Origin of the sequence: Marinobacter sp. P4B1 (assembly GCF_001447135.1) — a bacterium.
GTDB lineage: Bacteria > Pseudomonadota > Gammaproteobacteria > Pseudomonadales > Oleiphilaceae > Marinobacter > Marinobacter vinifirmus.
Window position 1 is genome coordinate 1 of sequence record NZ_LLXM01000014.1, and the last position, 56,214, is coordinate 56,214.

The window sequence follows — 56,214 nt, forward strand, 5'->3', positions numbered from 1 at the left end:
CTTTCTGATCACTGGGTCAGATTTGCTCTTTAACAAATTGGACGAGATAGAACACGAATAGATTTCTCTCATTATCTCCGAGAGAAACTGTTCAAAGTGATAGCGATTTCAAGCGTTATCCGGTGTTGTCGTTGAAGTGGTTGTTATATCGCTTCAAGTAACTGTCTCCCGTTATGGATTTCCTGGTTTACCCGGACGTCGATAAAGGGAACACAGTTGTCTTGGGGTTATATAGTCAAGCAACTAAGCGCATACGGTGGATGCCTTGGCAGTCAGAGGCGATGAAAGACGTGGAAGCCTGCGATAAGGTTCGGGGAGCTGGCAAACGAGCTGTGATCCGGACATCTCTGAATGGGGAAACCCACCTAACTTCGGTTAGGTATCTTACACTGAATCCATAGGTGTAAGAGGCGAACCGGGGGAACTGAAACATCTAAGTACCCCGAGGAAAAGAAATCAACCGAGATTCCCTAAGTAGCGGCGAGCGAACGGGGACCAGCCCTTAAGCTGGACAACTGGTAGGAGAAGGCCCTGGAAAGAGCCGCCATAGTGGGTGATAGCCCCGTATCCGAAACCTGAGTCCAGTGAAATCGAGTAGGTCGGCGCACGAGAAACGTTGACTGAACATGGGGGGACCATCCTCCAAGGCTAAATACTCCTGACTGACCGATAGTGAACCAGTACCGTGAGGGAAAGGCGAAAAGAACCCCTGTGAGGGGAGTGAAATAGACCCTGAAACCGTATGCGTACAAGCAGTCGGAGCAGACTTGTTCTGTGACGGCGTACCTTTTGTATAATGGGTCAGCGACTTATGTTCAGTGGCGAGGTTAACCGTTTAGGGGAGCCGTAGGGAAACCGAGTCTGAATAGGGCGAATCAGTCGCTGGACATAGACCCGAAACCGGGCGATCTATCCATGAGCAGGTTGAAGGTGCCGTAACAGGCACTGGAGGACCGAACCCACTGTCGTTGAAAAGCCAGGGGATGACTTGTGGATCGGAGTGAAAGGCTAATCAAGCCCGGAGATAGCTGGTTCTCCCCGAAAGCTATTTAGGTAGCGCCTCGGACGAATACCACAGGGGGTAGAGCACTGTTTCGGCTAGGGGGTCATCTCGACTTACCAACCCGATGCAAACTCCGAATACCTGTGAGTACTATCCGGGAGACACACGGCGGGTGCTAACGTCCGTCGTGAAGAGGGAAACAACCCAGACCGCCAGCTAAGGTCCCAAAGTACCAGTTAAGTGGGAAACGATGTGGGAAGGCTCAGACAGCTAGGAGGTTGGCTTAGAAGCAGCCATCCTTTAAAGAAAGCGTAATAGCTCACTAGTCGAGTCGGCCTGCGCGGAAGATGTAACGGGGCTCAAACTGGTCACCGAAGCTGCGGCTGCATACATTGTATGCGGGGTAGGGGAGCGTTCTGTAAGCCTGCGAAGGTGAGTTGAGAAGCTTGCTGGAGGTATCAGAAGTGCGAATGCTGACATGAGTAACGACAATGCGGGTGAAAAACCCGCACGCCGGAAGACCAAGGGTTCCTGCGCAACGCTAATCGGCGCAGGGTGAGTCGGCCCCTAAGGCGAGACCGAAAGGTGTAGTCGATGGGAAACGGGTTAATATTCCCGTACCTTGGATAGCTGCGATGGAGAGACGGAGAAGGCTAGGTGAGCCGGGCGACGGTTGTCCCGGTTTAAGCGAGTAGGGAGTGGACTTAGGCAAATCCGGGTCCACAATCCTGAGACGTGACGACGAGTGCCCAAGGGCGCGAAGTCATTGATGCCCTGCTTCCAGGAAAATCTTCTAAGCTTCAGGCTATTCGAGACCGTACCCCAAACCGACACAGGTGGTCAGGTAGAGAATACCAAGGCGCTTGAGAGAACTCGGGTAAAGGAACTAGGCAAAATGGTGCCGTAACTTCGGGAGAAGGCACGCCGGTGTGTACGTGAAACCCCCGCGGGTGGAGCGGAAGCCGGTCGAAGATACCAGGCCCCTGCGACTGTTTATTAAAAACACAGCACTGTGCAAACACGAAAGTGGACGTATACGGTGTGACGCCTGCCCGGTGCCGGAAGGTTAATTGATGGGGTTAGCACTCGTGCGAAGCTCTTGATCGAAGCCCCGGTAAACGGCGGCCGTAACTATAACGGTCCTAAGGTAGCGAAATTCCTTGTCGGGTAAGTTCCGACCTGCACGAATGGCGTAACGATGGGGGCGCTGTCTCTACCCGAGACTCAGTGAAATTGAAATCGCCGTGAAGATGCGGTGTATCCGCGGCTAGACGGAAAGACCCCGTGAACCTTTACTATAGCTTCACAGTGAACTTTGAGCATGCTTGTGTAGGATAGCTGGGAGGCTTTGAAACTCGGACGCCAGTTCGAGTGGAGCCAACCTTGAAATACCAGCCTGGCATGTTTGAGGTTCTAACTTGGTCCCCTTATCGGGGATGAGGACACTGTGTGGTGGGTAGTTTGACTGGGGCGGTCTCCTCCCAAAGCGTAACGGAGGAGCACAAAGGTGGGCTAAGCACGGTCGGACATCGTGCGGTTAGTGTAATGGCACAAGCCCGCTTGACTGCGAGACAGACACGTCGAGCAGGTACGAAAGTAGGTCATAGTGATCCGGTGGTTCTGTATGGAAGGGCCATCGCTCAACGGATAAAAGGTACTCCGGGGATAACAGGCTGATACCGCCCAAGAGTTCACATCGACGGCGGTGTTTGGCACCTCGATGTCGGCTCATCACATCCTGGGGCTGAAGCCGGTCCCAAGGGTATGGCTGTTCGCCATTTAAAGTGGTACGCGAGCTGGGTTTAGAACGTCGTGAGACAGTTCGGTCCCTATCTGCCGTGGACGTTGGAGATTTGAGGAAAGCTGCTCCTAGTACGAGAGGACCGGAGTGGACGAACCTCTGGTGTTCGGGTTGTCACGCCAGTGGCATTGCCCGGTAGCTATGTTCGGACAGGATAACCGCTGAAAGCATCTAAGCGGGAAGCCCCTTCCAAGATGAGATCTCCCTGAGGCCTTGAGCCTCCTGAAGAGCCGTTCAAGACCAGGACGTTGATAGGCTGGGTGTGTAAGCGCTGCGAGGCGTTGAGCTAACCAGTACTAATTGCTCGTGCGGCTTGACTATATAACACCCAAGACAATTGCGGATAACGCAAGAGCAAGGCAAACGCCACGCTCAAAGAAATCACCATCACGTTTTATCTCGTCCTTCCCAGTGATCATCCGTTTTGCCTGACGACCATAGCGGTCTGGAACCACCTGATCCCATCCCGAACTCAGACGTGAAACAGACCAGCGCCGATGGTAGTGTGGTTCGCCCATGTGAGAGTAGGTCATCGTCAGGCTCTTAATACCAAAACCCCCGACAGCGTTGCTGCCGGGGGTTTTTTCATTTGTCTGTCCGAAATATGATCAGCCGCACAACCCGCCGCACCCGAAAAAGTTAATATTCATCAAAGACTGGCCAACCAGAACCACAAAAAGAGCCAGCAACAGAGACACTCATCAGTCCCCTTTTTCTTTTCGCTGCCCATTTGATCAAGGTAGCCGGGTGAGACTATGAGTAAGAAGCTGCACACAGTTCTAGCCAGCGCCCTGATTTTGCCCTCCGCCGCAATTGCAGGCCTGGATCCTATTTCCGATGCGGAAATGTCTGAGGTTACCGGTCAGGCCTTTCTTTCTGTCGATCGGAATTACCATCCCGATCCATCAAAAAACACCGCCTACACGCGGGTGAATCTTGGTATGGATATAGAAATCCAGACCAATGTTGATGTCCTTGAAATCGGCCGCTACGAGCGAGGTGGCGAGAAATCCGGTACGTCGGATGTGCTCATCGAAAACTTTGGCCTGGGTTATATCAACAACCAACAATTCTTTGATGCAAACCCTGAGGCGACCAGACAGGTGAAGCCTGATGGCACCGCCTACGCCGAAGGCGAGATCGTTCCTTTCCACATCAGTAACCCGTTTTTTGAATTCGCCTTCGACGAAACCACGGATGAAGTCGTTGGCGTGCGGCTCGGGTTTGGCGATTCCATGGGTATCCTGTCAGGCGATATCCGCAATCTGACTGGCGATGTCAACATTGATATCAAGGCTACCGGCCAGGATCTGGAGATTGCCGAATCCAACGGGGATTTGATTGATGGGGTCTTGGTAGGATTGGCGCCACTCCTGCTTGGTAGCAATGCTATTAAAAGTAAAGCTGTGCTGGTGCATGGTGCAGGTCCGAACATTGGTGAGCCTGATCCCATTCGGGCGACTCATGCAGGTGTGCCGAACGGGGAACGGTTCACGGTTGAGGATGTTGGTGGCGGAACAATTTTCCTGATTAAGGCTGCTGGGTTGTTGGGGGGCAGTTCCCAGGTAGAAGTTGATGCGGACTGTGGTCCTCTTGGTCTAGTCTGTGGCTCTGGTGACGTCAGTTTTGTGGCCCAGGATTGTCAGGTTCTGGGCATCAACTCCTGCTTCCCTCTGATCAACTTCAAAAGCCTTCCGGTAGGTACCATTACCGAAAATGGCGACGAAAGAGTTTTATCCGGGCCTCAGAAAGGCCTGTTTTTAGCCTTTCAAACCCAGGCCGTCGAGTGGCTGGAAGATGTATCAAAAACTGATCCGCAGGTAGGAGACTTTATTCAAACCACACCTGGGGGTTTTATGAACATCCCCAACGGTGCGGTTGAGTTCAGTCTCCATGATGCGCTTGAGGGAATTCCCCGTTATCGCACTGAATACATAGATCGCGGGCGAGGGTTGTTCTGATGGTTTCGCCCTCCACATCCACGTTCTTAAAGGTCCTCTTGCCATCCCTGATGTTCGGCCTTTCGATGTTGCCTGCTACTGCCCCCGCAGAACTCGAGAAGCTCAACGATGGCGAACTTTCTGAAATCGACGGTGCTGGCATTGGCCTGGTACTGGAAGACTTCATCTTCTCCCACGGCACGGATGCGCCGGACGTTAACGGCGAACAGGCCCGGATCTTCCGCATTGCCGGTATACAAAGCACGGACGGCCGTGAGGTCGATATCACCGTTAACCACCTTTACATCGCCGGTTCTGGTAGTGACTACGGAACGAACCTGACTCCGGTGAATCTGGGGCGCTTGCTGAATCCGTGGCGCATTGACGTGGTCGACGGTAACGACATCGGAATCACTAACAAGGCGGTTCTCGAATTCGCCGCCCCTGCCATGGTAGACGCTGCGCAGGGTTACGATTGCCTTGGTGGTTCCGCTGCTGTTGGAAGTGGTACCTGTTCCAGCCGCCCGGCTACGCAAGACTGGCAGGGCGAGCGCGCGGATATGGGTATGCAGATGAACGTTGCCGTTGGCGATGACCGCTCTGCCAACCTGAACCTGCACGCCCGCAGTGCCGTCATTGATGGCAGTTATCTCCGGCTCTGGGGTGATGACGAACGGCGCCAGATGGCCGGTGAATTCCGTCTTAACTTTTACTCGCCGGAACTCACCATCAATGCCTGTAGCCAGGACGGCAGCAATTGTGGCTCCAATATTGTGATGTCGGACTTTGTGCTGCAACTGGCCCTCGGTAACAGGCTGCAACCTATCTACTTCGATGTCGACGGCAGCGGTAACTTCCTGCTGGAGATCGATACCATCGATGCCCCGGGCACTGGCCAGATTGCGGCCAACGGTCAGCGGGCGGGCAGCGATGCCGCCACCTGGGATTTCTATAACGACTATTACTCCAACCCGGAATTCCGCAGTAACGTTCACATCGGCGATTTCAGTGTCGGTGAAAAGAATTTCGGATCGGCACGGGTTGAAGGCATGTTGATCCAGCACCTGCAAATTCAGACAAAGGATCTGGCGCAATGAGCAGACAACCGTTTCTGAGTAGTGCAGTCGTCATGCTGGCAGGACTGTTATGCAGTCCGTTTGCCGGTGCCGAGATGGCTCCCTTGGACGATGCGGGTATGGCAGAAGTTTCCGGCCGTGGTGGCATTTACTTGTCTGGCGATATCAGCATCAACGAACTGGGTGGCCCGATCCAGAACGATTATTTCGGCCGCTGCGACGAGCAGGACAAGAAGTGCGGTGCCCGCCTTGCCTACCAGTTGAAAGAAGGTGGTGGCTGGATGGTGCTGGACGAGATTCGCGGCATGTTTGCCTTCGAGGGGCTTACCTTGCGGGTACGTTCAATCGATTCCGGTTTTGGTGGTGACGGCGAGTTGTTTAACCGTGACGTCATTGAACTGGGCCTGCCGGATACTGTGCGGTTCAACGATGTGCAGTTCAAGATTGCCGCCAGTAACACGCCCAGACCGACGGATCCCGGGTTCATGCAAACGGATATCTTCGCCGTGGAAATGCAGGGCGATGTTCTGATGCAGGGGAATCTGCTGGTGTTCCCGGAAGGGACTCCATAGGGGGAGATGATTATGGCCAAAGTGATTGGTTTACCTAAAACCTGCGCTGCCCTGATGCTGGTTGCTACCGGGGTGCCCGGCGGTGTTGCCTGGGCGGATATGCAAAGCCTGGATGACGGCGAACTGTCCCGGATTCAGGGCCAGAGCGGCATCACGCTGGAGATGGATCTGCAGCTGTCCGCAGACCGGGTGTCCTACTACGATGACGGCCGGGGGGCGCACCTTGAAGGCTTGAAGGTTGGCTCGTCCGAAAACCCCGGGCAGGGCGCTTTCCACCGGACACGTATCGATATTGGTGCTGATGCCTCGTTAAACCTGGATTACCTGGTGGAAGATCGTCGGGTCGAGTTTTCCGATATTCGCCTGGCAGGGGCGCCCGGCGTCAGTATGGGTGGGATTTTCTTTGACCATTCGCTGCAAGGCACCCTGAGTATCCGGGAGGGCGGCGGTGTTGGCGGCAGTGGCTACACCTTTGATTCGGCCTACACCATGACCGGCGGCCGGTTGGGGTATCGGACCAACGGCAACTCGGTGTTTCTCGACGACATCACCATGGATGTGGAAGCTCTGGGAATCACCCTGGAGCAGGTTGGGGACACACTCGAACTGATCTCGGAGAATGTAACCGGTAACTGGAAAGTCGGCGCGATCCGTTTCAGTAACGATCCGCTCATCTATGGTCGCGCAACAGATGCGAGCGGGGCGCCCCTGGCCAGTTATGGGGGCCTGGAGGGCGATTACCGGATCTCGTCCCGCACAGGAATCAAGGCAGGCGGCCGTGAGGGCCAGGGCCTGAGAATCGATAATGAAACAACCATCCACAGCGCCAATTTCTTATTCCTGGACGATGGCAACGCCCTGGCATTAAGGGACATAACCGGCGAGTACCAGATCCACGACTTGCGGATTGATGTCACCAATGACAATCAGGGCCGGCCAGCCTTGGGGCTCACTCTGGGTGGCCTGGAAGGGGCGCTGGCTGTTGGTTCGGTTGAAGTGGGAGCCAGTGGCCAGAGCTTTGGCTCGGTTAACCTCGCCTTCGCCTTCGAAGACCGCGCCTTCAATGGTCGAAACTATACCAACGCGGTTTATCTGCAAGGTGGCGGCCACCAGGACGCTGGCGCCCAGGGTTTGCGCCTGACTACCGAATGGAGCCTGTCGAATGCAGACTTAAGCTACACCGACAACGGCAATCGGGTGATCGTGAGCGGGTTGCAGTCATGGGGGCAGGGCGATTTAACGGTGAATGTCACCCGCAATGAAATTCGCAACGGTACCCGCTTCTATGATGGTTTAAGGATCGGGTTTGAAGACCTGAGTGCCGGTTACCGTATAAACGGCCTGAGGGTGGGGGATGAAAATGCCCCTCTGCAAGGGGGTACCGAACTGCTGCTGGCCCTGGGATTCTATCCGGCCTACGAATTCGATATGGATGGCCACATCACCCTGGGTGCCGGGGGTGCGTCCGGCGAGGGGCTGACGATCAATTCCGATATCCATGTCCGCAACGGAAAAGCTGCGGTGGTTGCAGCTCCCTATGATGAGGGTGCTGGCGAGGTCCCCCAGAAAGGCCTGTGGCTGACCGAAATGACCTATGACGGCCACGTCCGTAACATGACCGTGGATGTTACCGAAGAGGGGCTCGCCATGGCCACCGAAGAAGCCTGGGGCACTATGGATGTGGGCAATGTTCGGGTTGGAACCAGCGATGATGGCGCAAGCTTCGGTCGCCTCCGGATGCAAAGCTATGAGAAAGACAGCAGTGCGCTGATACGACCCGGCGGCGCCGGTGATGTCTGTGTGGGTGGCAGTGGAAGTTCTGCGGCGGCATGTGGGGCTTCAGGTGGCACCTGGGAGACCCGGGGCGACGAGGGCGTTTCAATCGCGATGGCAAAGGTGCTGGCACCGGCTGCAAGTGACGATAAGAAAAACGCCTTGCTGTGGGAAACCAATCGCAGCGTGGACGGGCAGGGCCGGCCGGTTAACGGATCTGGCACTGCGATACTGCTGAATGATATTCATACCAGCGACGGCGGTGATTTCGACGGCGATGGCCAGGACGACAATACCTACGGTATCCGAACCGATCTTGCAGTTGATGTGTATCCAACCCGGGTCATCCGGACGGTTGACGGTGTTAAGCGGGTTGAGAACCCTCTCGGGTTCGCCGTGCAGGCACAAAGCAGCTTCAAGGAGCTGTCCATCAACAATATCGATATGATCCACCCGGTGGGCGGCGCGCAGACGGCGGTATACGGTGCCGTGTTGCAGAACGTAGATATTCGGGCAAACCTGACCGCAACTCCTATCCCCTGATGACCATCCGGCATGAGAAAAGGGCAGCCCGGGCGCTGCCTTTTTGTTTTTTCGGCCGTCCTGTTGTTTAATCCGGGGCTGATTCTTTACACCCCTGGAACCGGTTTCATGAAATCCAACACCTTGTTGTCACTGCTGAGCGATCGCGCCGTTCATTCCGGAGAGTCCCTGGCGAAAACCCTGGGGGTATCCCGCACGGCTGTCTGGAAGCAGCTCCGGAAAATCATGGATGAAGGCGTAGAGATAAAAACTATCCGGGGGCAGGGCTATCAGCTGGTCACACCGGTAGACCTGCTGGATCGCGGGCAGGTGTTGGCGGGTTTACCCGGCGAGCTGTTGTCCGGTATCAGCCTGGAGGTATTACCGGAAGTGGGTTCCACCAATGCCGAGGTGGCGCAGCGTTTATCCGGCGCCGGAGGGGCTATACCGGTGGTCATTGCCGATTGCCAGACTGCAGGGCGCGGTCGCCGGGGGCGTAACTGGGCGAGCCCGAAAGGGCAGAATCTGTATCTGAGTATGGGGCTGACCCTGCAGGGTGGGTTCGCCGCGCTGGAAGGTTTGAGCCTGGTCTTGGGCGTAGCGGTGGCCCGGGCTTTGGAGGCTATGGGTGCCGAAGGTGTTGGCCTGAAGTGGCCGAACGACCTGTTTGCCGATGGCCGGAAGTTTGCCGGTATCCTGGTGGAAATCCAGGGTGAATTGCAGGAAGGCGTCGTCCAGGTAATCGCAGGTATTGGTATCAATGTGCATATGACCCGGGCGGAAGAGGTTGATCAGCCATGGATCAGCCTGGCTGAGCGCTGGCCGGACATAGCCTGGGCAAGGAATGCCCTGGCGGCAAATGTTATCAGGGAGATCCTGGGTACCGTTGATACGTTCGAGCGACAGGGCTTTGCAGCGTTCAGGAGTGCTTGGCAGGAAAGGGACATATTCTGCGGACAGGAGCTTGTCAGCCGTGGTGGCGAGGTTGCCGGAACCGGCGCCGGTATCGATGACGGCGGTAACTATCTGTTGAAAACCGACGCTGGGGTGGTGCCAGTTCGAGCGGGCGATATCAGCCTTCGGGTGCAGCCATGATGTTGTTGGTCGATTCCGGTAACACCCGGATAAAGTGGCGTTTGGTTCAGGGTGCTCAGGTGAAGGCCGAGGGTGCAGCGATGCTGGACGAGAAGGCGCCTTTTGCAGGCCTGGCGCACTTCGCTCATGACATTACCCGGGTTGCCGTATCTTCTGTCGCATCCGAGCAGAATTGCCGGGAGCTGGAGCAAGCCCTGTCCCGCGTTACCCGTGCGCCGGTAACCTTTTATTGGTCTGAATCATCCCGTCAGGGGCTGGTGAACTCCTATCAGGATGTCCGGAAAATGGGCGCCGATCGCTGGCACGGAATGGTGGGCGCCTGGTCGCGTTATCCCGGCGGGTTTGCAGTTGTTGACGCGGGGAGTGCGGTTACCGTGGATTACGTGGCCGAAAGCGGTGCCCACATCGGGGGCTATATACTGCCAGGGCTGAGAATGATGCGCCGAAGCCTGAAGCTGGATGCCGCCCGTATCGGGTTCGAACACGATGACCAGATCAATACCCTGCCCGGTCGCTCAACCGGGGAGTGCGCCAATCACGGGCTGGCCTGGCTGACCCTCGGGGTTATCGAGCGTATTAATGCTGACGCCAGGGTCCACAATATACGCCGCGTCTTGCTTACTGGCGGCGATGCTCAAAGATTTGTTGATCTCGGCTTGCAGGCCGAGGTTCGTCCGGGCCTGGTGTTTGAGGGCCTTCAGGCCGTAGCACAGGGGGGGAAGGGCGAATGAAGTGGATTGCGTTCTTTCTCCTGGCCGTCAACCTGTTGGTGTGGTGGTTGCCGCAGTGGCAGGGTATCGGGGGAACTGATCCTTCGTCCGGAGGAGCCTTGCCCCGAGTGACCAGCCTGAAAACATCAGAGCCCGTTGTACCTGTGCCGGGGCCTGGCGTGGAAACCCTGTGCGTGCGTGCGGGGTGGTTTGACAGCGACGCCGAAGCGAGGGCGGCGGGAGAGGCCGCGGGGCTGGACTACGTCGTCGAAGAACAGGAGGTGGAACTTGCTCCACTGAACTGGGTCTTGATACCCCCTCAGCCGGAACAAGCTGCTATGGATCAGTTCCGGGCCTTGTCGGCCCGGGGGGTCGAATCCTATGTGGTGGCGTCCGGAGAGTACCGGAATGCCATATCCCTGGGGCTTTTTGAGTCTCGGGAAGCTGCTGAAACGGTACTGGCAGAAAAAAAACGGGATAATCTTAATGTAGTACTGGCCAAGTTCCCCCGTAATCGTATAGGATACGCCCTCGTTTTTGATGTTGAATCTGACTGGGAAACCGAGACGGTTCAAGCGGTTGAAGCGGAAATCGGCAAAAACTTCGAGTTTGTTGAAAGTGGTACCTGCAAAGGTGTTGCAACGCCGAAAAAAAATCCGTAGTATACCGCCCTCGCTGACGAGGCGAATGTGAGCTGGCGTAGCTCAGTTGGTAGAGCAGCTGACTTGTAATCAGCAGGTCGGGGGTTCGATTCCGTCCGCCAGCTCCACTTTAAGGTTTTAGCAGATTCGCGACAGCGAATTTGTACGGGAGGGGTTCCCGAGTGGCCAAAGGGATCAGACTGTAAATCTGACGCGAAAGCTTCGCTGGTTCGAATCCAGCCCCCTCCACCACTTATTGCTCGCGGGCATCGTATAGTGGCTATTACCTCAGCCTTCCAAGCTGATGACGCGGGTTCGATTCCCGCTGCCCGCTCCAATTTGGTTTTAATGCTCATGTAGCTCAGTCGGTAGAGCACATCCTTGGTAAGGATGAGGTCACCGGTTCAATTCCGGTCATGAGCTCCACTTTTTTTTCCGGTCAACGTTACGATCCTGGTTGATTAGGGGGATTGGTCGAATGTCTAAAGCAAAATTTGAGCGTAACAAGCCGCACGTAAACGTGGGCACCATTGGTCACGTTGACCATGGTAAGACCACTCTGACAGCCGCCCTGACTCGTGTATGTCACGAAGTATGGGGCACTGGCGAGAGCCGTGCTTTCGATCAGATCGATAACGCACCGGAAGAGCGTGCGCGTGGTATCACCATCGCGACCTCCCACGTTGAGTACGATTCTCCGACCCGTCACTACGCTCACGTAGACTGCCCGGGCCACGCTGATTATGTTAAGAACATGATCACGGGTGCTGCCCAGATGGACGGCGCTATCCTGGTTTGCTCCGCAGCTGACGGCCCCATGCCGCAGACTCGTGAGCACATCCTGCTGTCCCGTCAGGTAGGTGTACCGTTCATCGTTGTGTTCCTGAACAAAGCGGACATGGTAGACGATGAAGAGCTGCTTGAGCTGGTAGAAATGGAAGTTCGTGACCTGTTGAGCCAGTACGACTTCCCGGGTGACGACACTCCGATCATCACCGGTTCTGCCCTGATGGCTCTGGAAGGTAAAGACGACAACGAGATGGGTACTACCGCTGTTAAGAAGCTGGTAGAAGCCCTGGACGACTACATCCCTGAGCCGGAGCGTGCCATCGATCAGCCGTTCCTGATGCCGATCGAGGACGTATTCTCCATCTCCGGTCGTGGTACCGTAGTAACTGGCCGTGTTGAGCGTGGCATCATCAAGGTAGGTGACGAAGTGGAAATCGTGGGTATCCGCGACACCACCAAGACCACCTGTACTGGTGTTGAGATGTTCCGCAAGCTGCTGGACGAAGGTCGTGCCGGTGAGAACGTAGGTGTTCTGCTGCGTGGTACCAAGCGTGACGACGTTGAGCGTGGTCAGGTTCTGTGTGTGCCGGGCTCCATCAAGCCGCACACTGTGTTCGAGTGTGAAGTGTACGTACTGTCCAAAGAAGAAGGTGGTCGTCATACTCCGTTCTTCAAGGGCTACCGTCCGCAGTTCTACTTCCGGACCACTGACGTGACCGGTTCTTGCGAGCTGCCGGAAGGCGTAGAAATGGTAATGCCGGGTGACAACGTGAAAATGACTGTTACCCTGATCGCTCCGATCGCCATGGAAGATGGTCTGCGCTTCGCGATTCGTGAAGGTGGCCGTACCGTTGGTGCCGGCGTGGTATCCAAGATCATCGAGTAACCTTCGGGTTACTCTTTGTTGTTGCACTGAGTTGTTTCGGTGCAGGCCAGTAGCTCAATTGGCAGAGCAGCGGTCTCCAAAACCGCAGGTTGGGGGTTCGATTCCCTCCTGGCCTGCCATTTTTTAACATCCGGATACATAAGCTGATTCCTATGGAGTCAAAAGCCGTTCAATCGACCAGCCGTTTCGATACCGTGAAATGGCTGGTTGTTTTCGTTCTGATTGCCGTCGGTGTCGTCGGTAATCAGTATTTCAGTGCAGAGTCTGTGTTGTATCGGGTTCTGGCTCTGGTTGCGCTTGGTCTGGTTGCTGCCGTTGTGGCGTTGCAAACAGACCGTGGTCGCCGTTTTGCGACCCTGTTGAAAGAAGCGCGTGTCGAGATCCGGAAAGTGGTATGGCCCACCAGGCCTGAACTGGTTCAGACCACAATTATCGTTGTGGTGTTTGTTCTGGTTGTAGCGCTGATCTTGTGGGGTATGGATTCACTGATCAGTTGGCTGGTCGCCGGCTTTATCGGTTAACAGGAGTGGGCAATGGCTAAGCGCTGGTACGTCGTTCATGCGTATTCTGGCTTCGAAAAGCACGTAATGCGCACTCTGAAAGAGCGTGTTGCGCTCGAAGGAATGGAAGACAAATTCGGCGAGATCCTGGTTCCGACCGAGGAAGTCGTTGAAATGCGTGACGGGAAAAAGCGCAAGAGTGAGCGCAAGTTCTATCCCGGGTACGTATTGGTCCAGATGGAAATGGACGATGCTTCGTGGCATCTTGTCAAGAATACTCCGCGGGTTCTTGGTTTCATTGGTGGTACCAAAGACAAGCCGGCTCCGATCACCGAGCGCGAAGCAGAAGCAATCCTGCGTCGTGTAGAAAGTGGTGCAGACAAGCCGAAGCCCAAGACCCTGTTCGAGCCGGGCGAAGTTGTTCGCGTTGTTGAAGGTCCGTTTGCAGACTTCAATGGCGTAGTTGAAGAAGTCGACTACGAGAAGAGTCGAGTCAAGGTTGCCGTTCTGATCTTCGGTCGATCTACTCCGGTAGAGCTGGAGTTTGGTCAGGTCGAGAAAGACTGAGGCATCCTTCAAGCCTGAAAGCTCGCGCGCTGAAGCGACGCGGGCTTTTTGTGTCTGCTATTTGCAGTTGTTATTAACGGGGAGCCGAAAGGCGTTCGAACCCACAGGAGAGCTATCATGGCAAAGAAGATTGAAGCCTATATCAAGCTTCAGGTTGCTGCCGGCCAGGCCAACCCGAGTCCCCCAGTTGGTCCTGCACTGGGTCAGCGTGGTGTTAACATCATGGAATTCTGTAAGGCGTTCAACGCCAAGACTCAGGGCATGGAACCTGGTCTGCCGATTCCGACTGTTATCACTGTATACAGCGACCGCAGCTTCACGTTCGTCACCAAGACTCCGCCTGCACCGGTTCTGCTGAAGAAAGCAGCTGGTATCAAGAGCGGTTCTGGCCGTCCGAACACTGAGAAAGTGGGCACTGTTACCCGCGCTCAGCTGGAAGAAATCGCCAAGACCAAAGAGCCGGACATGACTGCTGCCGATATGGACGCAGCCGTTCGCACCATCGCTGGTACTGCCCGCAGCATGGGCCTGAACGTGGAGGGTCTGTAAGATGGCTAAGCTGAGCAAGCGTCAGAAGCTGATTCGTGAAAAAGTAGACTCCACCCGCGCCTACACTGTAGACGAAGCGGTTGCGCTGCTGTCTGAACTGGGCCAGAACGTCAAGTTCAAAGAGTCTGTAGACGTAGCCGTAAACCTGGGTGTTGATGCACGTAAATCCGACCAGGTTGTACGTAGCAGCACCGTTCTGCCTCACGGTACCGGTAAAACCGTACGTGTTGCAGTGTTCACTCAGGGTGCCAATGCCGAGAAAGCCACTGCCGCTGGTGCAGACATTGTCGGCATGGACGACCTGGCTGACGAAGTGAAGAAAGGCAACATGGATTTTGACGTGGTTATCGCGACTCCCGATGCCATGCGTGTTGTTGGTCAGCTGGGCCAGATCCTCGGTCCCCGCGGCCTGATGCCGAACCCGAAGGTTGGCACTGTAACTGCAGACGTTGAAACTGCAGTGAAGAACGCCAAGGCCGGTCAGGTTCGCTACCGTACTGACAAAAACGGCATTATCCACGCTCCGCTGGGTAACGTTGAATTTTCTGCCCAGAACATCAAGGAAAACCTTGAAGCTCTGGTGGCAGACCTGAAAAAGGCCAAGCCTGCATCGTCCAAGGGTGTGTATCTGAAAAAGATCACTATCTCTTCTACGATGGGTCCTGGCCTGACTATTGATCAGGGCACTCTGAGCCTCTGATCGGTAGTTACTTTGTAGTCTGGGCGGAAGCCAAGGCTGTCAAAGACCGCAGGCCCCCGAGGCCCTTGGTAACAAGGGCCGCAAGGGTTAAAGCAACGCCTGCGCAGACGGTGTGAAGACGTTCTCTCTGAACCCAAACACCGTTAGGCGTCCTCTTTGAGGACAATGATGGGTTTGCCGGCATAAAGCTGGCGAAATCGAGGAGAAATCCAGTGGCAATTAGACTCGAAGACAAGAAGGCGATCGTCGCTGAAGTCAACGAGACTGCTGGAGCTGCTCTGTCTGTGGTTTTGGCTGACTACCGTGGTGTCACCTCTGGTGACATGACTGCGCTTCGTGCCAAGGCTCGTGCCGAGAATGTTCGCCTGAAGGTTGTTCGTAACAACCTGGCGAAGATTGCTATTAAAGGTACCGAGTTCGAGTGCATCGATCCTGCGCTGGTTGGTCCTACCATTCTGGCTTTCTCTATGGAAGATCCGGGTGCCGCTGCGCGCCTGCTGAAGGATTTTGCCAAAGAGAAAGAGGCGTTCGAAATCAAGGGTCTGGCTGTTGGCGGTGAGCTGATGGGCGCAGAACAGATCGATCGCCTGGCTACGCTGCCGACGCTGCACGAAGCGTTGACCAAGCTGGCCATTGTTACACAGGCACCAGTTACCAAGCTTGCACGTACTCTGAACGATATTCCGGGCAGAATCACACGTGTAGTAGCTGCAGTCCGCGACCAGAAGCAAGAAGCTGCTTGATTCTGTTGAACACCATTTTTTACATTTTCGGAGAAAGTCATGGCTCTGTCTAAAGACGATATTTTGAACGCAATTGCTGAAATGAGCGTAATGGAAGTTGTTGAGCTCGTTGAAGCTATGGAAGAGAAGTTTAACGTTTCTGCTGCTGCCGCTGTTGCTGCCGCTCCGGCTGCCGCTGCTGGTGGCGAAGCCGCTGAAGAGCAGACCGAGTTCGACGTAGTTCTGACCGGTCCTGGCGAGAAGAAAGTAAACGTTATCAAGGCCGTTCGTGAACTGACTGGTCTGGGCCTGAAAGAAGCCAAGGAAATGGTTGACGGCGCTCCTTCTACTGTTAAGGAAGGCGCTAGCAAGGACGAGGCTGAAGAGGCCAAGAAGAAGCTTGAGGAAGCAGGCGCTTCTGTTGAGCTTAAGTAAGAGTCGGCTGTTGATCGACACCGTGCATTAAGCATGGACGGGCTGGTGGCTTCGTGCCACCGGCCTTTTTCTGTTGTATATGCTATAGAGTCTGGTGTGCAATTGCAGGTTGATGTCAGATCTATAGCCTACAGCCAGAGTCTTGTTCAAGACGGCGCGATAAGCCGAGCAATTCGGCCCCGAAGCAGAACATTTGATTGCTTCTTGATACCAGGTATCAGGTCTAAAGCTGGGGAATGCAGATGACTTACTCCTACACTGAGAAAAAGCGGATTCGCAAAGACTTTAGTAAATTGCCTTCCGTGATGGACGTCCCCTATTTGCTGTCTATTCAGCTGGATTCGTTCCGGGACTTCCTGCAAATGGAAGCCGCTCCTGAAGACCGCCGGGAAACCGGTCTTCACGCAGCATTCAAATCCGTATTCCCGATTGTCAGTTACTCTGGCAACGCCGCGCTCGAGTATGTGAGCTATCGAATCGGCGAGCCGGTGTTCGACGTCAAGGAATGTCAGCTCAGGGGCGTAACTTACGCCGCGCCGCTGCGGGTGAAAGTCCGCTTGATCATTTATGACAAGGAATCGTCCAACAAGGCGATCAAGGACATCAAGGAACAAGAGGTCTACATGGGCGAGATGCCCCTGATGACCGAGAACGGTACCTTCGTTGTAAACGGTACCGAGCGTGTAATTGTTTCCCAGCTCCACCGTTCACCTGGTGTGTTCTTTGATCACGACAAGGGCAAGACCCACTCATCCGGCAAGCTGCTGTATTCAGCCCGGGTGATTCCTTACCGTGGCTCATGGCTCGACTTCGAATTCGATCCGAAGGACTCCGTGTTCGTTCGTATCGACCGTCGTCGTAAGCTGCCTGCGTCTATTCTCCTGCGCGCGCTGAATTACACCTCCGAGCAGATGCTGGAGATGTTCTTCGAAACCAGCAAGTTCTCGCTGGGCGAGGAAGTGTGCAAGCTCGAGCTGGTGCCAAGCCGCCTGCGTGGTGATATTGCGACGTTTGATATCAAAGACCAGGACGGTAACGTAATTGCCGAAGAAGGTCGTCGTATCACGGCTCGCCATATCAAGCAGCTGGAAAAAGCTGGCATTACCGAGCTGGAAGTACCAACCGAATATCTCTACGGTCGTGTTCTGGCCAAGGACATGATCGATCAGTCTACCGGCGAAGTGCTGGTGGAGTGCAACACCGAACTGACCGAGGAGGTGGTTACCAAGATCCTCGATGCCGGTGTTAAAGACATTGAAACCCTGTACACCAACGACCTGGATTGCGGTCCGTTCATGTCCGATACCCTGCGTATCGACCCGACCCGCACCCCGCTGGAAGCGTTGGTTGAAATCTACCGCATGATGCGCCCGGGCGAGCCGCCCACCAAGGACTCTGCGGAAACCCTGTTCAACAACCTGTTCTTCTCTGAAGAGCGGTATGACCTGTCTGCGGTTGGCCGGATGAAGCTGAACCGTCGTCTGGGCCGTGAAGAGAGCACAGGCGAAGGCATCCTGACCCACGAAGACATCATTGATGTCCTCAAGACCCTGATCGCCATCCGTAACGGCCAGGGCCAGGTGGATGACATCGATAACCTGGGTAACCGTCGCGTACGTTGCGTTGGCGAGATGGCCGAGAACCAGTTCCGTGTAGGCCTGGTGCGGGTAGAGCGTGCGGTTCGCGAGCGTCTGAGCCTTGCTGAAAGCGAAGGCCTGATGCCGCAGGACCTGATCAACGCCAAGCCGGTTGCTGCAGCGGTTAAGGAATTCTTCGGTTCCAGCCAGTTGTCCCAGTTTATGGACCAGAACAACCCGCTGTCCGAAGTCACGCACAAGCGTCGTATCTCTGCCCTGGGCCCGGGTGGTCTGACCCGTGAGCGTGCAGGCTTTGAGGTGCGGGACGTACACCCGACCCATTACGGTCGTGTGTGCCCGATCGAGACTCCTGAAGGTCCGAACATCGGTCTGATCAACTCGTTGGCTACCTACGCCCGTTCCAACTCCTACGGCTTCCTGGAAAGCCCGTACCGGAAGGTGGTAGAGGGTGTGGTAACGGATGAAGTGGTTTACCTCTCCGCAATCGAAGAGAGCAACTACGTTATCGCCCAGGCCAGCGCCGCGACTGACGAAGGCAAGCGCCTGACTGACGAGCTGGTAACCGTTCGTCACCAGAACGAATTTACCGTGGCTCCGCCGGAAGCGGTTAACTTCATGGACGTTTCCCCGCGCCAGGTTGTGTCGGTAGCGGCGTCCCTGATTCCGTTCCTGGAGCACGACGATGCTAACCGGGCCCTGATGGGTGCGAACATGCAGCGTCAGGCGGTTCCGACGCTGAAATCACAGGTTCCGCTGGTAGGAACCGGTGTAGAGCGCACCGTAGCCCAGGATTCCGGTGTCTGTGTAACAGCCCGTCGTGGTGGTGTGATCGAAAGCGTTGACGCAGCCCGTATCGTGGTTCGTGTAAACAACGAAGAAACCGAAGCCGGTGATGCAGGTGTGGATATCTACAACCTCACCAAGTACACCCGCTCTAACCAGAACACCTGTATCAACCAGCGTTCCATCGTGCGTCAGGGTGATGTGATTGCCCGTGGTGACGTTCTGGCAGATGGACCGTCTGTCGATCTGGGTGAGCTGGCGCTGGGCCAGAACATGCGCATCGCGTTCATGCCCTGGAACGGTTACAACTTCGAGGATTCCATCCTGATCTCCGAAAAGGTGGTTCAGGAAGACCGTCTGACCACGATCCACATCCAGGAACTGACCTGTGTGGCCCGTGACACCAAGCTGGGTAGCGAAGAAATCACTGCGGATATTCCGAACGTGGGTGAAAGCGCGCTGTCCAAGCTGGACGAGTCCGGTATTGTTTACATCGGTGCAGAAGTAGGCCCCGGCGACATTCTGGTGGGCAAGGTGACTCCGAAAGGCGAAACCCAGCTGACACCGGAAGAGAAGCTGCTGCGTGCCATCTTCGGTGAGAAGGCGTCTGACGTAAAAGACACTTCCCAGCGCGTTCCGACCGGTACCCGCGGCACCGTTATCGATGTGCAGGTATTTACCCGTGACGGTATCGAGAAAGATGCCCGTGCGCAGTCCATCGAAAAAGAGCAGCTCGACAAGTACCGTAAGGACCTGAAGGACGAGTACCGTATCGTTGAAGGTGCCACTTACGAGCGTCTGATGGTTGCCCTGAAAGACCAGGAAGTAATCAGCGGCCCGGGCCTGAAGAAAGGCGCGAAGCTGGATGAAGCCTACCTGGCCGAACTGCCGCGTCCGGACTGGTTCAAGCTGCGCATGAAAGACGAAGCTTTGGACGAATTGCTGGAGAAATCCGAGCAGGGTCTGGAAGAGCGCAAGAAAGAGCACGAAGCGCGCTTCGACGACAAGAAGGGCAAGCTGCAGCAAGGCGATGACCTGGCTCCGGGCGTTCTGAAAATCGTCAAGGTGTACCTGGCGATCAAGCGTCGCATCCAGCCGGGTGACAAGATGGCGGGTCGTCACGGTAACAAGGGTGTTATCTCTGCGGTTATGCCGATCGAGGATATGCCTTACGACGAGCACGGCACCACCGTGGACATCGTACTGAACCCGCTGGGTGTTCCGTCGCGGATGAACGTTGGTCAGGTTCTGGAAACCCACCTGGGCGCAGCCGCCAAGGGTCTGGGTGAAAAGATCAGCCGCATGCTGGACGAGCAGCGCAAGATCCTCGAGTTGCGCAAGCTGCTGGACGAGATCTACAACCACTCCGACGAGGTGTTCAAGGTTGACCTGGATAGCCTGTCCGATCAGGAAATCCTGGAGCTGTGTAACAACCTGCGCGGTGGTGTTCCCATGGCAACACCGGTCTTCGACGGTGCCAAGGAAGCTGAGGTCAAGCACATGCTGGCCCTGGCAGACCTGGATACCAGTGGTCAGACCAAACTGTACGATGGCCGTACCGGCGACGCGTTTGACCGTCCGGTGACTGTGGGCTACATGTACATGCTCAAGCTGAACCACTTGATCGACGACAAGATGCACGCTCGTTCCACCGGCTCTTACAGCCTGGTTACCCAGCAGCCGCTGGGTGGTAAGGCTCAGTTCGGTGGTCAGCGCTTCGGTGAGATGGAAGTCTGGGCTCTGGAGGCATACGGTGCCGCCTACACCCTGCAGGAAATGCTCACTGTTAAGTCTGACGACGTTAACGGCCGGACCAAGATGTACAAGAACATTGTCGATGGCGATCATCGCATGGAGCCGGGCATGCCCGAATCCTTCAACGTTCTTGTCAAGGAAATCCGCTCGTTGGGTATCGACATCGAGCTGGAATCCGAGTGAGCCGAATTGTTTTTGGCAGCGTGAGCGGGCACCCCGTGTGCCCGCCCGAGATTAACGCCATCCGGAGCTTTAACTGATGAAAGATTTGCTGAATCTTCTCAAGAGCCAGAATCAGAGCAAGGAATTCGACGCGATCCGTATTGGTCTTGCGTCGCCTGACATGATTCGTTCCTGGTCTTTTGGCGAAGTAAAAAAGCCTGAGACCATTAACTACCGTACCTTCAAGCCGGAGCGTGACGGTCTTTTCTGTGCCAAGATCTTCGGCCCGATCAAGGACTACGAATGCCTGTGCGGCAAGTACAAGCGCCTGAAGCACCGCGGTGTTATCTGCGAAAAGTGTGGCGTTGAAGTTGCACTGGCCAGCGTTCGCCGTGAGCGCATGGGTCATATCGAGCTGGCCAGCCCGGTTGCCCACATCTGGTTCCTGAAGTCTCTGCCGTCCCGCATCGGCCTGATGCTGGACATGACCCTGCGCGATATCGAGCGGGTTCTGTACTTCGAGAGCTTTATTGTTATCGATCCGGGTATGACCACCCTGGAGAAGGGCCAGCTGCTGAACGACGAGCAGTACTACGAAGCCCTGGAAGAGTTCGGTGACGAATTCGACGCCCGTATGGGTGCCGAAGCCATCAAGGAACTGCTGGAAGATATCGACCTGCAGGCAGAAGTTGACGGCCTGCGTGAAGAAATCCCGCAGACCAATTCCGAAACCAAGATCAAGAAATTCAGCAAGCGTCTGAAGATTCTTGAGGCGTTCCTGTACTCCGGCAACAAGCCGGGCGACATGGTAATGACCGTGTTGCCGGTTCTGCCGCCGGATCTGCGCCCGCTGGTTCCGCTGGACGGTGGCCGTTTTGCCACCTCCGACCTGAACGATCTGTACCGTCGGGTGATCAACCGGAACAACCGTCTCAAGCGCCTGCTGGAGCTGAATGCTCCTGATATCATCGTGCGTAACGAGAAGCGGATGCTGCAGGAAGCTGTAGATGCCCTGCTGGATAACGGTCGTCGTGGCCGTGCCATCACCGGCACCAACAAGCGCCCGCTGAAGTCCCTGGCTGACATGATCAAGGGTAAGCAAGGCCGCTTCCGTCAGAACCTGCTGGGTAAGCGTGTGGACTACTCTGGCCGTTCGGTCATCGTAGTGGGTCCGTACCTGCGCCTGCATCAGTGCGGTCTGCCCAAGAAGATGGCCCTGGAGCTGTTCAAGCCGTTTATTTTCTCCAAGCTTGAGCACCGTGGCCTGGCGACCACCATCAAGGCCGCCAAGAAGATGGTTGAGCGCGAAGAAGGCGTGGTCTGGGATATCCTCGACGAAGTTATCCGCGAGCACCCGATTATGCTGAACCGGGCGCCGACCCTGCACCGTCTGGGTATCCAGGCGTTCGAGCCGGTACTGATTGAAGGTAAGGCTATCCAGCTGCACCCGCTGGTGTGTGCGGCCTACAACGCCGACTTCGATGGTGACCAGATGGCGGTACACGTACCGCTGACCCTGGAAGCCCAGCTCGAAGCCCGTGCGCTGATGATGTCTACCAACAACGTGCTGTCGCCGGCCAACGGCGAGCCGATCATCGTGCCGTCCCAGGACGTTGTTCTTGGCTTGTACTACATGACCCGTGAGCGCCATGCGGCGCTGGGCGAGGGCATGGTGTTTGCCGATATCAAAGAGGCGCATCGTGCCTACGGTGCCGGCAAGGTAGACCTTCAGGCCAAGGTGAAAGTGCGCGTGAAGGAAGTGGCCATTGCCGAAGATGGCAGCCGGTCCGAAGCCTACCGCCTGGTTGACACCACGGTCGGTCGTGCACTGCTGTTTGATATCGTTCCCGACGGCCTGCCGTTCGAGATCGTAAACAAGCCGATGGTGAAGAAGGCGATCTCCAACCTGATCAACACCTGTTACCGGGATGCTGGTCTGAAGGACACCGTTATCTTTGCCGACCAGCTGATGTATATGGGTTACCACTACGCAACCCGTTCCGGTATCTCTATCGGTTTCAACGACTTCGAGATTCCTCCGGAGAAGTACGAGCTGGTTGATGCGGCTTCTGAAGAAGTAAAAGACATCGAGAACCAGTACGCGTCCGGTCTGCTGACCCAGGGCGAGAAGTACAACAAGGTTATCGACATCTGGTCCCGCGCTAACGACAAAGTGTCCAAGGCGATGATGGAGCGTCTGTCCAAAGAGCAGGTTATTGGCCCCGATGGCCAGCCGGTGAAGGGCGAAGACGGCGAAGACCTGATGCAGGAGTCTTTCAACTCCGTTTACATGATGGCCGATTCCGGTGCGCGGGGTTCCGCGGCCCAGATTCGTCAGCTGTCCGGTATGCGTGGTCTGATGGCCAAGCCGGATGGTTCCATCATCGAAACGCCGATCACCGCGAACTTCCGTGAAGGCCTGAACGTACTCCAGTACTTCATTTCCACTCACGGTGCTCGTAAGGGTCTGGCGGATACCGCCCTGAAGACCGCGAACTCCGGTTACCTGACTCGTCGTCTGGTAGACGTATCCCAGGACCTGGTGGTTACCGAAGAAGACTGTGGTACCGACGAAGGCCTGCTGATGACGCCGCACATCGAAGGCGGCGACGTGGTTGTGCCTCTGGGCGACCGTGTTCTGGGTCGTGTTACCGCCCGTGACGTGTTCACCCCGACTGACAAGGACAACGCCGTTGTTCCTGCCGGTACACTGCTGGACGAGAAAACCGTCGAGATGGTTGAGCGTGCCGGTGTTGACGAAATCTGGGTGCGCTCTGCGATCACCTGTGATACCCGTCACGGTATCTGTTCCAAGTGTTACGGCCGCGACCTGGCCCGTGGCCATCGGGTAAACGTGGGCGAGGCAGTCGGTGTTATTGCTGCCCAGTCCATCGGTGAGCCGGGTACCCAGCTGACCATGCGTACGTTCCACATCGGTGGTGCCGCAAGCCGGGCGTCTGCAGTGGATAATATCCAGGTCAAGCATGGTGGTACCGTACGCCTGCATAACCTGAAATCCATCGAGAAGACCGACGGTTCCCTGGTTGTGGTGTCCCGTTCCTCTGCATTGGCGATTGCCGATGAGCAGGGTCGTGAGCGCGAGTGGTACAAGTTGCCGTATGGTGCTGTGCTGTCCGTGAAGAACGGCGACCTGGTTGAAGCCGGTGTCGTGGTTGCCAAGTGGGATCCGCACACTCACCCGATCATCGCGGAAGCGAAGGGCACCGCCAAGTTCGTCAATATGGAGGAGGGCATTACTGTCCGCACCCAGGCTGACGAGCTGACCGGTCTGTCCACCATGGAAGTGATTGACCCGAAAGAGCGTCCGGCTGCTGGTAAGGACATTCGTCCGGCTATCCAGTTGATTGACGACGCAGGTGAGGAAGTGGAGCTGCCGGGTGGTGGCGCCGCAATCTTCTTCCTGCCGGCGAACGCACTGGTGACCATGGCCAACGGCGCGAATGTGGAACTGGGTGACGTTGTAGCCCGTATTCCGCAGGAAAGCTCCAAGACCCGGGATATCACCGGTGGTCTGCCGCGGGTTGCCGACCTGTTCGAGGCCCGTCGCCCGAAAGAGTCTGCCATCCTGGCTGAAATCAGTGGTGTGGTCTCCTTCGGTAAGGAAACCAAGGGCAAGAAGCGTCTGGTGATTACACCGAAAGACGATGATGCCTACGAGGTTCTGATTCCGAAGCACCGTCAGCTGAACGTGTTCGAGGGTGAAACGGTTGAGAAGGGTGAGGTTATCTCCGATGGCCCGTCCAACCCGCACGACATCCTGCGCCTGCTGGGTGTGGTAGAACTGGCGAAGTACATCACCAACGAAATTCAGGACGTTTACCGTCTGCAGGGTGTTGTCATCAACGATAAACACATTGAGGTTATCGTTCGCCAGATGCTGCGCAAGGTGGAAATCACCAATCCGGGCGACACTACGTTGCTGTCCGGCGACCAGGTGGAAATCACCCAGGTTCTGGAAGAGAACGAAAAGGCTGTGGCTGCAGATAAAGATCCGGCAAGGTTCGAGCGTCTGCTGCTGGGTATCACCAAGGCGTCGCTGGCAACAGAATCGTTTATTTCTGCTGCCTCGTTCCAGGAAACCACCCGGGTTCTTACCGAGGGTGCGGTTACCGGAAAACGCGATTACCTGCGTGGCCTGAAAGAAAACGTTGTAGTGGGTCGACTGATTCCGGCTGGTACCGGTCTGGCTTACCACAGCGAGCGTCGTCGCAAGCGTGACCTAGAAGAACAGGGCATTACTGCAGCCGACGTAGAAGAAGCTCTGAGCGCTGAACTTAATCGCGAAAGCTGATTGAGGCGCGCCACTCTCCGGGTAGATACCTATCCGGAGGGTGGTTAAAAAGAGAACAGTCATCTTGACTGAATCGGGGCGCAGGCTTACACTTGCGTCCCTTAAATTTTACCCCCTGCACAGGGGGTAAGTTTCATTGGTATGGTTTTTGGAGTTTGCTTACATGGCAACGATTAATCAGTTGGTGCGTAAGCCTCGTAAGCGCAAGGTAGCCAAGAGCGACGTTCCTGCTCTCCAGGCTTGCCCTCAGCGCCGTGGTGTGTGCACTCGTGTGTACACCACAACGCCGAAGAAGCCGAACTCAGCACTTCGTAAAGTGTGCCGTGTTCGTCTGACTAACGGCTTCGAGGTTTCCTCTTACATTGGTGGTGAAGGTCACAACCTTCAGGAGCACAGTGTTGTGCTGATCCGTGGCGGTCGAGTAAAAGACCTTCCGGGTGTGCGCTATCACACTGTTCGCGGTACTTTGGACACCCAGGGTGTTCAGAACCGTAAGCAGGGCCGCTCCAAGTACGGTGCAAAACGACCCAAGTCCTGATGTCCCGAGCGGGTATCTTTTATCGTTGCTTGTAAGAACGGTAAGAGTAAGGCTGAGTAGCATTTGCTATCTCAGGGGTTCCTGAAGACCTTTTTAGATATAAGGGCTTATCGATGCCTAGAAGAAGAGTTGCAGCAAAACGGGAAATCATTCCCGATCCTAAATTCGGCAGTGCACGCCTTGCCAAGTTCATCAACCACGTGATGGAAAGCGGCAAGAAGTCTGTTGCAGAGCGCATTGTTTATGGCGCGCTCGATATCGTTGCCGAAAAATCCAAGGAAGAGCCGATCGAAATGTTCGAAAAGGCCCTGGAGAACATTCAGCCGATGGTGGAAGTTAAGTCCCGTCGTGTGGGTGGTGCTACTTACCAGGTGCCGGTAGAAGTACGGCCTTCCCGTCAGAACGCGCTGGCTATGCGCTGGCTCGTTGAATACTCACGGAAGCGCGGCGAGAAGAGCATGGCTCAGCGTCTGGCTGGCGAGATTCTTGATGCGGCCGACAGCAAGGGCGCCGCAGTGAAGAAGCGCGAAGACGTGCATCGCATGGCAGAAGCCAACAAGGCATTCTCTCACTTCCGTTTCTAACAAGCCGAGGTTTATATCGTGGCACGCAAGACTCCTATCAAACGTTACAGAAACATTGGTATCTGTGCACACGTGGATGCGGGCAAGACTACTACCACCGAGCGTATTCTTTACTACACCGGTCGTAGTCACAAAATGGGTGAGACCCATGACGGCGCTTCCACAACAGACTGGATGGAGCAGGAGCAGGAGCGTGGTATCACCATCACGTCTGCCGCTGTTACAACCTTCTGGCAGGGTATGGACAAGCAGTATCCCGAGCACCGCATCAACATCATCGACACACCAGGCCACGTTGACTTCACTATCGAAGTAGAGCGTTCTCTGCGTGTTCTTGATGGTGCCGTGGTTGTGTTCTGTGGCTCCTCAGGTGTTGAGCCGCAGTCCGAGACTGTATGGCGCCAGGCCAACAAGTACGAAGTTCCGCGCATGGTGTTCGTCAACAAGATGGACCGTGCCGGCGCTGACTTTATGCGTGTGGTTGAGCAGATTCGCCAGCGTTTGGGTGCGACTGCCGTGCCCATCCAGTTGCCGATTGGTGCTGAAGATGAGTTCGAGGGCATCGTCGACCTGCTGCGCATGAAGGCGATCTACTGGAATGATGCCGACCAGGGTATGACTTACGAGCTTCGTGACATCCCTGAGAACATGCAGGCAGAAGCTGAGAAGGCGCGCGAGCAGATGATCGAAGCTGCCGCTGAAGCCAACGAAGAGTTCATGGACAAGTACCTCGAAGGCGAAGAGCTGACCTACGAAGAGATCAAGCAGGGTCTGCGTGCTCGTACCATCGCCAACGAAATCGTACTGGCCACCTGTGGTTCTGCGTTCAAGAACAAGGGTGTTCAGGCGGTACTGGATGCCGTTATTGAATTCCTGCCGGCTCCGGATGAAGTTAAAGCCATCCGCGGTGAGGTTGACGACGAAGGTTCTGAAGAAACCCGTCCGGTTGATGACGATGCTCCGTTCGCCGCCCTGGCGTTCAAGATCGCTACCGACCCGTTCGTAGGTACTCTGACGTTCTTCCGGGTTTACTCCGGTAAGCTGGAATCCGGTAATGCCGTTTTCAACTCCGTGAAGGGCAAGAAAGAGCGTGTGGGTCGTATGGTTCAGATGCACGCCAACGACCGGGAAGAGATTAAAGAAGTTCTGGCGGGCGATATCGCTGCAGCGATCGGCCTGAAGAACGTCACTACCGGTGACACCCTGTGTGACGAGAATCACAAGATCGTTCTCGAGCGCATGGAATTCCCGGAGCCGGTAATCTCTGTTGCCGTTGAGCCGAAGTCCAAGGCAGACCAGGAGAAGATGGGTGTTGCTCTGGGCAAACTGGCCCAGGAAGATCCGTCCTTCCGCGTTCGCACCGACGAAGAGACCGGTCAGACCATCATCTCCGGTATGGGCGAGCTGCACCTGGACATCCTGGTTGACCGTATGCGTCGCGAATTCAAGGTAGAGGCCAACATCGGTAAGCCGCAGGTTGCCTACCGTGAGTGCATTCGCAAGCCGGTTGACGTTGAAGGCAAGTTTGTTCGTCAGTCTGGTGGTCGTGGTCAGTATGGTCACGTCAAAGTGAAGATCGAGCCGCTTCCGCTGGATGATGAAGATGCAGAAAACTTCATCTTCGTGAACGAGATCGTTGGTGGTGTGGTTCCGAAGGAATACATCCCGGCGGTTCAGCAGGGTATCGAGGAGCAGATGCAGAACGGCTGTCTGGCCGGCTATCCGCTGCTGGGTATCAAGGCGACTCTGTACGATGGTTCCTACCACGACGTTGACTCCAACGAGATGGCGTTCAAAATCGCTGGTTCCATGGCGATGAAGAAGGGCGCACTCGAGGCCAACCCTGCGCTTCTCGAGCCGATGATGAAGGTAGAGGTTGTTACCCCTGAAGATTACATGGGTGACGTAGTTGGCGACCTGAACCGTCGTCGCGGCCTCGTGCAGGGCATGGAAGATGTGCCCGCGGGTAAGACTATCCGTGCAGAAGTTCCGTTGTCGGAGATGTTCGGTTACGCCACAGACCTGCGTTCTGCAACACAGGGTCGAGCGTCTTATGCGATGGAGTTCTCCCGCTATATGGAAGCTCCTTCGAACATTGCCGAAGCGATCATTAAAAAGGGTTGATCCCCAGGACTTAAGAAACAGGAAGAGGTGTAACCGTGTCTAAAGCAAAATTTGAGCGTAACAAGCCGCACGTAAACGTGGGCACCATTGGTCACGTTGACCATGGTAAGACCACTCTGACAGCCGCCCTGACTCGTGTATGTCACGAAGTATGGGGCACTGGCGAGAGCCGTGCTTTCGATCAGATCGATAACGCACCGGAAGAGCGTGCGCGTGGTATCACCATCGCGACCTCCCACGTTGAGTACGATTCTCCGACCCGTCACTACGCTCACGTAGACTGCCCGGGCCACGCTGATTATGTTAAGAACATGATCACGGGTGCTGCCCAGATGGACGGCGCTATCCTGGTTTGCTCCGCAGCTGACGGCCCCATGCCGCAGACTCGTGAGCACATCCTGCTGTCCCGTCAGGTAGGTGTACCGTTCATCGTTGTGTTCCTGAACAAAGCGGACATGGTAGACGATGAAGAGCTGCTTGAGCTGGTAGAAATGGAAGTTCGTGACCTGTTGAGCCAGTACGACTTCCCGGGTGACGACACTCCGATCATCACCGGTTCTGCCCTGATGGCTCTGGAAGGTAAAGACGACAACGAGATGGGTACTACCGCTGTTAAGAAGCTGGTAGAAGCCCTGGACGACTACATCCCTGAGCCGGAGCGTGCCATCGATCAGCCGTTCCTGATGCCGATCGAGGACGTATTCTCCATCTCCGGTCGTGGTACCGTAGTAACTGGCCGTGTTGAGCGTGGCATCATCAAGGTAGGTGACGAAGTGGAAATCGTGGGTATCCGCGACACCACCAAGACCACCTGTACTGGTGTTGAGATGTTCCGCAAGCTGCTGGACGAAGGTCGTGCCGGTGAGAACGTAGGTGTTCTGCTGCGTGGTACCAAGCGTGACGACGTTGAGCGTGGTCAGGTTCTGTGTGTGCCGGGCTCCATCAAGCCGCACACTGTGTTCGAGTGTGAAGTGTACGTACTGTCCAAAGAAGAAGGTGGTCGTCATACTCCGTTCTTCAAGGGCTACCGTCCGCAGTTCTACTTCCGGACCACTGACGTGACCGGTTCTTGCGAGCTGCCGGAAGGCGTAGAAATGGTAATGCCGGGTGACAACGTGAAAATGACTGTTACCCTGATCGCTCCGATCGCCATGGAAGATGGTCTGCGCTTCGCGATTCGTGAAGGCGGCCGTACCGTTGGTGCCGGCGTGGTATCCAAGATCATCGAGTAATATGCTCGATTGATCAGGAAAAAGGGGCTGAATCATTCAGCCCCTTTTTCCGTTTAAGTCGCAAAAGCGTACCTGGCGGTGTCGATTGCAGTGGCAGTTGACACGGTTGGGTATTATGCATACAATGCGGCTCCTTTTTTTGAAGGTCGGCTAACTAGTAGCTGCTACGAGTGGAGTTTGGTGCATCATGCAAAGCCAAAAAATTCGAATCCGGTTGAAGGCGTTTGATTATCGCCTGATCGACCAGTCCACGCAGGAGATCGTCGATACCGCTAAGCGGACCGGCGCTCAGGTGCGTGGTCCAATCCCTCTGCCGACGCGGAAGGAAAAGTACACGGTATTGATCTCTCCGCACGTCAACAAAGACGCGCGTGATCAGTATGAAATTCGTACGCACAAGCGTCTGCTCGACATCGTTGAGCCGACGGAAAAGACAGTGGATGCTCTGATGAAACTGGACCTGGCAGCAGGTGTGGACGTTCAGATCAGCCTCGGCTAATACCGCCCGGTATTAGTCTGTGTAACTGTCATAGGCCATAGAGGGTGCGAGCCCCGTACACTTAAGAGGTGAAACATGGCAATTGGTGTTGTCGGTCGTAAGGCCGGTATGACCCGTATTTTTACGGACGAAGGGCAGGCCCTGCCTGTCACGGTAATTGAGGTTGAGCCCAACCGCATTACCCAACTCAAAACTCTCGAAAGCGACGGCTACCGTGCAGTACAGGTAACCGTAGGTTCTCGTCGTTCCTCCCGTGTAAACAAGGCGGCTGCTGGTCACTTCGCGAAAGCGGGTGTCGAGGCTGGTCGTGGCGTGTGGGAATTCCGTCTGGCTGACGGCGAAGGAGAAGAACTGGCTGCGGGTGGCGAGCTCACTGTCTCTGTATTCGAAGACGGTCAGGTGGTTGATGCCATCGGTCAGTCCAAGGGTAAGGGTTTCCAGGGCGGCGTAAAGCGCTGGAACTTCTCTATGCAGGACGCTACTCACGGTAACTCTCTGTCCCACCGTGCTCCGGGTTCCATTGGTCAGAACCAGACTCCGGGCAAGGTATTCAAGGGCAAGAAAATGGCCGGTCAGCTGGGTAATGCGCAGGTTACTGTGCAAAACCTGAAGATTGTCCGTGTCGATGCCGAGCGCAACCTGCTGCTGGTAAGTGGTGCCGTACCTGGCGCAACTGGCGGCGATGTTGTCATCAAGCCTGCAGTTAAAGCCTGAGGAGCGGTGCGATGGAATTAACAATTACTGGTAGCGGCAAGGGAATCTCTGTTTCCGACGCTGCATTTGCCAAAGATTTTAATGAGGCTCTGGTTCACCAGGTGGTAACTGCCTACATGGCAGCTGGCCGTCAGGGTACCAAGGCTCAGAAAACACGTTCCGAAGTTAGTGGCGGCGGCAAGAAGCCGTGGCGCCAGAAGGGTACCGGCCGTGCACGTGCCGGCACCATCCGTAGCCCGATCTGGCGCTCCGGTGGTGTAACCTTCGCTGCCAAGCCTCGCGACTTCGAGCAGAAGGTTAACCGCAAGATGTACCGTGCGGCTATGTGTTCCATTCTCTCCGAGCTGGTTCGTCAGGAGCGTCTGGTTGTGGTTGACGACATCAATGTCGACTCCCCCAAGACCAAGGCCTTTACTGCCAAGCTGAAGGACCTGGGTGTTTCCAATGCCCTGATCCTGTCCGAGAACGTTGAGCAGAACCTGCACCTGGCTTCCCGCAACATTCCCCACGTGGATGTTCGCGACGTAGCGGGTCTGGATCCGGTCAGCCTGGTTGCCTTCGAGAAAGTCGTGGTGACTGTTCCCGCTCTGAAGAAGATCGAGGAGATGCTGGGATGAATCAGGAACGTATTTACAAGGTCCTGCTTGGGCCGCACGTATCAGAAAAAGCGTCTCTGGCGGCAGAGCGTGGTCAGGTGGTGTTTCGTGTAGCCCCTGATGCAACCAAGCCGGAGATCAAAAAAGCCGTTGAGCAGCTGTTCAACGTCACCGTCGAAGGTGTTCAGGTTCTGAACCGTAAGGGTAAGCTCAAGCGCACTATCCGCGGGTTCGGCAAGCGTAATGACATTCGTAAGGCTTACGTCAAGCTGGCAGAAGGTCAGGACATCGATTTTCTGGATGTGGAATAAGGTAAAGGGGTCGTAATATGCCGATCGTCAAAACCAAGCCAACATCTGCCGGACGCCGTCACGTTGTAAAACTTTACAACCCGGATCTGCACAAAGGACGTCCTTACGAGCCGTTGGTAGAAACTAAGAGTAAGTCTGGTGGCCGTAACAATGCTGGCCGCATTACTACTCGTCACATTGGTGGTGGTCATAAGCAACACTACCGTGTAATCGATTTCAAGCGGACCAAAGATGGTATCCCGGCGATCATTGAGCGCCTGGAATATGATCCTAACCGCTCTGCGCACATCGCACTGCTGAAGTACTCCGATGGCGAGCGTCGCTACATCATCGCTCCCAAGGGTATGAAAGCTGGCGATCCAGTGCGTTCCGGCGTCGACGCGCCGATCAAGGTGGGCTCCACTCTGCCGCTCCGGAACATTCCGGTCGGTTCTGTGATCCACTGCGTCGAACTGAAGCCTGGCAAAGGTGCCCAGCTGGCTCGCTCCGCGGGCGCATCCGTACAGCTGGTAGCTCGGGAAGGGGCATATGCCACTATCCGCCTGCGTTCAGGTGAAATGCGTAAGGTGCTTGTAGATTGCCGTGCAACGCTGGGTGAAGTATCCAACAGCGAGCACAGCCTCAAGCAGCTTGGTAAAGCGGGTGCATCACGTTGGCGCGGTAAACGTCCAACAGTACGTGGTGTTGCTATGAACCCAGTTGACCACCCGCATGGTGGTGGTGAAGGGCGTACCTCTGGCGGACGTCACCCGGTTACTCCGTGGGGTGTTCCGACCAAAGGGCATAAGACTCGTAAGAACAAGCGTACTGACAAGATGATAGTACGTCGTCGTTCAGCCAAGTAAACGACTACATAGAGGTAATTGCTGTGCCACGTTCTTTAAAGAAAGGTCCTTTTATAGACCTGCATCTGTTGAAGAAGGTCGAGGCAGCTCTGGAAGGAAATGACAAGCGGCCCATTAAAACCTGGTCCCGCCGGTCAACAGTTTTTCCGGAGATGGTAGGCCTGACCATTGCAGTCCACAACGGCAAGCAGCACGTGCCGGTTTATGTCACCGAAGATATGGTCGGTCATAAACTGGGTGAGTTCGCGGCAACGCGTACTTATCGTGGCCATGCGGCCGACAAGAAAGCTAAACGCTGATTGTGAGGTAATAGAAATGGAAGTAGCAGCCAAGTATAAGGGCGCTCGCCTCTCAGCTCAGAAAGCACGTCTTGTCGCCGACCAGGTACGCGGCAAGGCTGTTGAGGACGCCCTGAACATTCTGACTTTCAGCCCGAAGAAGGCAGCGGTAGTAATCAAGAAGGCTCTTGAGTCTGCCATTGCCAACGCTGAGCATAACGAAGGTCTGGACGTAGATGATCTGAGGGTTTCCACCGTTATGGTGGATGAGGGCCCAACGCTCAAGCGAATCAAAGCTCGAGCCAAGGGGCGCGCTGATCGTATTTTCAAGCGCACCTGTCATATCACCGTCAAGGTCGCCGACAAGTAGGAGATGCTCAGATGGGTCATAAAGTAAATCCAACCGGCATTCGCCTGGGTGTGATCAAAGAGCACAACTCAGTGTGGTATGCCGACAAGAAGGACTACGCGAAGAATCTGCTGAATGATATTCAGGTTCGCGAGTTCCTCGACAAGCGTCTGGTTAAGGCGTCTGTCAGCAAGATCGTGATCGAGCGCCCTGCTCAGAACGCCCGGATCACGATCCATACCGCCCGCCCCGGTATTGTTATCGGTAAGAAGGGTGAAGATGTTGATCGTCTGCGTCGTGAAGTTAGCGACATGATGGGTGTGCCCGTGCACATCAACATCGAAGAAGTCCGCAAACCGGACCTGGATGCCCGCCTGGTAGCGCAAAACGTTGCCGGCCAGCTGGAGCGTCGTGTGATGTTCCGTCGCGCTATGAAGCGTGCGGTACAGAACGCCATGCGCCAGGGTGCCAAGGGTATCAAGATTCAGGTTGGTGGTCGTCTTGGGGGTGCTGAGATCGCACGTTCCGAGTGGTATCGCGAAGGTCGTGTACCTCTGCACACACTGCGTGCAGATATTGATTATGCAACCTACGAAGCGAAGACCACTTACGGCATTATCGGCGTAAAGGTATGGATCTTCAAAGGTGAGATTCTTGGTGGTATGGAGCAGGTCCGTGCTGACAAGAAAGCCTCTGGGAAGAAAGGTTCTAAGTAAAGGGGCACTCTTATGCTGCAACCAAAACGCACCAAATTCCGCAAGGTAATGAAAGGCCGTAACACCGGTCTTGCTCACCGCGCCAATAAGGTGAGCTTCGGTGAATACGGATTGAAGGCGACTAGCCGTGGGCGTATAACTGCGCGCCAGATTGAGGCAGCGCGTCGTACCATGACTCGCCGCATCAAGCGGGGCGGTAAGATCTGGATCCGGGTATTCCCGGACAAGCCGATCACCGGTAAGCCGCTTGAAGTACGTATGGGTAAAGGTAAAGGTTCTGTCGAGTATTGGGTGGCTGAGATTCAGCCAGGCCGTATGCTTTACGAGATGGAAGGCGTAGCGGAAGAAATCGCCCGCGAAGCTTTCACTCTGGCTGCTGCCAAACTGCCGGTACAGACCACCTTTGTTAAGAGGACGGTGATGTGATGAAAGCAACAGAGCTGCGTGAAAAGTCAGTCGAGGAGCTGAACAAAGAGCTGATCGACCTCCTGAAGGAGCAGTTCAACCTGCGCATGCGCAAGGCGACAGGTCAGCTGAATCAGTCTCACCTTCTCGGCAAGGTGAAGCGCGATATCGCTCGCGTGAAAACAGTATTGAATGAAAAGGCAGGACAGTGACATGACCGAAGCTACCCAAACTGCCAGAACTCTGAGCGGCAAGGTCGTGAGCAACAAGATGGACAAGTCCATCGTGGTCCTGGTTGAGCGTCAGGTGAAACACCCTCTGTACGGTAAGTACATGAAGCGTTCAACCAAGATCCATGCACACGATGAAAGCAATCAGTGCAACATTGGTGACACAGTTACCATCCAGGAAACCCGTCCGGTCTCCAAGACCAAGACCTGGGCCCTGGTGGAAGTCACCGAACGCGCTGCCAAGGTGTAATTCGCCCGGAGAACAACCATGATTCAGACTCAAACAATGCTTGAAGTCGCGGATAACAGTGGTGCACGTCAGGTTATGTGCATCAAGGTCCTGGGCGGATCTCACCGGCGTTATGCAACCGTTGGGGATATCATCAAGGTAACCGTTAAGGAAGCCATCCCCCGCGGCAAGGTGAAAAAAGGCCAGGTCCTGAAGGCTGTTGTAGTACGTACCCGTAAGGGTGTGCGTCGTCCGGACGGTTCTCTGATCCGTTTTGACGGTAACGCGGCGGTACTTCTGAACAATCAGGACGCTCCCATTGGTACCCGTATCTTCGGACCGGTTACCCGTGAACTGCGTAACGAGAAGTTCATGAAGATTATCTCACTGGCACCCGAAGTACTTTAAAGGACCAGAGGCCGGTTATGAAAAAGATCAAACGAGATGACGAAGTAATCGTCACCACGGGGAAAGACAAAGGCAAACGTGGTAAAGTCCTGAAGGTTCAGGACGACGGTCGCGTGATTGTTTCTGGCATCAACATGATGAAGAAGCACACAAAACCGAACCCGATGCTCGGCACCCCGGGTGGTATCGTCGAGAAAGAAGCGCCTATCCAGGCTTCCAACGTGGCTATTTTTAATCCGCAGACCGGCAAAGCCGATCGTGTTGGCTTCCAGATCAAGGAAGACGGCAGCAAAGTGCGGATCTTCAAGTCCACGAACGAAGCTGTCGATAACCAGTAAGCGGTGGTGGTTACGATGCTTAACATGAAAGAGCAGTACACTAAGGAAGTGGTACCCGCCCTGCAGAAAGAGTTCGGTTACAAGAACGTTATGCAGGTGCCGCGTATCGAGAAAATCACCCTGAACATGGGTGTTGGCGAAGCGGTTGGTGACAAAAAGCTGATTGAGAATGCCGTGGCGGATCTTGAGCGCCTGGCAGGTCAGAAAGCGGTTGTCACCAAGGCACGCAAATCCGTAGCGGGTTTCAAAATCCGTGAAGGTTGGCCGATTGGCTGTAAAGTGACCCTGCGCGGTGAGCGCATGTGGGATTTCTTTGATCGTCTGGTGCACATTGCGGTTCCCCGCATTCGTGACTTCCGCGGTCTGAACCCGAAATCCTTCGATGGTCGCGGTAACTACAGCATGGGTGTTCGTGAGCAGATCATCTTCCCTGAGATCGAGTACGACAAAGTCGACAAGATCCGCGGGCTGGATATCACCATCACCACCACTGCCGGTACCGACGACGAAGGTCGCGAACTGTTGAAAGCCTTTGGCTTTCCGTTCAAGAAATAAGGAACGAGTGACATGGCGAAGGTTTCAATGAAGAACCGCGAGCAAAAGCGCGAGCAACTGGTAGCGAAATATGCTGCCAAGCGCGCTGAACTCAAGGCGATTATCAAAAACCCGAATACCAGCGACGATGACCGTTGGGATGCACAAATGAAGCTCCAGCAGCTTCCGCGTGATTCATCTCCTTCGCGTCTTCGGAATCGTTGCCAGGTGACTGGTCGTCCCCACGGCGTTCTGCGCAAGTTCGAGCTTTCACGGATTAAACTCCGTGAATACGGCATGCGCGGTGACGTTCCGGGCCTGACCAAGGCAAGCTGGTAAGATAGGCAACCTGACTTCGGTCAGGTGCCTGTTGGTAAGCGGTGCGGCACGCCGCTGCACAACTAAAAAGATCAGGAGCCTCATACTAATGAGTATGCAAGACACGCTTGCGGATATGTTTACCCGTATCCGTAATGCCCAGATGGCGTCAAAAGCTGACGTAACGATGCCATCTTCCAAAATGAAGGTCTCCGTAGCCCAGGTCCTGAAGGACGAAGGTTACGTTGAGGATTTCTCTGTTTCAGCTGACGCGAAGCCCGAGCTGACCATCACTCTGAAATACTTCGGTGGCAAGCCGGTTATTGAAGAGATCAAGCGGGTTAGCCGTCCGAGTCTGCGCCAGTACAAAGGCGCCGGGAAACTGCCGAAAGTATCCGGTGGTCTGGGAGTCGCGATTGTCTCAACGTCCAAGGGCGTTATGACAGACCGCGCCGCACGAGCTGCAGGCGTGGGTGGCGAAGTCATCTGCACCGTATTCTAGGAGATACACATGTCCAGGGTTGCCAATAATCCTGTCGTGCTGCCTTCCGGTGTTGAGGTCAAGCTGAACGGACAGGAAATTAACGTGAAGGGCTCCAAGGGAGCACTTCAATTCACCATTCACCAAGCGGTAGAAGTAAAGCAGGAAGAGGGTACTCTTCGCTTTGCTGCACGCGATGGTGCCAAACAGTCCCGCGCTCTTGCTGGTACTACTCGTGCGCTGGTTAACAACATGGTTGCCGGCGTATCCACAGGCTGGGAGCGCAAGCTGCAGCTGACGGGCGTAGGTTACCGTGCGCAGGCGCAAGGTAAGAAGCTTAACCTGACCCTGGGTTTTTCCCATCCGGTCGAGTATGAGCTGCCCGAGGGTGTTACCGCTGAAACTCCGTCCAATACGGAAGTTGTGATTCGCGGTATCGACAAGCAACAGGTTGGCCAGGTCGCTGCTGAAATTCGCGCGTTCCGTCCGCCCGAGCCTTATAAGGGTAAGGGTGTTCGTTATGCGGATGAGCAGGTCAGACGCAAAGAAGCCAAGAAGAAATAAGGCGGGACTATGAGCGCGAATATCGAAAGACTGCGTCGCGCACGTAAAGTGCGCATGAAGATTCGTGAGCTGGGTACTGACCGTCTGTGCGTTCACCGCACTCCGCGTCATATGTACGCCCAGGTTACAACTGCAGATGGCAGCAAAGTGCTGGCCACTGCCTCCACGTTGGATAAGGAACTGCGCCAGGGTGCAACCGGTAACGTGGACGCTGCCAAGAAGGTCGGTCAGCTGATTGCTGAGCGTGCCAAGGCAGCAGGCATTGAGAAGGTCGCTTTTGACCGCTCAGGTTACCGTTATCACGGTCGCGTCCAGGCTCTGGCCGACGCAGCCCGTGAAGCTGGCTTGCAATTCTAAGAGGTGGAGAAGATGAGCGTTAACGAACAGAAGGCGCCTGAGCTCCAGGAAAGGCTGGTTCAGGTAAACCGCGTCGCCAAGGTTGTTAAAGGCGGCCGGATTTTTGCCTTCACCGCACTGACTGTAGTGGGTGATGGTAAAGGACGCGTTGGTTTCGGTCGTGGTAAGGCCCGGGAAGTTCCGGTAGCCATCCAGAAGGCGATGGAAGCTGCTCGCAAGAACATGGTAGATGTGGCGCTTGACGGCAACACTCTGCAGTACCCGGTTCGCGCCCAGCACGGCGGTTCCAAGGTGTACATGCAGCCGGCATCTGAAGGTACCGGTGTTATCGCCGGTGGTGCGATGCGTGCGGTACTGGAAGTGGCAGGCGTTCAGAACGTTCTGTCCAAGTGCTACGGCTCTACCAACCCGGTGAACGTGGTACGTTCCACCATCAAGGGTCTGCAGGCCATGAAGGCGCCTGAAGATATTGCAGCCAAGCGCGGTAAATCCGTCGAAGATATTCTGGGTTGAAGTCATGGCGAACGCAAAAACGATCAAAGTAACTCTGACCCGCAGCCCGATCGGCTGTCAGCCCAAGCACAAGCTGTGTGTAAAGGGTCTGGGTCTTCGTAAAATCGGTCACACCGTTGAAGTGGAAGATACTCCTTCCATTCGCGGCATGATCAACCGGGTTAACTACCTGGTTCAGGTTGAGGAGAACTAAGATGCGTCTGAACGAACTTGCTCCGGAACCTGGTTCACGTCCTAGCGCCAAGCGCGTTGGTCGTGGTATCGGTAGCGGTCTGGGTAAAACCGGCGGTCGCGGTCACAAAGGTCTGAAATCCCGTTCCGGTGGCTCTGTAGCCCCTGGTTTCGAGGGTGGTCAGCAGCCTCTGGCCCGTCGTCTGCCGAAGTTTGGTTTCACCTCCCGCCAGCAGCGTTACGTTGCTGAGATTCGCCTGAACGAACTGGCGAAGGTAGAAGGCGATGTAGTCGACCTGGCTGCACTGAAAAAGGCTGACATCATTCGTGAAGAAATTCGCGAAGCCAAGGTTATGCTGTCTGGCGAGCTGGACCGCGCTGTAACCGTTAAAGGGCTACGTGTCACCAAAGGCGCACGCGAGGCAATTGTTGCCGCGGGTGGGAAAGTCGAAGACTAAGACGAGTCGAGGACTAAATGGCCAAGACAGCATCATTGCCTGCGGGCGCCGGAAAAGGATTTGCAGAGCTGCGTTCGCGGCTCTGGTTCGTCTTCCTGGCGTTGTTGGTGTACCGGATCGGTGCCCACATCCCGGTTCCAGGCATCAACCCGGACCGGTTGGCGGCACTGTTTGACCAGAATCAGGGTACTATCCTGAGTCTATTCAACATGTTTTCCGGTGGTGCGCTTGAGCGCATGAGTATCTTCGCACTCGGTATCATGCCGTACATTTCTGCCTCTATTATCATGCAGCTCATGACTGCGGTTAGTCCGCAGCTTGAGCAGCTGAAGAAAGAAGGCGAGGCTGGTCGTCGCAAGATCAGTCAGTACACCCGGTATGGTACGGTTATCCTGGCCTTGGTTCAGGGCTTTGGTATTTCTGTGGGGCTGGCCTCTCAGGGCGTTACCTTTAACGACAGCTTCAGCTTCCACTTTGTGGCGGTTGTTTCCTTCGTGTGTGGTGCCGTCTTCATGATGTGGCTTGGCGAGCAGATCACCGAGCGTGGTATCGGTAACGGTATTTCCCTGCTGATTTTTGCAGGGATTGTTGCCGGTCTCCCGGGGGCTATTGGTCAGACCCTGGAGCAGGCCCGTAACGGTGAAATGAGCCTGTTGGTAGTGCTCGGTATTGGTGTCCTGGCAATCGCGGTTGTCGGCTTCGTGGTCTTCATGGAGCGGGGCCAGCGCCGGCTTACCATCAACTATGCCAAGCGGCAGCAAGGGCGCCGGGTATTTGCCCAGCAGTCCAGCCACCTGCCGCTGAAGGTGAACATGGCCGGTGTTATTCCGCCGATCTTTGCCTCTTCCATCCTGCTGTTCCCGGCTTCGCTCGGTCAGTGGTTTGGCCAGGGTGAAGGCATGGAATGGCTGAGCGATGTGTCCCAGGCATTGGCGCCGAGCCAGCCTTTGTATATCATTCTGTTCGCAGCAGCAGTAGTCTTCTTCTGCTTCTTCTACACAGCGCTGATGTACAACCCCAAAGAAGTTGCGGATAACCTCAAGCGTTCCGGCGCGTTTATCCCGGGTATTCGTCCGGGAGAACAGACTTCCAAGTACATCGATGGTGTGCTTACCCGTCTGACGTTGTTCGGGGCTATGTATATTGCAGCAGTATCCCTGTTCCCTCAGTTCCTGATGGTTGCGGGTAACGTGCCTTTCTATCTTGGTGGTACGTCTCTGCTGATTGTTGTAGTCGTGGTGATGGATTTCATGGCGCAGGTTCAGTCGCACCTGATGTCCCATCAGTATGAATCACTGATGAAGAAATCCAATCTCAAGGGCTATGGTCGGAACGGCTGATTAAGCCGTTCCCCTTGAAAACTGGAGTCGACAATGAAAGTACGCGCTTCGGTAAAGAAAATTTGCCGTAACTGCAAAGTAATTCGACGCAATGGCTCAGTACGAGTCATCTGCTCGGAGCCTCGCCACAAGCAGCGCCAGGGCTGATTCTCCGGAATCGCACTGACATTGCAGAAGGGGTTCGGAATAGTGGCGCTTGACTCGACCACGGGTCAGGCGCTATTATTTCGCGCCCTTTTTGTGGCGGAAAATTCACACAGCAAAGCTTTGAACGCGGAGTAATTTGGATGGCACGTATAGCCGGTGTCAATATACCCGATCACAAACATGCTGTTATCTCGCTGACCTACATCTTTGGTGTTGGCAAGACAACAGCCCAGAAGCTTTGCGATGCAACCGGCGTTAAGCCGGACGCCAAGGTCAAAGACCTGAGCGACGAGCAGCTTGAAGCACTTCGTACTGAAGTGGGCAAGTTTACCGTCGAAGGCGATCTGCGTCGTGAAGTACAGATGAACATTAAGCGTTTGAAGGATCTCGGTTGCTTCCGTGGTCTGCGCCATCGTCACGGCCTTCCGGTCCGTGGTCAGCGCACCAAGACCAACGCCCGCACCCGTAAAGGTCCTCGCAAACCTATTCGTAAGTAACAGGTAGGCAAACATGGCAAAGCCAGGTACACGTACCCGTAAAAAGGTGAAAAAGACGGTTGTTGATGGCGTCGCGCACATTCACGCGTCCTTCAACAACACCATCGTGACCATTTCGGACCGTCAGGGCAACGTCCTGTCCTGGGCCACCTCAGGTGGTTCCGGTTTCCGCGGCTCACGTAAGAGTACACCTTTTGCTGCGCAGGTAGCAGCTGAAAGAGCCGGTAATGCGGCTGCTGAATACGGCCTTAAAAACCTGGACGTAGAGGTTAAGGGTCCTGGGCCCGGACGTGAATCCGCTGTACGCGCGCTTAACGGCTGCGGGTACAAGATCACCAACATCACTGATGTGACGCCGATTCCCCACAACGGCTGTCGTCCGCCCAAGAAGCGCCGCGTCTAACACAGGAGACAGTGAAATATGGCTCGTTATATAGGCCCGAAGTGCAAGCTGTCTCGTCGTGAAGGGACAGATCTTTTTCTGAAGAGCGGCGTACGCGCGCTCGATTCCAAGTGCAACATCGAGACTCCGCCGGGTATGCACGGCGCGCGTCGCGGTCGTCTGTCCGAATACGGCTTGCAGCTTCGCGAGAAGCAAAAAGTTCGTCGTATCTACGGTGTGCTTGAGAAGCAGTTCCGTAGCTACTACAAAGAGGCTGCCCGTCGGAAGGGCGCAACCGGTGAAAACCTGCTGCAACTTCTGGAAGGCCGTCTGGATAACGTTGTATATCGCATGGGCTTTGGTTCTACCCGTGCGGAAGCTCGTCAGCTCGTCTCTCACAAGGCGATCCTGGTGAATGATAAGTCGGTGAACATTCCGTCTTACCAGGTTAAGCCGGGTGACGTTGTGAGTGTGCGCGAAAAGTCCAAGAACCAGCTGCGTGTTAAAGGCGCTCTGGAACTCTCTGGTAGCCGCGCACCGGTAAGCTGGGTAGAGGTTGACGCCAACAAGATGTCCGGCGTTTACAAGTCAGTACCTGAGCGTACTGAACTGCCGGCCGACATCAACGAGAACCTCATCGTCGAGCTTTACTCCAAGTAAAGCCCAGTTAGCAACGATAGCAGATAGGGGCGTCTATGCAGCGTTCAGTACATGAGTTATTGACACCTCGTACCATTGACGTGAAAGAATCCAGCGCCGCGCGCGCCAAGGTGACCCTGGAGCCGCTTGAACGCGGTTTCGGTCACACCCTGGGTAGTGCGCTGCGTCGTATTCTTCTGTCTTCAATGCCGGGCTGCGCCGTGACTGAAGCACAGATCGACGGTGTCCTGCACGAGTACAGTGCCATTGAAGGTGTCCAGGAAGACGTCATCGAGATTCTTCTGAATCTCAAAGGCGTCGCCGTAAAGATGCACGGCCGTGACGATGCTGAGCTCACGCTCAGCAAGAAAGGCCCGGGCGTAGTGACTGCCGGCGATATCAAGCTGGACCACGATGTGGAAATCGCTAACCCGGAGCACGTGATCTGTCACCTGAGCGAAAACGGCGAAGTGAACATGCGCTTGCGTGTTGCACGTGGCCGCGGCTATGAGCCGGCTGATCAGCGTGGTCTGGACGAGGACGAAACTCGTGCCATCGGACGCTTGCAGCTTGATGCTACGTTCAGCCCGGTTCGTCGTGTGGCTTATGCCGTCGAGAGCGCTCGGGTTGAGCAGCGTACAGACCTGGACAAGCTGGTTATTGACCTGGAGACCAACGGTACTATCGATCCGGAAGAAGCAATTCGCCGGGCGGCTACCATCCTCCAGCAGCAACTGGCGGTGTTCGTAGATTTCGATCATGAGAAAGAGCCAGAGCGCGTGGAAGAAGAGGAAGAAATTGATCCGATTCTGCTGCGTCCGGTTGATGATCTGGAATTGACTGTGCGTTCAGCTAACTGCTTGAAGGCTGAAAACATTTACTATATCGGCGATCTTATCCAGCGCACCGAAGTGGAGCTGCTGAAGACGCCTAACCTTGGCAAAAAGTCGCTTACCGAGATCAAGGACGTTCTTGCGTCCCGTGGTTTGTCTCTGGGTATGCGTCTTGATAACTGGCCGCCGGCAAGCCTTCGTGGTGATGACCGGGTTCTGGGCGGTTGATCGCCGATTAGTTTAAGGTAAGGAATCAGAGCAATGCGTCATCGTAAGAGTGGTCGTAAGTTCAACAGGACCAGTGCGCATCGCAAGGCCATGTTCCGTAACATGACTGCGTCACTGGTTGAGCACGAGCTGATCAAAACGACGCTCCCGAAAGCCAAAGAGCTGCGTCGGGTAGCTGAGCCGTTGATCACGCTCGCAAAGAATGATTCGGTAGCAAATCGTCGTCTGGCGTTCTCACGCCTGCGTAGCGATGCTGCGGTAGCCAAGCTGTTTGATGAGCTGGGCCCCCGTTACAGCGAGCGTCCGGGTGGTTACCTTCGTATCCTGAAGTGCGGTTTCCGTGCTGGCGACAATGCCCCTATGGCATTCGTAGAGCTGGTCGGCCGTCCTCTGGACATCGAAGCTGAAGAAGTGGACGAAGGCGAAGAGTAAAATCTCCGTTCAGTCCTGAAAAAAAACCGGGTTCCGAAAGGGCCCGGTTTTTTTGTGCCTGTCACCTGAAAGTATCGGGGGCTGGTCAGGGTGGTGTGGGTGAATTTTCTTTGGAAAAACAACTCGCTTCGCTCAGACATCTTTTTCCGGCAGAAAATTCACCCACACCACCCTGACCGACCGGTCTTCCGGGGAATGCCTTTTGTAAAAAACGCTTATTTTTAGTGTCCTTTCGTGGTTTTCGTGGCAAAAACGTCCTTGTCTTTAATCTTTCCGTGTTTTTCAGTGGATTCCGTGGCCAAAACCCTACTTAAGCATCGGCTTCAAATAACGCCCGGTATGTGACGCCGGATTGTCCGCTACCTCCTCCGGAGTTCCCTCGGCAATAATCTGCCCGCCACCAGAACCACCCTCTGGCCCCAGGTCCACAATCCAGTCCGCCGTTTTGATCACATCCAGGTTGTGCTCGATCACCACGATGGTGTTGCCATGGTCGCGAAGCCGCTCCAGTACGTTCAGTAGTTGCTGTATATCGTAGAAATGCAGGCCGGTGGTCGGCTCGTCGAGGATGTACAGGGTTTTACCGGTATCGCGCTTGGACAATTCCTTGGCCAGTTTTACCCGCTGGGCTTCTCCGCCGGACAATGTGACGGCGCTTTGGCCGAGGCGGATGTACGACAAGCCCACGTCGATCAGGGTTTGCAGTTTTCGGGCGATGAAGGGCACGGCGTCGAAGAATTCACGGCCCTCTTCAACGGTCATTTCCAGCACTTCGTTGATGTTTTTGCCTTTGTAGCGTACTTCGAGGGTTTCTCGGTTGTAGCGTTTGCCTTTGCAGATGTCGCAGGGCACGTACACGTCGGGCAGGAAGTGCATTTCTACCTTGATGACACCATCGCCCTGGCAGGCTTCGCAACGGCCGCCTTTGACGTTGAAGGAGAATCGGCCGGGTTTGTAGCCTCGGGACCGGGCTTCCTGGGTGCCGGCGAAGAGTTCACGGATGGGGGTGAACAGGCCGGTGTAGGTGGCCGGGTTGGATCTCGGAGTCCGGCCGATGGGGCTCTGGTCTATGTCGATGACCTTGTCCAGGTGGTCCAGGCCCTTGAGGTTTTTGTAGGGGGCGTGGCTCAGGCTGGTGGCTTTGTTCAGCTTGGCTGCTGCCACCGGATAAAGGGTGGCGTTGATCAGGGTGGATTTGCCGGAGCCGGATACGCCGGTGATGCAGGTCATCACGCCCAGTGGCAGGTTCAGGGTGACGTTCTGCAGGTTGTTTCCGGAGGCGCCGGATAGCACGAGTTTTTTGCCGTTGCCTTTGTTTCGGGCTTTGGGAACGGCAATTTCCTTTTCGCCACTGAGATACTGGCCGGTCATGGACGCCGGGTTGGCGATGATCTCGGCCGGGGTGCCGCGGGCGACGATTTCGCCGCCGTGTACGCCGGCGCCCGGGCCGATGTCGATGACGTAGTCGGCGGCGCGGATGGCGTCTTCGTCGTGCTCCACTACGATCACGGTGTTGCCCAGGTCCCGCAGGTGGGTGAGGGTGGCCAGCAGGCGGTCGTTGTCACGCTGGTGCAGGCCTATGGATGGCTCATCGAGTATGTACATGACGCCCACAAGGCCGGCGCCAATCTGGCTGGCTAACCGGATGCGTTGGGCTTCACCGCCGGACAGGGTGTCGGCGCTGCGTTCCAGTGTGAGGTATTCCAGCCCGACGTTAACCAGGAATTGCAGGCGTTCGCGCACTTCTTTCAGGATTTTCTCGGCAATTTCACCTTTGCGCCCGGGCAGGGCCAGTTCGCTCACGTAGCGATGGGCGTCGCCGACGGGCAGTCGGGTGATTTCCGGCAGGGTACGCTCTTCGATAAACACATGGCGGGCGCTGCGGCGCAAGCGTGAGCCGCCGCAATCCTTACAGGGCTGGGTGCTGAGGTTGCGGGCGAGTTCTTCCCGCATGCTCTGGGAGTCGGTTTCCCGGTAGCGGCGTTCCAGGTTGGGCAGTATGCCCTCGAACGGGTGGGCCTTTTCCATGATATGGCCGCGGGAGTTCACATACCGGAAGGTGATGTCTTCATCGCCGGAACCATACAGCAGGGCCTGCTGGAAGTTTTCCGGCAGCTCCTCCCAGGGTGTTTCCAGATCAATGCCATAGTGCTCCGCCACGCTGGTGAGCATCTGGAAATAGTACACGGCGCGGCGGTCCCAGCCTTTGATGGCGCCGGAAGCCAGGGTGGCTTCCGGGCTCTGGATAACCTTTTCGGCGTCGAAAAACTGGCGCACGCCCAGGCCGTCACAGGTGGGGCAGGCGCCGGCCGGGTTGTTGAAAGAAAACAGCTTGGGTTCCAGTTCGCTCAGGGCGTAGCCGCATTGGGTACAGGCGTAGCGGGCTGAGAAGGTGTGTTCCTCGCCTTCGCCGGTCATGGGCGCGACAAGGGCAATGCCGTCTGCCAGCTCCAGGGCGGTTTCAAAGCTCTCGGCGAGCCGCTGCTCCAGGCCCTCTTTCACCTTGAACCGGTCGACCACCACATCAATCTGGTGTTTGCGCTTTTTATCCAGCGCCGGCACGTCGTCGATGTCGTAAACGGTGCCGTCGACCCGCAAGCGGATAAAGCCCTGGCTGCGCATGGTATCGATTACCTGCAGGTGTTCGCCTTTGCGATCCCGGATGACCGGGGCCAGGATCATCAGTTTGCTGCCTTCCGGCATGGCCATCACCTGGTCGACCATCTGGCTCACGGTCTGGGCTTCCAGCGGCTGGCCGTGGTCCGGGCAGCGGGGTTCGCCGGCGCGGGCGAACAGCAGGCGCAGGTAGTCGTATATCTCGGTAATGGTACCCACAGTGGAGCGCGGGTTGTGGGAGGTGGACTTCTGCTCGATGGAAATGGCCGGGGAAAGGCCTTCGATGTGGTCCACATCGGGTTTTTCCATCATCGACAGGAACTGGCGGGCATAGGTGGACAACGATTCCACGTACCGGCGCTGGCCTTCGGCATACAGCGTATCGAACGCCAGGGAAGATTTACCGGAACCGGAAAGGCCTGTGATGACAATCAGCTTGTCCCGCGGCATATCCAGGTCGATGTTCTTCAGGTTGTGGGTGCGTGCACCCTTGATCTGGATATGATCCATAACACCTCGCTTGGGTAAAAACGTCGATTATATCGTTTTCGGGTGGCGCCGGCTAAACCGTGTACAGATTCCTCTGGCTGCTCTAGGCCGCCCGCAGCCGCTTTCTGCCACCCCGTTGTGAGTAGTCCCGTCTGCATAGCGCTTCTGGTACAATGCGCCGCTCGCAGTGACAGGCTGCGCCTATACATTCAACCAGTCCGGCACGGGTTAGCATGAACGCGCTTGAAAAACGCTCAGTAGTAGCTCTGGCATCGGTATACGCCATGCGTATGCTGGGCCTGTTCATGGTAATGCCGGTCTTCGTTTTGCTGGGCAGCGACCTCAAAGGCGCTACGCCCGCGTTGATCGGTTTCGCAATTGGTGCCTACGGCCTGAGCCAGGCACTGCTGCAGATTCCGTTCGGTTTGCTGTCAGACCGGGTTGGCCGCAAGCGGATGATCTACATCGGCCTGGTTCTGTTCGCAGCCGGTAGTGTGCTGGCTGGCGCTACCGATTCCATATACGTAGTTATTGCCGGGCGGATTCTTCAGGGCGCCGGTGCGATTGCCAGCGTGCTGATGGCGTTGCTCAGTGATCTCACCCGGGAGGAGCAGCGCACCAAGGCCATGGCCACCGTGGGCATTTCCATTGGCCTGTCGTTTTCGGTCTCCCTGGTTATGGGCCCGCTGCTGGGTGCTGCCTGGGGGCTGTCCGGGATTTTCTATACCACGGCGGTACTGGCGGTTCTGGCGCTGGTGGTGGTTGCCCGGGTTGTGCCCACACCGCACCAGCACAAGGTCAGTGCCGACACCCATCCGGCCCGGGAAATGGTCAGCCGTGTCCTGGCTGATGGCCGGCTGCTACGGCTCGATGTCGGCATTTTCATCCTGCACTTTGTACTGACCGCGCTGTTCCTGGTGTTCCCCACCATGTTGCAGGACCAACTGGGGCTGAAGGCCAGTTCCCACTGGTGGTTCTATCTCAGCGTTATGATTACCTCGTTCTTCGCCATGGTGCCGTTCATCATCGTTGGCGAGAAAAAACGGAAAATGAAGCCGGTGCTATGCGGCGCCATCGCCCTGCTGGCATTGGCGGCTGCGTCGATGACCGGTGTCGGCCAGAGCCTGTGGCTGGCGTGGGCTGTGCTATTCTTCTTCTTTATGGCGTTCAATCTGCTGGAAGCCAGCTTGCCGTCGCTGATCAGCAAAGAAGCCCCGGCCGCGGCCAAGGGTACGGCCATGGGCGTGTATTCCACTTCCCAGTTCTTCGGCGCGTTTCTGGGCGGCGCACTGGGCGGATGGCTGTTGCAGACGGCTGGCCTGGAAGGTGTGCTCTGGCTGATGGCCGCAGCGCTGGTGGTTTGGCTGCTGGTGGCGTTAACCATGCCTGCACCGGGTTACACCACCAGTTTTGTGGTACAGCTGAAAAACGCCGTGAGTATCAGTTTTGACGAGATCGACCAGAACCTGAGAAAACTGCCGGGCGTGGAAGACGTAGTGATCGTGGAAGAGGCCGCCATGGCTTACCTGAAGGTAGACCGTCAGCAATTTCGGGAAGAGCAGCTTGCGCACTTTGAATTTGTGCGGCAGGGTAGCACTACTTAAAACACAGGATGCCTGCATGGAACGCAGGCGTTCAGCAAAAGAGACCAGGAGCATACAATGGCACGAGGCGTAAACAAGGTAATTCTTATCGGTAATCTGGGCCAGGATCCGGATACCCGTTACACCCCGAACGGCAACGCGGTGGTAAACCTCAACCTGGCGACCGATGAAAGCTACAAGGATCGTCAATCCGGCCAGCTGGTACCGAAAACCGAGTGGCACCGGGTGGTGTTGTTCGGCAAGGTGGCTGAAGTGGCAGGGCAGTACCTGCGCAAAGGTTCCAAGGTGTATATCGAAGGGCGCCTGCAAACCCGCAAATGGCAGGGGCAGGACGGCCAGGACCGTTACACCACCGAGATCGTGGTGGATATCAACGGCCAGATGCAGATGCTCGACAGCCGTGGTGGCGAAGGCGGCATGAACCAGGGGGCGCCCCAGGGCCGGCCCCAGCAAGCGGCCAGCTACAACAACCCGCCCCCGCAACAGCAGCAGGGTGGTCAGGGTAACCAGAGTGGCGGATACAGCAACCAGCCGCCCCAGCAGCAGGGCGGCGGCATGCCGGAGCCGATTGACGACTTCGATGACGATATCCCGTTCTAAGACAGATCAAAGGCCCGTGCTCTGCGCGGGCTTTTTTGTTACCAACTTGCAAAATTTCCGTGAAATCTTCCGCAAACCGTGGAGTTAGGTTCAACTTCTCATCTATCATGTAAGGCTATGTAAAATTCGCCGAATTTTTGAACATTCAGGACTGTTGCCTGCACTTGGCAATCCTCCGATTTCGATACCAGGGAATTCATGATCCTGACCTCTGCGGTTCATTCACTGACAAGGCTGTTCCGGCCCGGAACATCAGCGGGCAAAGTGTGCCTGGAAATCCGGGCCGACGGCATTGCCTGGGCCAGCGCCCCGGGTTTGCCTGGCCAGAAGGCCGGCTTTGCCGAGTGCATGCCGGCCCAGCGCAGTGCGACCCTGGCCGGGCTGGTCTCTGAACAGGGCTGGCGCAAAGTGCCGGTTACCCTGGTGTTGCCCATGGACCAGTACCAGGTGTTTCAGGTGGACCGCCCGGAAGGGGTAGACGATACCGAACTGGCGGATGCCCTGAAGTGGAAGCTGAAAGACTTTCTGGACTTCAGCCCGTCAGACGCGGTTTCAGACGTCTTCGAATTTCCGGAAGACGCTTCCCGTGGTCGCCGGCCCCTGGTGAACCTGGTGGCGGCCCGTAAATCCCTGGTGCAGGAGCTGATCAACCTGGTGCACGATGCCGGGATGGAGCTTGAGCGCATCGACATCGCCGAGCTGGCCCTGCGCAACTTTGCGGCCGCGCTGGATTCTGCCGGCCGGGGCGTTACCCTGGTGCATCTTCGCAACCGGTATGGCCAGATGGTGATCTGCCGGGGCGAAACCCTGTATCTGTCCCGCCGGCTTGAGTTGTCCTACGATGATTTGCAGGATGCCGGCCGGCAGGATAATGCCGTGCAATCCCTGGCGCTGGAAATCCAGCGTTCACTGGATTACTTCGAAAGCCAGCTGGGGCAGGTGCCACCCTCCGGCATCCGGTTGGTGGCGAAGGATGCGGTGCTGCCCTTGTCGTCCATGCTCGCATCTTCCCTGGGCTCTGCGGTAGAAACGCCCGACTGGTCAGAGTTCGCCATGAGCTCTGACCTGGACAGCCGTTGCCTGCTGGCCTGGAGTGCCGGCCTGCCATCCGGGAGAAGCGGTACATGAAGCAGCAGGTCAACCTTTATGTACCGGAACTCCGGCCGGTCCGGCAGCGCCTGAGCGCTGGCACCTGCGTGGTACTTGTGGTGCTGGTTGCGGTTTTGGTGCTGGCCGCCATGGCCTACGGCAACTGGCAGAACCAACAGCTGGCCGGTCAGGCGGATGCCATCGAACGGCAAACAACTCAATTGCAGCAGGCGGTAGAAACCCTGTCGGCGCAGGTTGAACAGCAGCGGCCAGACCCGGAACTGGAGCTGGCGCTGGAACGGGTGACCGATACCATCTCACGCCGGCAGCGTTTGCTCGAGCGGGTAGAAGGGCTGACTGGCAATCACCAGTCGGGTTTCTCGGGCCGCATGGCCGCCCTGGCGCGCCAGATTCCGGAGAACTTGTGGCTTACCGGTATCACGCTGGAGTCCTCTCCTGCGTCCTTGAAGCTGGAAGGTCGCGCACGTTCGCCGGAGCTGGTGCCCGGTTACCTGGAACAGCTGGGTAACGAACCGGTATTTGCCGGCGAAACCTTCCGGCATTTCCAGCTGAGCCGCCCGGACGAAGAAGAGAATACTGGCTGGGTGGAGTTCCGCATGGCCACAGAACATAACGGAGGTGCCAGTGAGTAAGCTCTCCGAACAGCTGGCTGCGGGCGCAGCCTGGTACAACGAACGCCCGGTTCGTGAACGGGGCCTGATTGCGGTAACCCTGTGCGTACTGGTGCTGGTGCTTGGCTGGGAGCTGTTTGTGGCTCCGGTAGACGCGCAGAAGCAGCAGCTGAACAATCGTATCCAGACCCTTTCTGCTAACCGGGACAACCTGCTCAGCCAGCAGCAAACCCTCAGCAGTCAACTGGAGCGTGACCCGTCTGCAGAACTGCGGGAGCGCCTGGCCGCCCGGCAAAACCGCCTTGAGCGACTGGATCAGCAGATTACCGAAACCACCGGCCAGCTGATCGCACCCCGGGATATGGTGGCATTGCTGCGGAACATGCTGGCAGCCCAGCAGGGGCTGACGCTGGAATCCCTGAGCCTGCTGGCGCCGCAGCCGGTATACGGGGAGCAGGGCGTTGCGCCAGATGGCAGCGAGGCCAGGGCGCCTGAGCCTTTGCTGTATGCCCACGATGTGGAACTGACAATCTCAGGCGGCTACCTGAACGTATTGAACTACCTTGAGCGGCTGGAGTCTATGGACGACCGCATCGGCTGGCTGCAGCTGATTTATGACGCCGGCAGCTGGCCCAAGGGTGAGGCCCGTATCCGGGTAAGAACCCTGAGTCTGGAAGCAGCCTGGCTGGGAGTGTGAGATGAGATCAGCAATTTTCGGGCTGGCGATGGTGCTGGCCCTGTTCGCAAGTGCCGGGGCCCATGCCCTGCAAGACCCGACCCGGCCCCCCGATGCCCGCCCGGCGTCGGTACAGAACGTAGCGCCAAGGGATATCGAGCTGGGCTCTATCCTGCTTGGTAGCCAGCGCCGTGTGGCAGTGATTAACGGCGTAGCCCTGCGGGAAGGTGATGACCACGATGGTATCCGGGTTCGCCGGATTCACCGCGACAAGGTAGAAGTAACCGACAGGGGCCAGCCCAGAGTGCTGTATCCGCCAACGCTGCCGCAGGTGCGGATAACCCAATGACAGGCAACCGGATGACAATGACCACGATCAGACCCATAGCTGCAGCCATGGTGGCGCTTACGCTGGCCGCCTGCAGCAATAACCCGCTGATGCGCACGTCTGCCGCCACCTCAACCGAAGTGGCCGGCGAGATTGACAGCACACTGGCCCGGGCCGAGCAGCAAGGTGCAGGTGCTGGCCAGGTTGGCACTGCGCCGGGAGCATTGCCCGCCGACATCAGCAGCCAGCTGTTGCCACCCCTGAGCAGCAGCCAGCAGCAGGACGAACGCTTTGATGTAGACGCATCCGGCATTCCCGCTGCCAGTTTCTTTGCGGCGCTGGTGGAAGGCACCCGCTACAACGTGGTGGTTCACCCCGGTGTTACCTCAAACATCAGCCTGCGCCTGGGCGATGTCACCGTGCCGGAAGTGATGGATATCGCCGCAGACCTCTACGGCCTGGACATTACCCGCAATGGCCGCCTGTTCCGGGTGGCGGCAGATGAAGTCCAGACCCGCCTGTTCCCGATTGACTACCTGCACTTCAAGCGCAAGGGCGGCTCGGAAACCCGGGTCAGCTCCGGCCAGGTCAGCAGTGCCCGCAGCAATAACGACAGCGGCTCCAGTGACAACAGTAGTTCCGGCGAAACCCGTAACCTGGTGGGCACCACCATTTCCACCCAGACCGAATCCGACTTCTGGCAGGATATCCAGAATGCCCTGGCCATGATCGTTGGCCGGGACGGTGGCCAGGTAGTGGTAAACCCCGGTGCCGGCCTGGTGATGGTGCGCGCCGGCTCCGAAGACCTGCGTATGGTGGAAGACTATCTGCGCCGCACGGAGCTGATCATGCAGCGCCAGGTGGTGCTGGAAGCCAAGATTCTGGAAGTAACCCTGAACGAGGGATACCAGCAAGGCATTAGTTGGGCGGATGTCCAAAGCTCTGCCGGCCGTGCCAACTACTTCACCTCTCAGTCGCTCGGTGGCCAGGCGCTTCGCTCACCGGATATCGGTGGCCTGTTCTCTGCCACCGTCAGTGCGGGCGATTTCACCGGCCTGATCCAGTTACTGGGCCAGCAGGGCAATGTCCAGATCCTGTCCAGCCCCCGCATTTCCACCATCAACAACCAGAAAGCCGTGATCAAGGTAGGTACCGACGAGTTCTTCGTGACCGACATTGATTTCGACGACAACAACTCGGCCGTTACCGCCACCGACAGCACCTCCACCTCGGTGGAACTGACGCCCTTCTTCTCCGGTATCTCCCTGGACGTTACCCCGCAGATATCCGAAGACGGCGCCATTACCCTGCATGTACACCCGTCGGTCAGCGAAGTGGCGGACCAGGAAAAAATCATCACCATTGGTGAGCGGGATGTCACCCTGCCGCTGGCCCGCAGTACCGTACGGGAAACCGATAGCGTCATACGCGCCGAGAGTGGCCAGATCGTCGTGATCGGGGGCCTGATCCAGAGCTCCAGCGAAGACGACAATTCTGCCGTACCCTTCTTCAGTGAAATCCCGCTGCTGGGCGAGCTGTTCAAACAGCGCCGGTTTGAATCCCGCAAGAGCGAGCTGGTGATCCTGCTGCGCCCGGTGGTGGCCAACGCCAGCCAGATGCAGGCGGATGTAAGGGCCAGCCGTGAACGCATGAACGTGCTGCGGGAGTTGCTGGAATCGTCTGAATCTGTGAAGCCGCAACCCGAGGGTGCTCCGCGCTGATGTACCAGAGCCATTTCGGACTGCAGGAAGCACCGTTTGCATTGACGCCCAACACCCGCTATTTCCTGCGGGCGCCCAGCCATTCCGAAGCTCTGGAGTTGCTGCTTGTGGCCCTGCGCGAGCGTGAGGGCTTCATCAAGGTAACCGGCGAGGTGGGCACCGGCAAGACCCTGCTGTGCCGCCTGTTGCTGAACGAACTGGATAAAGACGCCTGCACCGCCTACGTGCCCAACCCGGGCCTGCCCCCGGAAACTCTGTACGAAGCGGTGGCGGAAGAGCTGGGTGTGGATGTCAGCCGGTGCGCCAATATGCACCAGGTGCTGAAAGCCCTGAACCAGCGCCTGATTGAACTGGCCATGGAACAACGGCCGGCGGTATTGGTGATTGATGAAGCCCAGGCCATGCCTGAGGCCACCATTGAAGCCCTGCGCCTGCTGACCAACCTGGAAACCGAAAGTACCCGGCTGCTGCAGGTGGTACTGTTCGGTCAGCCGGAACTGGATACCATGCTGGCCAAAGACAGCCTGCGCCAGCTGCGCCAGCGCATCACCTTCCAGACCCGCCTGCAACCCCTGAGCCGTGACGCCGTTGGCCAGTACCTGCGCCACCGCCTGGCCCAGGCTGGCCATAACGGAGCAGACCTGTTCACCGCCGGCGCGTTGAAAGTACTCTGGCGGGCCTCTGGTGGCATTCCTCGCCTGGTGAATATCCTCGCCCATAAAGCCCTGTTGGCAGCCTGGGGACAAGGTGACCGGCAGGTTGCCCGCAAACACGTATTACAGGCGGTTCGAGACACCGAAAGTGCCCGTGCCGTGGGCTGGCTGGGGGGCTGGTTATGAGCCTTCTGAACGATGCCCTGCGCCAGGCCGAACAGCGCCAGAACAAACCACAGGTATCTGCGGCCTACACCGGCCAGACCGCACAGGCCACAGGCGGCTCCAGGGCTGTACCGGTGTTGATTGTGCTGCTGGTGCTGGCTTTGCTGGCGGCCGGCGTAGCCTGGTGGCTGCTTGCCAAAAACAGCGCCGAGCCAACGGTTGAAACCACTGAAACGGTGGCGCAAATCGAGCCGGTGCAGCCGCAGCCGATCAAACCGGCAGAGCCGGAGCCGGTTGCCGCTCCTGAGCCGGCGGCAACAATCGCCGAGCCTGTTACCGTAGAAGCGCCCAAACCGGAGCCTGCGGTGAAGGTTGCCGAGGCCCCGAAACAGCCGGAACCGGTAGCCGCCGCCCCGGCACCGAAGACAGAACCCCAGCCGGAGGTTCGGCCAGAGCCACAACAAGAGGTCGCAGTTGCAGCTGAACAGCCGGCCCCGGTCGCCCAGGTAAAACAGTCCCGGGAAACCCCGCAAGCCATCGACCTGCGCACCAGCCGTGAACTGCAAAGGCTGCTGGCCAGTGGCGACAACGTAGCCGCAGAAAACTTGCTAACACGGGTAACGGAAAGCCAGCCGGCGCCCAACAGCCGGGAAATCTTCGCCCGGGAAATGCTGGTGCAGGGCATGGCTGGCCGAGCGCTGGAATGGTTGCCGCAAAGCCTGACTAACGAACACGCCGGCCTGCGCTTGCTGCGGGCAAGGGCCTTGCTGGAGCAGGGGAACCTGGATACAGCCGTGGCCACCCTGCAAAGCCGGGTGCCACCGGTTGCCGACGGCATTGAATACCGGGTGACGTTAGCCACCCTGTTACAGCAAGCGGGCGAGGCGGAAGAGTCTGCCGGCCACTGGTCTGAACTGATTGCCTACGACGACAGCCGTGGCGCCTGGTGGCTGGGCCTGGCCATTGCGCTGGAAACCGGCGGCCGCACCCGCAGTGCGGTGCAGGCCTATGCCCAGGCGGCGACCTTGCCGGGCCTGTCGCCCTCGCTGGCGGATTACGCCCGGCAGCGACTGAATGCATTACAGGCGGGATCATGAGTACGGAACCGAAAAAGAAAATCCGGATCGGTGACCTGCTGGTCCAGAACGAGGTTATTACCGAAGAACAGCTGTCGGTGGCCCTGCGCGAGCAGAAAAGCACCGGCCGCAAGCTCGGCCGTACCCTGATCGAGCTGGGTTACCTGGACGAAGATACCCTGCTGAACATCCTGTCGCGCCAGCTGAACGTGCCCTTCGTGCAACTGCGCCACTACCAGTTTAACGGCGAACTGGTAAAACGCCTGCCGGAAGCCATGGCGCGCCGGTTCCGCGCCATTGTGCTGGCGGAACAGAGTGGCGAACTGTTGGTAGGTATGGCCGACCCGCTGGATATCTTCGCCTACGACGAACTGGTGCGCGTACTTAAACAGCCGGTACGCCAGGCCGTGGTGCGCGAAAGCGAACTGCTGAACACCCTCGACCTGGTCTACCGCCGTACCGATGAAATCGCCTCCCTGGCCGAAGAGCTGGAAGACGAACTGGGTGACGACGCCTTCGACCTGGCCGCACTGTCTGCCGAATCCGAAAGCGCCGATGCACCGGTGGTGAAACTCCTGCGCACCCTGTTTGAAGACGCGGTGCAGGCCCGCAGCTCCGATATCCACATCGAGCCGGATGAAACCGTGGTGCGCATTCGCCAGCGCATCGACGGCGTGTTGCAGGAACAGGTGATGAAAGAAAAGCGCGTAAACGCCGCGCTGGTGCTGCGCCTGAAACTGATGGCCGGCCTGAACATCTCCGAAAAACGCCTGCCCCAGGATGGCCGCTTCAACGTGCGGGTGAAAGGCCGCAGCATTGATGTGCGGGTATCCACCATGCCAGTGCAGTACGGCGAATCGGTGGTGATGCGTTTGCTGGACCAGAGTGAAGGCCTGCTCAACCTGGAAAGCACCGGCATGCCGCCCAAGCTGCTGGAACGCTTCCGCAAACTGATCAAAAAGCCCCACGGCCTGGTGCTTGTTACCGGCCCCACCGGTAGCGGTAAGACCACCACCCTATACGGTGCCCTGAGCGAACTGAACAACGCGGAAGTGAAAATTATCACCGCCGAAGACCCGGTGGAATACCGCCTGCCGCGCATTACCCAGGTGCAGGTAAACCCGAAAATCGGGCTGGAATTCTCCAGCATTCTGCGTTCGGCCCTGCGCCAGGACCCGGACATCATCCTGGTGGGCGAAATGCGAGACCAGGAAACCGCCGAGATCGGCCTGCGTGCCGCCATGACCGGCCACCTGGTGCTGTCCACCCTGCACACCAACGACTCCATCAGCAGCGCCATGCGCCTGATCGACATGGGTGCCGAACCCTTCCTGGTGGCCAGTTCCCTGCTGGGCGTGGTGGCCCAGCGGCTGGTGCGCCGGGT

At 56.7% G+C, this 56,214-nt stretch carries 59 protein-coding genes, 5 tRNA genes and 2 rRNA genes (1 of these 66 only partly in view); 65 read left to right on the top strand and 1 reads right to left on the bottom strand.

Features of this window, described 5'->3' with window-relative positions; translation table 11 throughout:
* Positions 1-233 precede the first annotated feature (233 nt).
* The 55 genes from AQ621_RS10630 (at position 234) to rplQ (ending at position 43,181) form a co-directional block, all read left to right on the top strand.
* Positions 234-3,125 (top strand): 23S ribosomal RNA (locus tag AQ621_RS10630).
* A 106-nt stretch (positions 3,126-3,231) separates the two neighbouring features.
* Positions 3,232-3,345 (top strand): 5S ribosomal RNA (rrf, locus tag AQ621_RS10635).
* 214 nt (positions 3,346-3,559) lie between these two features.
* The gene (locus AQ621_RS10640; RefSeq protein ID WP_058341448.1) at positions 3,560-4,765 is read left to right on the top strand and encodes a hypothetical protein; all 1,206 of its coding nucleotides are present in this window, start codon (positions 3,560-3,562) and stop codon (positions 4,763-4,765) included.
* 65 nt (positions 4,766-4,830) lie between these two features.
* The gene (locus AQ621_RS10645; protein ID WP_227508305.1) at positions 4,831-5,841 is read left to right on the top strand and encodes a hypothetical protein; all 1,011 of its coding nucleotides are present in this window, start codon (positions 4,831-4,833) and stop codon (positions 5,839-5,841) included.
* Between the two features lie 74 nt (positions 5,842-5,915).
* The gene (locus tag AQ621_RS10650; protein WP_413772294.1) at positions 5,916-6,392 is read left to right on the top strand and encodes a hypothetical protein; all 477 of its coding nucleotides are present in this window, start codon (positions 5,916-5,918) and stop codon (positions 6,390-6,392) included.
* A gap of 12 nt (positions 6,393-6,404) precedes the next feature.
* Positions 6,405-8,708, top strand: coding sequence for a DUF6160 family protein (locus tag AQ621_RS10655; RefSeq protein ID WP_227508306.1), 2,304 nt, complete (start codon positions 6,405-6,407; stop codon positions 8,706-8,708).
* Between the two features lie 108 nt (positions 8,709-8,816).
* Complete coding sequence (locus AQ621_RS10660; protein ID WP_058341451.1) at positions 8,817-9,782, top strand: biotin--[acetyl-CoA-carboxylase] ligase; 966 nt, start codon at positions 8,817-8,819, stop codon at positions 9,780-9,782.
* Positions 9,779-10,513, top strand: a complete 735-nt coding sequence (locus AQ621_RS10665) for a type III pantothenate kinase (RefSeq protein WP_058341452.1) — start codon at positions 9,779-9,781, stop codon at positions 10,511-10,513. The genes AQ621_RS10660 and AQ621_RS10665 overlap by 4 nt, the downstream gene beginning before the upstream one ends.
* Positions 10,514-10,620: 107 nt before the next feature.
* A complete protein-coding gene (locus AQ621_RS10670; RefSeq protein ID WP_227508307.1) occupies positions 10,621-11,154 on the top strand; it encodes a hypothetical protein in 534 nt (177 codons plus the stop codon).
* A 31-nt stretch (positions 11,155-11,185) separates the two neighbouring features.
* Positions 11,186-11,261, top strand: a tRNA-Thr gene (locus AQ621_RS10675).
* 40 nt (positions 11,262-11,301) lie between these two features.
* Positions 11,302-11,385 (top strand) — tRNA-Tyr (locus tag AQ621_RS10680).
* A gap of 10 nt (positions 11,386-11,395) precedes the next feature.
* Positions 11,396-11,470, top strand: a tRNA-Gly gene (locus AQ621_RS10685).
* Between the two features lie 13 nt (positions 11,471-11,483).
* Positions 11,484-11,559 (top strand) — tRNA-Thr (locus AQ621_RS10690).
* Between the two features lie 52 nt (positions 11,560-11,611).
* The gene (tuf, locus tag AQ621_RS10695) at positions 11,612-12,808 is read left to right on the top strand and encodes an elongation factor Tu (protein ID WP_058341454.1); all 1,197 of its coding nucleotides are present in this window, start codon (positions 11,612-11,614) and stop codon (positions 12,806-12,808) included.
* A gap of 43 nt (positions 12,809-12,851) precedes the next feature.
* A tRNA-Trp gene (locus AQ621_RS10700) sits at positions 12,852-12,927 on the top strand.
* Positions 12,928-12,960: 33 nt separating this feature from the next.
* Positions 12,961-13,329, top strand: coding sequence for a preprotein translocase subunit SecE (gene secE / locus AQ621_RS10705; protein WP_036219615.1), 369 nt, complete (start codon positions 12,961-12,963; stop codon positions 13,327-13,329).
* 12 nt (positions 13,330-13,341) lie between these two features.
* Positions 13,342-13,875: a transcription termination/antitermination protein NusG gene (nusG, locus tag AQ621_RS10710; RefSeq protein WP_022989306.1), complete on the top strand. Its 534-nt coding sequence runs from the start codon at positions 13,342-13,344 to the stop codon at positions 13,873-13,875.
* A gap of 117 nt (positions 13,876-13,992) precedes the next feature.
* A complete protein-coding gene (gene rplK, locus AQ621_RS10715; RefSeq protein WP_022989307.1) occupies positions 13,993-14,424 on the top strand; it encodes a 50S ribosomal protein L11 in 432 nt (143 codons plus the stop codon).
* A gap of 1 nt (position 14,425) precedes the next feature.
* Positions 14,426-15,124 carry a 50S ribosomal protein L1 gene (gene rplA / locus AQ621_RS10720; protein WP_022989308.1) on the top strand — a complete coding sequence of 233 codons (699 nt, stop codon included), beginning with the start codon at positions 14,426-14,428 and terminating at the stop codon, positions 15,122-15,124.
* A 212-nt stretch (positions 15,125-15,336) separates the two neighbouring features.
* Positions 15,337-15,867 (top strand): 50S ribosomal protein L10, encoded by a 531-nt coding sequence (rplJ, locus tag AQ621_RS10725; protein WP_036219618.1) that lies wholly within the window; start codon positions 15,337-15,339, stop codon positions 15,865-15,867.
* A 39-nt stretch (positions 15,868-15,906) separates the two neighbouring features.
* Complete coding sequence (gene rplL / locus AQ621_RS10730) at positions 15,907-16,281, top strand: 50S ribosomal protein L7/L12 (RefSeq protein WP_022989310.1); 375 nt, start codon at positions 15,907-15,909, stop codon at positions 16,279-16,281.
* A gap of 242 nt (positions 16,282-16,523) precedes the next feature.
* Entirely contained in the window at positions 16,524-20,600 is a 4,077-nt protein-coding gene (gene rpoB, locus AQ621_RS10735; protein WP_058341572.1) for a DNA-directed RNA polymerase subunit beta, read from the top strand.
* 76 nt (positions 20,601-20,676) lie between these two features.
* A complete protein-coding gene (rpoC, locus tag AQ621_RS10740; protein WP_058341455.1) occupies positions 20,677-24,891 on the top strand; it encodes a DNA-directed RNA polymerase subunit beta' in 4,215 nt (1,404 codons plus the stop codon).
* Positions 24,892-25,054: 163 nt separating this feature from the next.
* Entirely contained in the window at positions 25,055-25,429 is a 375-nt protein-coding gene (rpsL, locus tag AQ621_RS10745; protein ID WP_012139854.1) for a 30S ribosomal protein S12, read from the top strand.
* A gap of 113 nt (positions 25,430-25,542) precedes the next feature.
* Complete coding sequence (gene rpsG, locus AQ621_RS10750) at positions 25,543-26,013, top strand: 30S ribosomal protein S7 (RefSeq protein ID WP_011784243.1); 471 nt, start codon at positions 25,543-25,545, stop codon at positions 26,011-26,013.
* 18 nt (positions 26,014-26,031) lie between these two features.
* Entirely contained in the window at positions 26,032-28,137 is a 2,106-nt protein-coding gene (fusA, locus tag AQ621_RS10755) for an elongation factor G (RefSeq protein WP_058341456.1), read from the top strand.
* Between the two features lie 35 nt (positions 28,138-28,172).
* Positions 28,173-29,369 carry an elongation factor Tu gene (gene tuf, locus AQ621_RS10760; protein ID WP_058341454.1) on the top strand — a complete coding sequence of 399 codons (1,197 nt, stop codon included), beginning with the start codon at positions 28,173-28,175 and terminating at the stop codon, positions 29,367-29,369.
* Between the two features lie 187 nt (positions 29,370-29,556).
* Entirely contained in the window at positions 29,557-29,868 is a 312-nt protein-coding gene (gene rpsJ, locus AQ621_RS10765) for a 30S ribosomal protein S10 (RefSeq protein WP_004580743.1), read from the top strand.
* A 75-nt stretch (positions 29,869-29,943) separates the two neighbouring features.
* Positions 29,944-30,582, top strand: a complete 639-nt coding sequence (gene rplC, locus AQ621_RS10770; RefSeq protein ID WP_022989781.1) for a 50S ribosomal protein L3 — start codon at positions 29,944-29,946, stop codon at positions 30,580-30,582.
* An 11-nt stretch (positions 30,583-30,593) separates the two neighbouring features.
* Positions 30,594-31,199, top strand: coding sequence for a 50S ribosomal protein L4 (rplD, locus tag AQ621_RS10775; protein ID WP_022989782.1), 606 nt, complete (start codon positions 30,594-30,596; stop codon positions 31,197-31,199).
* Positions 31,196-31,489, top strand: a complete 294-nt coding sequence (rplW, locus tag AQ621_RS10780) for a 50S ribosomal protein L23 (RefSeq protein WP_008174862.1) — start codon at positions 31,196-31,198, stop codon at positions 31,487-31,489. The genes rplD and rplW overlap by 4 nt, the downstream gene beginning before the upstream one ends.
* Positions 31,490-31,506: 17 nt before the next feature.
* Positions 31,507-32,334: a 50S ribosomal protein L2 gene (gene rplB, locus AQ621_RS10785; RefSeq protein WP_022989783.1), complete on the top strand. Its 828-nt coding sequence runs from the start codon at positions 31,507-31,509 to the stop codon at positions 32,332-32,334.
* A gap of 23 nt (positions 32,335-32,357) precedes the next feature.
* On the top strand, positions 32,358-32,633 hold the full coding sequence (gene rpsS / locus AQ621_RS10790) for a 30S ribosomal protein S19 (protein ID WP_036219840.1): 276 nt from the start codon (positions 32,358-32,360) through the stop codon (positions 32,631-32,633).
* A gap of 16 nt (positions 32,634-32,649) precedes the next feature.
* Positions 32,650-32,982, top strand: a complete 333-nt coding sequence (gene rplV / locus AQ621_RS10795; RefSeq protein WP_008940674.1) for a 50S ribosomal protein L22 — start codon at positions 32,650-32,652, stop codon at positions 32,980-32,982.
* Between the two features lie 11 nt (positions 32,983-32,993).
* Positions 32,994-33,677 carry a 30S ribosomal protein S3 gene (gene rpsC, locus AQ621_RS10800; RefSeq protein ID WP_022989785.1) on the top strand — a complete coding sequence of 228 codons (684 nt, stop codon included), beginning with the start codon at positions 32,994-32,996 and terminating at the stop codon, positions 33,675-33,677.
* 12 nt (positions 33,678-33,689) lie between these two features.
* Complete coding sequence (gene rplP / locus AQ621_RS10805; protein ID WP_022989786.1) at positions 33,690-34,103, top strand: 50S ribosomal protein L16; 414 nt, start codon at positions 33,690-33,692, stop codon at positions 34,101-34,103.
* A complete protein-coding gene (gene rpmC / locus AQ621_RS10810) occupies positions 34,103-34,294 on the top strand; it encodes a 50S ribosomal protein L29 (RefSeq protein WP_008174877.1) in 192 nt (63 codons plus the stop codon). Before rplP ends, rpmC begins: the two co-directional genes overlap by 1 nt.
* 1 nt (position 34,295) lies before the next feature.
* Positions 34,296-34,562, top strand: coding sequence for a 30S ribosomal protein S17 (gene rpsQ, locus AQ621_RS10815; RefSeq protein ID WP_022989787.1), 267 nt, complete (start codon positions 34,296-34,298; stop codon positions 34,560-34,562).
* Between the two features lie 18 nt (positions 34,563-34,580).
* Positions 34,581-34,949, top strand: coding sequence for a 50S ribosomal protein L14 (rplN, locus tag AQ621_RS10820; RefSeq protein WP_011784252.1), 369 nt, complete (start codon positions 34,581-34,583; stop codon positions 34,947-34,949).
* Between the two features lie 17 nt (positions 34,950-34,966).
* Positions 34,967-35,287 (top strand): 50S ribosomal protein L24, encoded by a 321-nt coding sequence (rplX, locus tag AQ621_RS10825; protein ID WP_022989788.1) that lies wholly within the window; start codon positions 34,967-34,969, stop codon positions 35,285-35,287.
* 15 nt (positions 35,288-35,302) lie between these two features.
* Entirely contained in the window at positions 35,303-35,842 is a 540-nt protein-coding gene (gene rplE / locus AQ621_RS10830; protein ID WP_058090001.1) for a 50S ribosomal protein L5, read from the top strand.
* Positions 35,843-35,854: 12 nt separating this feature from the next.
* Positions 35,855-36,160: a 30S ribosomal protein S14 gene (rpsN, locus tag AQ621_RS10835; protein WP_022989790.1), complete on the top strand. Its 306-nt coding sequence runs from the start codon at positions 35,855-35,857 to the stop codon at positions 36,158-36,160.
* Between the two features lie 88 nt (positions 36,161-36,248).
* Positions 36,249-36,641 carry a 30S ribosomal protein S8 gene (gene rpsH / locus AQ621_RS10840; protein ID WP_022989791.1) on the top strand — a complete coding sequence of 131 codons (393 nt, stop codon included), beginning with the start codon at positions 36,249-36,251 and terminating at the stop codon, positions 36,639-36,641.
* Positions 36,642-36,650: 9 nt separating this feature from the next.
* Entirely contained in the window at positions 36,651-37,184 is a 534-nt protein-coding gene (rplF, locus tag AQ621_RS10845; protein WP_022989792.1) for a 50S ribosomal protein L6, read from the top strand.
* A 9-nt stretch (positions 37,185-37,193) separates the two neighbouring features.
* The gene (gene rplR / locus AQ621_RS10850; RefSeq protein WP_022989793.1) at positions 37,194-37,541 is read left to right on the top strand and encodes a 50S ribosomal protein L18; all 348 of its coding nucleotides are present in this window, start codon (positions 37,194-37,196) and stop codon (positions 37,539-37,541) included.
* Positions 37,542-37,553: 12 nt separating this feature from the next.
* Positions 37,554-38,054 carry a 30S ribosomal protein S5 gene (gene rpsE / locus AQ621_RS10855; protein ID WP_022989794.1) on the top strand — a complete coding sequence of 167 codons (501 nt, stop codon included), beginning with the start codon at positions 37,554-37,556 and terminating at the stop codon, positions 38,052-38,054.
* A 4-nt stretch (positions 38,055-38,058) separates the two neighbouring features.
* Complete coding sequence (gene rpmD / locus AQ621_RS10860; protein WP_007153997.1) at positions 38,059-38,247, top strand: 50S ribosomal protein L30; 189 nt, start codon at positions 38,059-38,061, stop codon at positions 38,245-38,247.
* A 1-nt stretch (position 38,248) separates the two neighbouring features.
* A complete protein-coding gene (gene rplO / locus AQ621_RS10865) occupies positions 38,249-38,683 on the top strand; it encodes a 50S ribosomal protein L15 (protein ID WP_058341457.1) in 435 nt (144 codons plus the stop codon).
* A 17-nt stretch (positions 38,684-38,700) separates the two neighbouring features.
* A complete protein-coding gene (gene secY / locus AQ621_RS10870) occupies positions 38,701-40,023 on the top strand; it encodes a preprotein translocase subunit SecY (RefSeq protein ID WP_036219842.1) in 1,323 nt (440 codons plus the stop codon).
* A gap of 33 nt (positions 40,024-40,056) precedes the next feature.
* The gene (gene rpmJ / locus AQ621_RS17345) at positions 40,057-40,170 is read left to right on the top strand and encodes a 50S ribosomal protein L36 (protein ID WP_008174902.1); all 114 of its coding nucleotides are present in this window, start codon (positions 40,057-40,059) and stop codon (positions 40,168-40,170) included.
* Positions 40,171-40,310: 140 nt separating this feature from the next.
* Positions 40,311-40,667, top strand: coding sequence for a 30S ribosomal protein S13 (gene rpsM / locus AQ621_RS10875; protein WP_022989797.1), 357 nt, complete (start codon positions 40,311-40,313; stop codon positions 40,665-40,667).
* Between the two features lie 13 nt (positions 40,668-40,680).
* A complete protein-coding gene (gene rpsK, locus AQ621_RS10880; RefSeq protein WP_004580767.1) occupies positions 40,681-41,070 on the top strand; it encodes a 30S ribosomal protein S11 in 390 nt (129 codons plus the stop codon).
* 18 nt (positions 41,071-41,088) lie between these two features.
* On the top strand, positions 41,089-41,709 hold the full coding sequence (gene rpsD, locus AQ621_RS10885) for a 30S ribosomal protein S4 (RefSeq protein WP_022989798.1): 621 nt from the start codon (positions 41,089-41,091) through the stop codon (positions 41,707-41,709).
* Positions 41,710-41,744: 35 nt separating this feature from the next.
* Entirely contained in the window at positions 41,745-42,749 is a 1,005-nt protein-coding gene (locus AQ621_RS10890) for a DNA-directed RNA polymerase subunit alpha (protein WP_058341458.1), read from the top strand.
* A 33-nt stretch (positions 42,750-42,782) separates the two neighbouring features.
* The gene (rplQ, locus tag AQ621_RS10895; protein ID WP_058341459.1) at positions 42,783-43,181 is read left to right on the top strand and encodes a 50S ribosomal protein L17; all 399 of its coding nucleotides are present in this window, start codon (positions 42,783-42,785) and stop codon (positions 43,179-43,181) included.
* Between the two features lie 306 nt (positions 43,182-43,487).
* Here rplQ and uvrA read toward each other — a convergent pair whose 3' ends face one another.
* A complete protein-coding gene (gene uvrA, locus AQ621_RS10900; RefSeq protein ID WP_058341460.1) occupies positions 43,488-46,307 on the bottom strand; it encodes an excinuclease ABC subunit UvrA in 2,820 nt (939 codons plus the stop codon).
* A gap of 212 nt (positions 46,308-46,519) precedes the next feature.
* Here uvrA and AQ621_RS10905 point away from each other — a divergent pair, with 212 nt between their 5' ends.
* The 10 genes from AQ621_RS10905 to AQ621_RS10950 all read left to right on the top strand — a co-directional run.
* Positions 46,520-47,890, top strand: coding sequence for an MFS transporter (locus tag AQ621_RS10905; protein WP_058341461.1), 1,371 nt, complete (start codon positions 46,520-46,522; stop codon positions 47,888-47,890).
* A gap of 57 nt (positions 47,891-47,947) precedes the next feature.
* On the top strand, positions 47,948-48,490 hold the full coding sequence (gene ssb, locus AQ621_RS10910; RefSeq protein ID WP_058341462.1) for a single-stranded DNA-binding protein: 543 nt from the start codon (positions 47,948-47,950) through the stop codon (positions 48,488-48,490).
* A gap of 198 nt (positions 48,491-48,688) precedes the next feature.
* Entirely contained in the window at positions 48,689-49,618 is a 930-nt protein-coding gene (locus AQ621_RS10915; protein ID WP_058341463.1) for a type IV pilus biogenesis protein PilM, read from the top strand.
* Positions 49,615-50,232: a PilN domain-containing protein gene (locus tag AQ621_RS10920; RefSeq protein ID WP_058341464.1), complete on the top strand. Its 618-nt coding sequence runs from the start codon at positions 49,615-49,617 to the stop codon at positions 50,230-50,232. The genes AQ621_RS10915 and AQ621_RS10920 overlap by 4 nt, the downstream gene beginning before the upstream one ends.
* Positions 50,225-50,908: a coiled-coil domain-containing protein gene (locus AQ621_RS10925; protein ID WP_058341465.1), complete on the top strand. Its 684-nt coding sequence runs from the start codon at positions 50,225-50,227 to the stop codon at positions 50,906-50,908. The genes AQ621_RS10920 and AQ621_RS10925 overlap by 8 nt, the downstream gene beginning before the upstream one ends.
* A gap of 1 nt (position 50,909) precedes the next feature.
* Positions 50,910-51,236 (top strand): hypothetical protein, encoded by a 327-nt coding sequence (locus tag AQ621_RS10930; RefSeq protein WP_058341466.1) that lies wholly within the window; start codon positions 50,910-50,912, stop codon positions 51,234-51,236.
* Between the two features lie 17 nt (positions 51,237-51,253).
* Complete coding sequence (mshL, locus tag AQ621_RS10935) at positions 51,254-52,936, top strand: pilus (MSHA type) biogenesis protein MshL (protein WP_058341467.1); 1,683 nt, start codon at positions 51,254-51,256, stop codon at positions 52,934-52,936.
* Positions 52,936-53,775 (top strand): ExeA family protein, encoded by an 840-nt coding sequence (locus AQ621_RS10940; RefSeq protein WP_058341468.1) that lies wholly within the window; start codon positions 52,936-52,938, stop codon positions 53,773-53,775. The genes mshL and AQ621_RS10940 overlap by 1 nt, the downstream gene beginning before the upstream one ends.
* Positions 53,772-54,851: an MSHA biogenesis protein MshN gene (locus AQ621_RS10945; RefSeq protein ID WP_058341469.1), complete on the top strand. Its 1,080-nt coding sequence runs from the start codon at positions 53,772-53,774 to the stop codon at positions 54,849-54,851. Before AQ621_RS10940 ends, AQ621_RS10945 begins: the two co-directional genes overlap by 4 nt.
* On the top strand, positions 54,848-56,214 hold the 5' portion of the coding sequence (locus AQ621_RS10950) for a GspE/PulE family protein (RefSeq protein WP_058341470.1). It continues 352 nt past the right edge of the window; the window shows 1,367 of its 1,719 coding nt (coding positions 1-1,367); its start codon is at positions 54,848-54,850; the stop codon falls past the right edge of the window. The genes AQ621_RS10945 and AQ621_RS10950 overlap by 4 nt, the downstream gene beginning before the upstream one ends.

Bases quoted from the DNA above. Each gene is read 5' to 3' on its own strand.
- AQ621_RS10640 (WP_058341448.1), top strand. From the start codon at position 3,560: ATGAGTAAGAAGCTGCACACAGTTCTAGCCAGCGCCCTGATTTTGCCC.
- AQ621_RS10645 (WP_227508305.1), top strand. From the start codon at position 4,831: ATGTTGCCTGCTACTGCCCCCGCAGAACTCGAGAAGCTCAACGATGGC.
- AQ621_RS10650 (WP_413772294.1), top strand. From the start codon at position 5,916: ATGGCTCCCTTGGACGATGCGGGTATGGCAGAAGTTTCCGGCCGTGGT.
- AQ621_RS10655 (WP_227508306.1), top strand. From the start codon at position 6,405: ATGGCCAAAGTGATTGGTTTACCTAAAACCTGCGCTGCCCTGATGCTG.
- AQ621_RS10660 (WP_058341451.1), top strand. From the start codon at position 8,817: ATGAAATCCAACACCTTGTTGTCACTGCTGAGCGATCGCGCCGTTCAT.
- AQ621_RS10665 (WP_058341452.1), top strand. From the start codon at position 9,779: ATGATGTTGTTGGTCGATTCCGGTAACACCCGGATAAAGTGGCGTTTG.
- tuf (WP_058341454.1), top strand. From the start codon at position 11,612: ATGTCTAAAGCAAAATTTGAGCGTAACAAGCCGCACGTAAACGTGGGC.
- secE (WP_036219615.1), top strand. From the start codon at position 12,961: ATGGAGTCAAAAGCCGTTCAATCGACCAGCCGTTTCGATACCGTGAAA.
- nusG (WP_022989306.1), top strand. From the start codon at position 13,342: ATGGCTAAGCGCTGGTACGTCGTTCATGCGTATTCTGGCTTCGAAAAG.
- rplK (WP_022989307.1), top strand. From the start codon at position 13,993: ATGGCAAAGAAGATTGAAGCCTATATCAAGCTTCAGGTTGCTGCCGGC.
- rplA (WP_022989308.1), top strand. From the start codon at position 14,426: ATGGCTAAGCTGAGCAAGCGTCAGAAGCTGATTCGTGAAAAAGTAGAC.
- rplL (WP_022989310.1), top strand. From the start codon at position 15,907: ATGGCTCTGTCTAAAGACGATATTTTGAACGCAATTGCTGAAATGAGC.
- rpoB (WP_058341572.1), top strand. From the start codon at position 16,524: ATGACTTACTCCTACACTGAGAAAAAGCGGATTCGCAAAGACTTTAGT.
- rpoC (WP_058341455.1), top strand. From the start codon at position 20,677: ATGAAAGATTTGCTGAATCTTCTCAAGAGCCAGAATCAGAGCAAGGAA.
- rpsL (WP_012139854.1), top strand. From the start codon at position 25,055: ATGGCAACGATTAATCAGTTGGTGCGTAAGCCTCGTAAGCGCAAGGTA.
- rpsG (WP_011784243.1), top strand. From the start codon at position 25,543: ATGCCTAGAAGAAGAGTTGCAGCAAAACGGGAAATCATTCCCGATCCT.
- rpsJ (WP_004580743.1), top strand. From the start codon at position 29,557: ATGCAAAGCCAAAAAATTCGAATCCGGTTGAAGGCGTTTGATTATCGC.
- rplC (WP_022989781.1), top strand. From the start codon at position 29,944: ATGGCAATTGGTGTTGTCGGTCGTAAGGCCGGTATGACCCGTATTTTT.
- rplD (WP_022989782.1), top strand. From the start codon at position 30,594: ATGGAATTAACAATTACTGGTAGCGGCAAGGGAATCTCTGTTTCCGAC.
- rplW (WP_008174862.1), top strand. From the start codon at position 31,196: ATGAATCAGGAACGTATTTACAAGGTCCTGCTTGGGCCGCACGTATCA.
- rplB (WP_022989783.1), top strand. From the start codon at position 31,507: ATGCCGATCGTCAAAACCAAGCCAACATCTGCCGGACGCCGTCACGTT.
- rplV (WP_008940674.1), top strand. From the start codon at position 32,650: ATGGAAGTAGCAGCCAAGTATAAGGGCGCTCGCCTCTCAGCTCAGAAA.
- rpsC (WP_022989785.1), top strand. From the start codon at position 32,994: ATGGGTCATAAAGTAAATCCAACCGGCATTCGCCTGGGTGTGATCAAA.
- rplP (WP_022989786.1), top strand. From the start codon at position 33,690: ATGCTGCAACCAAAACGCACCAAATTCCGCAAGGTAATGAAAGGCCGT.
- rpmC (WP_008174877.1), top strand. From the start codon at position 34,103: ATGAAAGCAACAGAGCTGCGTGAAAAGTCAGTCGAGGAGCTGAACAAA.
- rpsQ (WP_022989787.1), top strand. From the start codon at position 34,296: ATGACCGAAGCTACCCAAACTGCCAGAACTCTGAGCGGCAAGGTCGTG.
- rplN (WP_011784252.1), top strand. From the start codon at position 34,581: ATGATTCAGACTCAAACAATGCTTGAAGTCGCGGATAACAGTGGTGCA.
- rplX (WP_022989788.1), top strand. From the start codon at position 34,967: ATGAAAAAGATCAAACGAGATGACGAAGTAATCGTCACCACGGGGAAA.
- rplE (WP_058090001.1), top strand. From the start codon at position 35,303: ATGCTTAACATGAAAGAGCAGTACACTAAGGAAGTGGTACCCGCCCTG.
- rpsN (WP_022989790.1), top strand. From the start codon at position 35,855: ATGGCGAAGGTTTCAATGAAGAACCGCGAGCAAAAGCGCGAGCAACTG.
- rpsH (WP_022989791.1), top strand. From the start codon at position 36,249: ATGAGTATGCAAGACACGCTTGCGGATATGTTTACCCGTATCCGTAAT.
- rplF (WP_022989792.1), top strand. From the start codon at position 36,651: ATGTCCAGGGTTGCCAATAATCCTGTCGTGCTGCCTTCCGGTGTTGAG.
- rplR (WP_022989793.1), top strand. From the start codon at position 37,194: ATGAGCGCGAATATCGAAAGACTGCGTCGCGCACGTAAAGTGCGCATG.
- rpsE (WP_022989794.1), top strand. From the start codon at position 37,554: ATGAGCGTTAACGAACAGAAGGCGCCTGAGCTCCAGGAAAGGCTGGTT.
- rpmD (WP_007153997.1), top strand. From the start codon at position 38,059: ATGGCGAACGCAAAAACGATCAAAGTAACTCTGACCCGCAGCCCGATC.
- rplO (WP_058341457.1), top strand. From the start codon at position 38,249: ATGCGTCTGAACGAACTTGCTCCGGAACCTGGTTCACGTCCTAGCGCC.
- secY (WP_036219842.1), top strand. From the start codon at position 38,701: ATGGCCAAGACAGCATCATTGCCTGCGGGCGCCGGAAAAGGATTTGCA.
- rpmJ (WP_008174902.1), top strand. From the start codon at position 40,057: ATGAAAGTACGCGCTTCGGTAAAGAAAATTTGCCGTAACTGCAAAGTA.
- rpsM (WP_022989797.1), top strand. From the start codon at position 40,311: ATGGCACGTATAGCCGGTGTCAATATACCCGATCACAAACATGCTGTT.
- rpsK (WP_004580767.1), top strand. From the start codon at position 40,681: ATGGCAAAGCCAGGTACACGTACCCGTAAAAAGGTGAAAAAGACGGTT.
- rpsD (WP_022989798.1), top strand. From the start codon at position 41,089: ATGGCTCGTTATATAGGCCCGAAGTGCAAGCTGTCTCGTCGTGAAGGG.
- AQ621_RS10890 (WP_058341458.1), top strand. From the start codon at position 41,745: ATGCAGCGTTCAGTACATGAGTTATTGACACCTCGTACCATTGACGTG.
- rplQ (WP_058341459.1), top strand. From the start codon at position 42,783: ATGCGTCATCGTAAGAGTGGTCGTAAGTTCAACAGGACCAGTGCGCAT.
- uvrA (WP_058341460.1), bottom strand. From the start codon at position 46,307: ATGGATCATATCCAGATCAAGGGTGCACGCACCCACAACCTGAAGAAC.
- AQ621_RS10905 (WP_058341461.1), top strand. From the start codon at position 46,520: ATGAACGCGCTTGAAAAACGCTCAGTAGTAGCTCTGGCATCGGTATAC.
- ssb (WP_058341462.1), top strand. From the start codon at position 47,948: ATGGCACGAGGCGTAAACAAGGTAATTCTTATCGGTAATCTGGGCCAG.
- AQ621_RS10915 (WP_058341463.1), top strand. From the start codon at position 48,689: ATGATCCTGACCTCTGCGGTTCATTCACTGACAAGGCTGTTCCGGCCC.
- AQ621_RS10920 (WP_058341464.1), top strand. From the start codon at position 49,615: ATGAAGCAGCAGGTCAACCTTTATGTACCGGAACTCCGGCCGGTCCGG.
- AQ621_RS10930 (WP_058341466.1), top strand. From the start codon at position 50,910: ATGAGATCAGCAATTTTCGGGCTGGCGATGGTGCTGGCCCTGTTCGCA.
- mshL (WP_058341467.1), top strand. From the start codon at position 51,254: ATGACCACGATCAGACCCATAGCTGCAGCCATGGTGGCGCTTACGCTG.
- AQ621_RS10940 (WP_058341468.1), top strand. From the start codon at position 52,936: ATGTACCAGAGCCATTTCGGACTGCAGGAAGCACCGTTTGCATTGACG.
- AQ621_RS10945 (WP_058341469.1), top strand. From the start codon at position 53,772: ATGAGCCTTCTGAACGATGCCCTGCGCCAGGCCGAACAGCGCCAGAAC.